This is a genomic window from Blastococcus sp. SYSU DS0510 (assembly GCF_054050835.1).
The window spans coordinates 1-55,243 of record NZ_JBJHAC010000008.1 but is presented as its reverse complement, the minus strand read 5'-3'; the positions used below and the strand labels follow the sequence as shown (position 1 = coordinate 55,243).

Annotated in this window: 58 protein-coding genes and 1 pseudogene (1 of these 59 cut by a window edge); 35 read left to right on the top strand and 24 right to left on the bottom strand. The window is 76.4% G+C overall.

Annotated elements, in window-relative coordinates:
* The 9 genes from ACI79P_RS08585 to ACI79P_RS08545 form a co-directional block, all read right to left on the bottom strand.
* A protein-coding gene (locus ACI79P_RS08585) for a GTP cyclohydrolase II (RefSeq protein ID WP_456580616.1) crosses the window boundary here: on the bottom strand, positions 1 to 92 show its beginning. It extends 562 nt beyond the left edge of the window; 92 of the gene's 654 nt are visible here — the first part of the coding sequence; the start codon lies at positions 90 to 92; its stop codon lies beyond the left edge, outside the window.
* Positions 89 to 808, bottom strand: a complete 720-nt coding sequence (locus ACI79P_RS08580) for a RibD family protein (protein WP_456580615.1) — start codon at positions 806 to 808, stop codon at positions 89 to 91. The genes ACI79P_RS08585 and ACI79P_RS08580 overlap by 4 nt, the downstream gene beginning before the upstream one ends.
* Positions 801 to 1,799 (bottom strand): lysylphosphatidylglycerol synthase transmembrane domain-containing protein, encoded by a 999-nt coding sequence (locus ACI79P_RS08575; RefSeq protein WP_456580614.1) that lies wholly within the window; start codon positions 1,797 to 1,799, stop codon positions 801 to 803. Before ACI79P_RS08575 ends, ACI79P_RS08580 begins: the two co-directional genes overlap by 8 nt.
* A 19-nt stretch (positions 1,800 to 1,818) precedes the next feature.
* Entirely contained in the window at positions 1,819 to 2,898 is a 1,080-nt protein-coding gene (locus tag ACI79P_RS08570; protein ID WP_456580613.1) for a glycosyltransferase family 4 protein, read from the bottom strand.
* The gene (locus tag ACI79P_RS08565) at positions 2,895 to 3,293 is read right to left on the bottom strand and encodes a 6-pyruvoyl trahydropterin synthase family protein (protein WP_456580612.1); all 399 of its coding nucleotides are present in this window, start codon (positions 3,291 to 3,293) and stop codon (positions 2,895 to 2,897) included. The genes ACI79P_RS08570 and ACI79P_RS08565 overlap by 4 nt, the downstream gene beginning before the upstream one ends.
* 4 nt (positions 3,294 to 3,297) lie before the next feature.
* Positions 3,298 to 4,287 (bottom strand): zinc-dependent alcohol dehydrogenase, encoded by a 990-nt coding sequence (locus ACI79P_RS08560; RefSeq protein WP_456580611.1) that lies wholly within the window; start codon positions 4,285 to 4,287, stop codon positions 3,298 to 3,300.
* Positions 4,284 to 6,623, bottom strand: a complete 2,340-nt coding sequence (locus ACI79P_RS08555) for a CDP-alcohol phosphatidyltransferase family protein (protein WP_456580610.1) — start codon at positions 6,621 to 6,623, stop codon at positions 4,284 to 4,286. The genes ACI79P_RS08560 and ACI79P_RS08555 overlap by 4 nt, the downstream gene beginning before the upstream one ends.
* Before the next feature lie 63 nt (positions 6,624 to 6,686).
* Positions 6,687 to 7,586, bottom strand: coding sequence for a hypothetical protein (locus tag ACI79P_RS08550; RefSeq protein ID WP_456580609.1), 900 nt, complete (start codon positions 7,584 to 7,586; stop codon positions 6,687 to 6,689).
* Positions 7,583 to 8,347: a class I SAM-dependent methyltransferase gene (locus tag ACI79P_RS08545; RefSeq protein WP_456580608.1), complete on the bottom strand. Its 765-nt coding sequence runs from the start codon at positions 8,345 to 8,347 to the stop codon at positions 7,583 to 7,585. The genes ACI79P_RS08550 and ACI79P_RS08545 overlap by 4 nt, the downstream gene beginning before the upstream one ends.
* A gap of 299 nt (positions 8,348 to 8,646) precedes the next feature.
* Between ACI79P_RS08545 and ACI79P_RS08540 the strand changes: the two genes are divergently transcribed.
* Complete coding sequence (locus tag ACI79P_RS08540; RefSeq protein ID WP_456580607.1) at positions 8,647 to 9,177, top strand: sigma-70 family RNA polymerase sigma factor; 531 nt, start codon at positions 8,647 to 8,649, stop codon at positions 9,175 to 9,177.
* Positions 9,174 to 9,806, top strand: a complete 633-nt coding sequence (locus tag ACI79P_RS08535; protein WP_456580606.1) for an anti-sigma factor family protein — start codon at positions 9,174 to 9,176, stop codon at positions 9,804 to 9,806. The genes ACI79P_RS08540 and ACI79P_RS08535 overlap by 4 nt, the downstream gene beginning before the upstream one ends.
* A gap of 12 nt (positions 9,807 to 9,818) precedes the next feature.
* Here ACI79P_RS08535 and ACI79P_RS08530 read toward each other — a convergent pair whose 3' ends face one another.
* Together ACI79P_RS08530 and ACI79P_RS08525 are read right to left on the bottom strand one after the other, a co-directional pair.
* Positions 9,819 to 10,355: an Rv3235 family protein gene (locus ACI79P_RS08530; protein WP_456580605.1), complete on the bottom strand. Its 537-nt coding sequence runs from the start codon at positions 10,353 to 10,355 to the stop codon at positions 9,819 to 9,821.
* 37 nt (positions 10,356 to 10,392) lie between these two features.
* A complete protein-coding gene (locus tag ACI79P_RS08525) occupies positions 10,393 to 11,115 on the bottom strand; it encodes a LysM peptidoglycan-binding domain-containing protein (RefSeq protein ID WP_456580604.1) in 723 nt (240 codons plus the stop codon).
* Positions 11,116 to 11,201: 86 nt separating this feature from the next.
* Between ACI79P_RS08525 and ACI79P_RS08520 the strand changes: the two genes are divergently transcribed.
* On the top strand, positions 11,202 to 11,771 hold the full coding sequence (locus ACI79P_RS08520) for a hypothetical protein (RefSeq protein WP_456580603.1): 570 nt from the start codon (positions 11,202 to 11,204) through the stop codon (positions 11,769 to 11,771).
* Positions 11,772 to 11,775: 4 nt separating this feature from the next.
* Here the strand turns inward: ACI79P_RS08520 and ACI79P_RS08515 are convergent, their stop codons facing one another.
* A complete protein-coding gene (locus ACI79P_RS08515; protein ID WP_456580602.1) occupies positions 11,776 to 12,033 on the bottom strand; it encodes a helix-turn-helix domain-containing protein in 258 nt (85 codons plus the stop codon).
* A gap of 201 nt (positions 12,034 to 12,234) precedes the next feature.
* On the opposite strand from ACI79P_RS08515, the gene ACI79P_RS08510 reads away from it, so the two are divergent.
* From ACI79P_RS08510 to ACI79P_RS08490, 5 genes are all read left to right on the top strand, one after another.
* Positions 12,235 to 13,035 (top strand): flagella basal body P-ring formation protein FlgA, encoded by an 801-nt coding sequence (locus tag ACI79P_RS08510; RefSeq protein ID WP_456580601.1) that lies wholly within the window; start codon positions 12,235 to 12,237, stop codon positions 13,033 to 13,035.
* A complete protein-coding gene (locus tag ACI79P_RS08505) occupies positions 13,035 to 14,339 on the top strand; it encodes an AAA family ATPase (protein WP_456580600.1) in 1,305 nt (434 codons plus the stop codon). The genes ACI79P_RS08510 and ACI79P_RS08505 overlap by 1 nt, the downstream gene beginning before the upstream one ends.
* Before the next feature lie 63 nt (positions 14,340 to 14,402).
* Positions 14,403 to 15,782 (top strand): WS/DGAT/MGAT family O-acyltransferase, encoded by a 1,380-nt coding sequence (locus ACI79P_RS08500; RefSeq protein WP_456580599.1) that lies wholly within the window; start codon positions 14,403 to 14,405, stop codon positions 15,780 to 15,782.
* 26 nt (positions 15,783 to 15,808) lie between these two features.
* Positions 15,809 to 16,351: a DUF6912 family protein gene (locus ACI79P_RS08495; RefSeq protein WP_456580598.1), complete on the top strand. Its 543-nt coding sequence runs from the start codon at positions 15,809 to 15,811 to the stop codon at positions 16,349 to 16,351.
* A gap of 91 nt (positions 16,352 to 16,442) precedes the next feature.
* Complete coding sequence (locus ACI79P_RS08490; protein ID WP_456580597.1) at positions 16,443 to 16,952, top strand: MaoC family dehydratase; 510 nt, start codon at positions 16,443 to 16,445, stop codon at positions 16,950 to 16,952.
* Between the two features lie 22 nt (positions 16,953 to 16,974).
* On the opposite strand, the gene ACI79P_RS08485 is transcribed toward ACI79P_RS08490, so the two are convergent.
* Positions 16,975 to 17,391 (bottom strand): NUDIX domain-containing protein, encoded by a 417-nt coding sequence (locus ACI79P_RS08485; RefSeq protein ID WP_456580596.1) that lies wholly within the window; start codon positions 17,389 to 17,391, stop codon positions 16,975 to 16,977.
* 85 nt (positions 17,392 to 17,476) lie between these two features.
* Here ACI79P_RS08485 and ACI79P_RS08480 point away from each other — a divergent pair, with 85 nt between their 5' ends.
* The 5 genes from ACI79P_RS08480 (at position 17,477) to ACI79P_RS08460 (ending at position 20,862) form a co-directional block, all read left to right on the top strand.
* Positions 17,477 to 18,100: a DUF6758 family protein gene (locus tag ACI79P_RS08480; protein ID WP_456580595.1), complete on the top strand. Its 624-nt coding sequence runs from the start codon at positions 17,477 to 17,479 to the stop codon at positions 18,098 to 18,100.
* Between the two features lie 164 nt (positions 18,101 to 18,264).
* Positions 18,265 to 18,423, top strand: a complete 159-nt coding sequence (locus tag ACI79P_RS08475) for a hypothetical protein (RefSeq protein ID WP_456580594.1) — start codon at positions 18,265 to 18,267, stop codon at positions 18,421 to 18,423.
* Between the two features lie 4 nt (positions 18,424 to 18,427).
* A complete protein-coding gene (locus tag ACI79P_RS08470) occupies positions 18,428 to 19,063 on the top strand; it encodes a PH domain-containing protein (protein ID WP_456580593.1) in 636 nt (211 codons plus the stop codon).
* Positions 19,064 to 19,113: 50 nt separating this feature from the next.
* Positions 19,114 to 19,968: a PHP domain-containing protein gene (locus ACI79P_RS08465; RefSeq protein ID WP_456580592.1), complete on the top strand. Its 855-nt coding sequence runs from the start codon at positions 19,114 to 19,116 to the stop codon at positions 19,966 to 19,968.
* 36 nt (positions 19,969 to 20,004) lie between these two features.
* Entirely contained in the window at positions 20,005 to 20,862 is an 858-nt protein-coding gene (locus ACI79P_RS08460; protein ID WP_456580591.1) for a RecB family exonuclease, read from the top strand.
* On the opposite strand, the gene ACI79P_RS08455 is transcribed toward ACI79P_RS08460, so the two are convergent.
* The 4 genes from ACI79P_RS08455 to ACI79P_RS08440 all read right to left on the bottom strand — a co-directional run bounded on the left by ACI79P_RS08455 (position 20,859) and on the right by ACI79P_RS08440 (position 25,446).
* On the bottom strand, positions 20,859 to 21,737 hold the full coding sequence (locus ACI79P_RS08455) for an oxygenase MpaB family protein (RefSeq protein WP_456580590.1): 879 nt from the start codon (positions 21,735 to 21,737) through the stop codon (positions 20,859 to 20,861). The genes ACI79P_RS08460 and ACI79P_RS08455 overlap by 4 nt on opposite strands.
* The gene (locus ACI79P_RS08450) at positions 21,734 to 22,654 is read right to left on the bottom strand and encodes an alpha/beta fold hydrolase (RefSeq protein WP_456580589.1); all 921 of its coding nucleotides are present in this window, start codon (positions 22,652 to 22,654) and stop codon (positions 21,734 to 21,736) included. Before ACI79P_RS08450 ends, ACI79P_RS08455 begins: the two co-directional genes overlap by 4 nt.
* A gap of 48 nt (positions 22,655 to 22,702) precedes the next feature.
* Entirely contained in the window at positions 22,703 to 23,824 is a 1,122-nt protein-coding gene (locus ACI79P_RS08445) for an outer membrane protein assembly factor BamB family protein (RefSeq protein ID WP_456580588.1), read from the bottom strand.
* A gap of 77 nt (positions 23,825 to 23,901) precedes the next feature.
* Positions 23,902 to 25,446: a DEAD/DEAH box helicase gene (locus ACI79P_RS08440; RefSeq protein WP_456580587.1), complete on the bottom strand. Its 1,545-nt coding sequence runs from the start codon at positions 25,444 to 25,446 to the stop codon at positions 23,902 to 23,904.
* 477 nt (positions 25,447 to 25,923) lie between these two features.
* On the opposite strand from ACI79P_RS08440, the gene ACI79P_RS08435 reads away from it, so the two are divergent.
* On the top strand, positions 25,924 to 26,574 hold the full coding sequence (locus ACI79P_RS08435) for a ferritin-like fold-containing protein (protein ID WP_456580586.1): 651 nt from the start codon (positions 25,924 to 25,926) through the stop codon (positions 26,572 to 26,574).
* A 170-nt stretch (positions 26,575 to 26,744) separates the two neighbouring features.
* Here the strand turns inward: ACI79P_RS08435 and ACI79P_RS08430 are convergent, their stop codons facing one another.
* On the bottom strand, positions 26,745 to 26,987 hold the full coding sequence (locus tag ACI79P_RS08430) for a DUF3107 domain-containing protein (RefSeq protein WP_346619940.1): 243 nt from the start codon (positions 26,985 to 26,987) through the stop codon (positions 26,745 to 26,747).
* 149 nt (positions 26,988 to 27,136) lie between these two features.
* A complete protein-coding gene (locus tag ACI79P_RS08425; RefSeq protein ID WP_456580585.1) occupies positions 27,137 to 27,778 on the bottom strand; it encodes a TetR/AcrR family transcriptional regulator in 642 nt (213 codons plus the stop codon).
* 70 nt (positions 27,779 to 27,848) lie between these two features.
* Between ACI79P_RS08425 and ACI79P_RS08420 the strand changes: the two genes are divergently transcribed.
* The 10 genes and pseudogenes from ACI79P_RS08420 (at position 27,849) to ACI79P_RS08375 (ending at position 40,514) form a co-directional block, all read left to right on the top strand.
* Positions 27,849 to 28,895, top strand: coding sequence for an alpha/beta fold hydrolase (locus ACI79P_RS08420; RefSeq protein WP_456580584.1), 1,047 nt, complete (start codon positions 27,849 to 27,851; stop codon positions 28,893 to 28,895).
* A 69-nt stretch (positions 28,896 to 28,964) separates the two neighbouring features.
* A complete protein-coding gene (locus tag ACI79P_RS08415; protein WP_456580583.1) occupies positions 28,965 to 29,825 on the top strand; it encodes a DUF3152 domain-containing protein in 861 nt (286 codons plus the stop codon).
* 212 nt (positions 29,826 to 30,037) lie between these two features.
* Complete coding sequence (moeZ, locus tag ACI79P_RS08410; protein ID WP_456580582.1) at positions 30,038 to 31,198, top strand: adenylyltransferase/sulfurtransferase MoeZ; 1,161 nt, start codon at positions 30,038 to 30,040, stop codon at positions 31,196 to 31,198.
* A gap of 134 nt (positions 31,199 to 31,332) precedes the next feature.
* Positions 31,333 to 31,917: a TIGR03086 family metal-binding protein gene (locus tag ACI79P_RS08405; protein ID WP_456580581.1), complete on the top strand. Its 585-nt coding sequence runs from the start codon at positions 31,333 to 31,335 to the stop codon at positions 31,915 to 31,917.
* A gap of 82 nt (positions 31,918 to 31,999) precedes the next feature.
* Positions 32,000 to 32,329: an MGMT family protein gene (locus tag ACI79P_RS08400; RefSeq protein WP_456580580.1), complete on the top strand. Its 330-nt coding sequence runs from the start codon at positions 32,000 to 32,002 to the stop codon at positions 32,327 to 32,329.
* Between the two features lie 69 nt (positions 32,330 to 32,398).
* Positions 32,399 to 33,097: pseudogene (locus tag ACI79P_RS08395) on the top strand (biosynthetic peptidoglycan transglycosylase); the annotation flags it as partial.
* Positions 33,098 to 33,260: 163 nt separating this feature from the next.
* Positions 33,261 to 33,422 (top strand): hypothetical protein, encoded by a 162-nt coding sequence (locus tag ACI79P_RS08390; protein ID WP_456580579.1) that lies wholly within the window; start codon positions 33,261 to 33,263, stop codon positions 33,420 to 33,422.
* A gap of 63 nt (positions 33,423 to 33,485) precedes the next feature.
* Entirely contained in the window at positions 33,486 to 36,668 is a 3,183-nt protein-coding gene (locus ACI79P_RS08385) for an ATP-dependent helicase (RefSeq protein ID WP_456580578.1), read from the top strand.
* The gene (locus ACI79P_RS08380; RefSeq protein WP_456580577.1) at positions 36,665 to 40,054 is read left to right on the top strand and encodes an ATP-dependent helicase; all 3,390 of its coding nucleotides are present in this window, start codon (positions 36,665 to 36,667) and stop codon (positions 40,052 to 40,054) included. Before ACI79P_RS08385 ends, ACI79P_RS08380 begins: the two co-directional genes overlap by 4 nt.
* A 76-nt stretch (positions 40,055 to 40,130) precedes the next feature.
* Complete coding sequence (locus ACI79P_RS08375; RefSeq protein WP_456580576.1) at positions 40,131 to 40,514, top strand: VOC family protein; 384 nt, start codon at positions 40,131 to 40,133, stop codon at positions 40,512 to 40,514.
* Between the two features lie 49 nt (positions 40,515 to 40,563).
* Here ACI79P_RS08375 and ACI79P_RS08370 read toward each other — a convergent pair whose 3' ends face one another.
* Positions 40,564 to 41,415: an alpha/beta fold hydrolase gene (locus ACI79P_RS08370; RefSeq protein ID WP_456580575.1), complete on the bottom strand. Its 852-nt coding sequence runs from the start codon at positions 41,413 to 41,415 to the stop codon at positions 40,564 to 40,566.
* A gap of 77 nt (positions 41,416 to 41,492) precedes the next feature.
* On the opposite strand from ACI79P_RS08370, the gene ACI79P_RS08365 reads away from it, so the two are divergent.
* The 3 genes from ACI79P_RS08365 to ACI79P_RS08355 are packed head-to-tail and all read left to right on the top strand — an operon-like array spanning position 41,493 to position 44,378.
* On the top strand, positions 41,493 to 42,458 hold the full coding sequence (locus ACI79P_RS08365; RefSeq protein ID WP_456580574.1) for a metallophosphoesterase family protein: 966 nt from the start codon (positions 41,493 to 41,495) through the stop codon (positions 42,456 to 42,458).
* Positions 42,455 to 42,985: a hypothetical protein gene (locus ACI79P_RS08360; RefSeq protein ID WP_456580573.1), complete on the top strand. Its 531-nt coding sequence runs from the start codon at positions 42,455 to 42,457 to the stop codon at positions 42,983 to 42,985. Before ACI79P_RS08365 ends, ACI79P_RS08360 begins: the two co-directional genes overlap by 4 nt.
* Positions 42,966 to 44,378 carry a dipeptidase gene (locus tag ACI79P_RS08355; RefSeq protein WP_456580572.1) on the top strand — a complete coding sequence of 471 codons (1,413 nt, stop codon included), beginning with the start codon at positions 42,966 to 42,968 and terminating at the stop codon, positions 44,376 to 44,378. Before ACI79P_RS08360 ends, ACI79P_RS08355 begins: the two co-directional genes overlap by 20 nt.
* Here the strand turns inward: ACI79P_RS08355 and ACI79P_RS08350 are convergent, their stop codons facing one another.
* A complete protein-coding gene (locus ACI79P_RS08350; protein ID WP_456580571.1) occupies positions 44,379 to 45,146 on the bottom strand; it encodes a putative protein N(5)-glutamine methyltransferase in 768 nt (255 codons plus the stop codon).
* 64 nt (positions 45,147 to 45,210) lie between these two features.
* On the opposite strand from ACI79P_RS08350, the gene ACI79P_RS08345 reads away from it, so the two are divergent.
* The 4 genes from ACI79P_RS08345 to nudC all read left to right on the top strand — a co-directional run bounded on the left by ACI79P_RS08345 (position 45,211) and on the right by nudC (position 50,017).
* The gene (locus tag ACI79P_RS08345; RefSeq protein ID WP_456580570.1) at positions 45,211 to 46,092 is read left to right on the top strand and encodes a DUF2510 domain-containing protein; all 882 of its coding nucleotides are present in this window, start codon (positions 45,211 to 45,213) and stop codon (positions 46,090 to 46,092) included.
* Between the two features lie 357 nt (positions 46,093 to 46,449).
* Positions 46,450 to 47,760, top strand: a complete 1,311-nt coding sequence (locus ACI79P_RS08340; RefSeq protein ID WP_456580569.1) for a M16 family metallopeptidase — start codon at positions 46,450 to 46,452, stop codon at positions 47,758 to 47,760.
* Positions 47,757 to 49,109, top strand: coding sequence for a M16 family metallopeptidase (locus ACI79P_RS08335; RefSeq protein ID WP_456580568.1), 1,353 nt, complete (start codon positions 47,757 to 47,759; stop codon positions 49,107 to 49,109). The genes ACI79P_RS08340 and ACI79P_RS08335 overlap by 4 nt, the downstream gene beginning before the upstream one ends.
* Positions 49,106 to 50,017: an NAD(+) diphosphatase gene (gene nudC, locus ACI79P_RS08330; RefSeq protein WP_456580567.1), complete on the top strand. Its 912-nt coding sequence runs from the start codon at positions 49,106 to 49,108 to the stop codon at positions 50,015 to 50,017. The genes ACI79P_RS08335 and nudC overlap by 4 nt, the downstream gene beginning before the upstream one ends.
* Before the next feature lie 37 nt (positions 50,018 to 50,054).
* Here nudC and ACI79P_RS08325 read toward each other — a convergent pair whose 3' ends face one another.
* From ACI79P_RS08325 to ACI79P_RS08315, 3 genes are all read right to left on the bottom strand, one after another.
* Positions 50,055 to 50,612, bottom strand: coding sequence for a uridine kinase (locus tag ACI79P_RS08325; RefSeq protein ID WP_456580566.1), 558 nt, complete (start codon positions 50,610 to 50,612; stop codon positions 50,055 to 50,057).
* 89 nt (positions 50,613 to 50,701) lie between these two features.
* Positions 50,702 to 51,343 carry an ANTAR domain-containing protein gene (locus ACI79P_RS08320; protein ID WP_456580565.1) on the bottom strand — a complete coding sequence of 214 codons (642 nt, stop codon included), beginning with the start codon at positions 51,341 to 51,343 and terminating at the stop codon, positions 50,702 to 50,704.
* A 6-nt stretch (positions 51,344 to 51,349) separates the two neighbouring features.
* Positions 51,350 to 51,616, bottom strand: a complete 267-nt coding sequence (locus ACI79P_RS08315) for a mycoredoxin (RefSeq protein ID WP_456580564.1) — start codon at positions 51,614 to 51,616, stop codon at positions 51,350 to 51,352.
* A gap of 187 nt (positions 51,617 to 51,803) precedes the next feature.
* On the opposite strand from ACI79P_RS08315, the gene ACI79P_RS08310 reads away from it, so the two are divergent.
* From ACI79P_RS08310 to ACI79P_RS08295, 4 genes are all read left to right on the top strand, one after another.
* Positions 51,804 to 53,798, top strand: coding sequence for an ATP-dependent helicase (locus tag ACI79P_RS08310; protein ID WP_456580563.1), 1,995 nt, complete (start codon positions 51,804 to 51,806; stop codon positions 53,796 to 53,798).
* Between the two features lie 198 nt (positions 53,799 to 53,996).
* On the top strand, positions 53,997 to 54,323 hold the full coding sequence (locus tag ACI79P_RS08305) for a hypothetical protein (RefSeq protein ID WP_456580562.1): 327 nt from the start codon (positions 53,997 to 53,999) through the stop codon (positions 54,321 to 54,323).
* 251 nt (positions 54,324 to 54,574) lie between these two features.
* Positions 54,575 to 54,814: a WhiB family transcriptional regulator gene (locus ACI79P_RS08300; protein ID WP_456580561.1), complete on the top strand. Its 240-nt coding sequence runs from the start codon at positions 54,575 to 54,577 to the stop codon at positions 54,812 to 54,814.
* A gap of 80 nt (positions 54,815 to 54,894) precedes the next feature.
* On the top strand, positions 54,895 to 55,059 hold the full coding sequence (locus ACI79P_RS08295) for a hypothetical protein (RefSeq protein WP_456580560.1): 165 nt from the start codon (positions 54,895 to 54,897) through the stop codon (positions 55,057 to 55,059).
* The last annotated feature ends 184 nt before the right edge of the window (positions 55,060 to 55,243 follow it).

Here is a 55,243-nt window from a genome sequence, read left to right as displayed (position 1 = left end):
CTGACCACGGCCGTGGTCGCGTAGCCGTCGGGGAAGCGGAGCGGGACCCGGACCTCGGTGCGGATCTCCGCGGCGGGCAGGCCGGGTGTCATCGGTCCTCACCGGTGACGTGCTCGGTGCAGAAGCGGTCGGAGAGCGCGTACCGGAGCAGCGCCACGTCGCCGATCTGCCGGACCCCGGCCAGGGCCGCCCGGCGGTGGGCCCGCCAGGGGAAGCACCCGTCACCGACCAGCCGCGGCGCGCGGGAGTCGCCGACGAACAACGGCGCCACCACGAGGTGCAGCTCGTCGGCCAGGCCGGCGGTCAGGAACTGGGTGAGGACCGTCCCGCCGCCCTCGACCATCACCCGGTCGACGCCGCGGGCGGAGAGGTCCTCCAGCACGGCCGCCGGGTCCACGTCCACCGCCTCGCCCGTGTCGACGACGGTCGCGAGCTCCCCCAGCCGGAGCCGGACGTTCCCGGCCGCCCCGGTGGGGCAGTAGACGAGCTTCTCGGAGTCCCCCGTGGTGAAGAAGGCGGCCGACGCGGCGAGCTCCCCGCGCCGGGTGAGCGTCACCTTGGCCGGGGACGCGGGGAGCCCCCGCCCCACCCGTTCGGCGCGCCGGGCGGCCGACCGGACCAGCAGGCGGGGGTTGTCGTTCCGGACCGTGGCGGCGCCGACGAGGATCGCGTCGCAGCGGGCGCGCTCCGCGTCGACCCTGTCGAAGTCGGCGTCGTTGGACAGGTGCAACCTGGTGGCGTCCGTGCTGTCCAGGTAGCCGTCGATCGACATGCCGCAGCTGAGCAAGGTGTAGGGCCGGTCAGCCATGCAGGGCACCGTCCTCTCGAGCCTCGTCGTGCAGGTGGTCGCTCCCCGGCCGGCGCGCCGCCGCCCGGGCGACGGGTGGCCGGGGCGGGTGTCTCCGGTCGGCGACGAGGACCACGAGGCCGGGGAGCACGGACACCAGGATCAGGACGCCGAAGGCGGTGGCGACGCTCGCGCCGGCACCGGCGCCCCACCCGGCCGTGGCGAAGACCCACGCGGCCACGCCCTCCCGCGGTCCCCAGCCCCCGACGTTGACCGGGATCGCCGCGGCGAGCAGGACGACGAGGGCCAGCGGGAGCAGCTGCTGCGGCGCAACGGGGACGCCGGCGGCGTGGGCGGCCAGCAGGAAGGTGCCGAGGTAGCCGAGCACCGCGAGGACGGAGGCGACCAGGACCGGCGGCCAGGTCGAGGGCTGCAGCAGCGCTGTGCGGGCCTCGACCGCCACCGCGCGGGCCACCCGGGCCAGGCGGGCCGGACCCCGCCGCGACAGGCCGCGGCCGGTGACCAGCAGGACGCCCGCGGCCACGGCGCCGGCGGCGGCCAGCGCGAGGGCCCACCCTCGCAGCGGCGAGGGGAACGTCGTCAGCACCGCCAGCGCCATCGCGGCCTGGACCACCTGGCCGGCGACCCGCTCCCAGACCACGGCGCGCAGCGCGCGGCCCAGGTCGCCGACGTCGGTCCCGTGCCGCACGCCGCGGTAGACGTCCCCGACCACGCCGCCGGGCAGCAGGCTGTTGAGCAACTGCCCCCGGTAGTAGGCGGCGACCGCCGCGCGCATCGGCAACCCGACCCCGAGGGCCGCGGCCACGGCGCGCCAGCGCCAGGCCGAGCAGACCGTCGTCGCGGCGCCGATGGCGACCGCGGCCAGCAACGCCCCCGGGCCGAGCCCGCGCACGCCGTCCAGGAACGGATCCGCGCCCAACCGCCAGACCAGGAAGGCAAGGACGAGGACGCCGCCGAGGACGCGTGCCCTCGCCCACGCGCGTCCGCTCACCCCTCGGCCTCCGTCCGTCTCACCGGTCCACACGGACCGCGGGCGCAGCCGGTTCAGCACCGGCCGCCCCCAGGACCTCGCGGATGCGCGCCCCCGTCGCCGGCCAGCCCGGCAGCTCCGCCCTCCGGAGCAGGGCGGCGTCCCGGAGGCGGTCGCGGAGCCCGCGGTCGCTGAGCCAGCGCGCGAGGGCGGCGCCGAGGGCTGCGGGGTCCGCCGGGGGCACGAGGAGACCGGGTGGGCCCGCGGCGGTCCGCCCGACGGACTCCGGCAGACCGCCGACCCGGGTGGCGAGCACGGGGAGCGCGGCGGCCAGCGCCTCGGTGACCACCATGCCGTAGGTCTCCGCCCGGGAGGGGACGACGAGCAGGTCGGCCTCCTGGTACCGGCGTCGGAGCGCCTCCCCGGTGCGGACGCCGGTGATCCGGACCCGGTCGCCGATCCCGGTGGCCGCGGCCCGGCGCTCCAGCGAGGCGGCGAAGCGCGGGTGCCGGTCCCGGGAGCCGACCAGCGTGCAGCGCCAGGGCAGCGCGGCGACGTCCGCGAGGGCCGCGAGCAGCAGGTCCTGGCCCTTCACCGGAGCCAGCGTCCCGACGCACAGCAGCCGTCCGCCGCCGGCCGACCGGGGGCTCACGGGCGCCGGCCCCGTGCCGGGCTGGGCGACGTGCACGCCGGCCGCCGGCAGGCCGTACCGGTCCAGCAGACGACCACGGGTCCAGTGGCTGGTGGTGACCACGGCCCGGGCGGCGGCGAGCACCGCCCCCTCGTCGTCGGCCCCGACGGCGTCGCCGCCGAAGACCATGTGCACCAGCACGACGAGCCGGAGCCGGCGCGACCGGGGCACGAGCACGGTCCGCGCGGCGGAGGCGACCAGCCCGTCGGCGAGGACGAGGGCGTCGTCCGGCAGCGCGTCCAGCGCGCCCGCGAGGGCGTCCAGCGCGGGCGGGCCGGGCCGCGGCCACGCCCCCTCGGCGGCGATCTCGGTGACCCGCCACCCCGCTCTCCGGAGGTCGTCGCAGACCGCGCGGTCGTAGCGGTTGCCGCCGCTGACCCGGGCGGGGTCGTCGATCCCCGCCGGCACGACGACGCGGACGTGCGTCACAGGGGGCGGTCGTAGGTCGCCCACGCGATGTGCGACTCGTGGAGCGTGACCGCCAGGTCCGCCAGCCCCTGCCCGCCCGGACCGAGCGCGCCCTGGTGGATGCGCTCCGCCAGGCGATCGGCGATCACGCGGGCCAGCGCCTCCGTCGTGGTGTTCGTGCCGGCCAGCGCGGGGTCCTCGTCGAGGTTGCGATAGGTCAGCTCGCCGAGCACCTCGTGCAGCAGCCCGGCGGCCGCACCGATGTCCACGACCACCCCGTCGTCGTCGAGCTCGGCCCGGCGCACGGTCGCGTCCACGACGTACGTGGCGCCGTGCAGCCGCTGAGCCGGGCCGAACACCTCGCCGGTGAAGCTGTGGGCGATCATCATGTGGTCGCGGACCGTCACACCGAACACGCGCTCACTCCTCGTCGTAGGCGATCGTGTGGCAGAGGGCCGGGAGCCGGCCGTCGGCGAGCCGCGCCATCACGTCGGGCAGGTCGTCGAACCGCGACTGGCCGGTGAGCAGCGCGTCGAAGGAGCCGTCCCGCAGCAGGTCGAGGGCGAGCGCCAGCCGGTCCCGGGACGTCCGCGAGCTCCGTCGCGCCGGCGCCACGGACCCGACCTGGCTGCCGCGCAGCTGCAGCCGCCGGGAGTGGAACGCGCCGCCGAGCGACAGGGTCACCTCCCGGTCGCCGTACCAGCTCAGCTCCAGGACGGTGCCCTCGGCCCGGAGCAGGTCGATCGACAGCTGGAGCCCCGCGTCGGTCGCGCTCGCGTGCACCACGACGTCGCGCCCGCCCGAGGCGCCGCCCGGCGTGGCGAAGGCGACGCCGAGCGCTTCGGCGACCGGCGCGCGGGCCTCGTCGACGTCGACCAGTTCGACCTCGGTGGAAGGGAAGTGCGCCAGCAACCGCGCGACGGAGCACCCGATCATCCCCGCGCCCACGACGGTGACCCGGTCACCGAGCAGCGGCGGTGCGTCCCAGAGCGCGTTCACCGCGGTCTCGACCGTGCCGGCCAGCACGGCGCGCCGGGGCGGGACGCCGTCGGGTACCGGGACGACGGCGTCGGCGGGGACGACGTAGACGGTCTGGTGCGGGTGCAGGCAGAAGACGGTCTGCCCGACGAGCGCGGCGGGGCCGTGCTCGACCACCCCCACGCTCAGGTACCCGTACTGCACCGGCCCGGGGAAGTCCCCGACCTGGAAGGGCGCCCGCATGGCCTCGCGCTGGTGCTCGGGGACCTCGCCGCGGAAGACGAGGGTCTCCGTGCCCCGGCTGATCCCCGAGTGCAGCGCGCGCACCACGACGTCGTCCGGGCCCGGATCCCGCAGCCGGACCGCCCGGATCTCCCCGGCGCCCGGCCCGCGCAGCCAGAAGGCCCGCGCCGGCGCTGCCGGGCCGCTCACCGCACCGGCCCCTCGGCGCGGACGGCCGGCGCAGCGTCGAACGCGTCCAGGAACCGGTCGCGGAAGGCGTCCATGGGCCACACCGGCGCGGTGGGGCCGGGCAGCAGCCCGGCGTGCCAGTCCCAGGCGGAGATGCTCCGCAGCACCGCCGGGTCCGAGGTCACGAAGGAGACGGGCACCTGGCGGTCCGCGTCGGGGCCGCTCACCACCGTCACGGGCTGGTGGTCACCGACGACGACGAGGACGAGGTCGTCGTCGTCCAGGCGGACCACCCAGGAGATGAGCGCCTCCAGGGCGTACCCGATCGACTGGGCGTAGAGCCGGCGGACGGTCTCGGGGTCGCGCCAGGCCTCCTCCGGCGAGGGACCCTGCGTGGCCATGGCGGCGAAGACGGAGCCGTCGCCGACCTCGTCCCAGGGCACCATCGTGGGCTGGGGGGTCCACGGCTGGTGGGAGGAGACGAGGTCGACCTGGGCCATCACCGGGGGGTGCCCCGCGAACAGCTCGAGCCGCTCGAAGGCGGCGAGGGTGTACTGGTCGGGCATCGTCGCCCAGCTGAAGCCGGGGCCCTGGTAGCCCAGGCCGTGCCGGTCGTAGACGCGGTCGTAGCGGTAGAACGACGCGCCCTCCGGCCACGGTGCGTCGTTGGCCGGGTTGACGGCGACGGTCCGCCAGCCGGCCGCCGAGAAGACGCTGGTGAGCGTGCGCCGGTCGCTGTCCAGGAGCCGGTCGTAGCGCGGCTGGCCGTCGATCCACAGCCCCGACTGCAGGGTCGCGTGGGCGAGCCAGCTGTAGCCGCCGTAGGTCGGCGAGTCGAGGAAGGCGCTGCGCGCCTCGAACCCGGCGCGCTCCAGCCTGGTCGTGCCGCTGCGCAGCACGGACGTGACACCGGGAGCGATGACGGGGTCCTCGACGGCGACCCGGCCGTAGCTCTCGACGAAGGCGATGACGACGTCCTTGCCGCGCAGCGCGGCGAGCACCCCCGACCCGCTCGCCGGACCGGTGCGCGGATCGGCGGAGCGGACCGCGGTGTCGAAGCGCTCCTGGTCGGCGAGGGCGTCCCCGACGTCACGGCTGTGCGCGAGGGCCAGCCCGGCCGCGCTGGCCGATGCGACGGGGCCGGCGGGGGTGAGCTGCAGCGACAGCGCGGCGCAGACCGCCCACGCCAGGCCGAGGGCGGCGAGGCCCCGGACCGATCGGCTCCGGTGCCGGGCGGCGCCGCTGGTCAGGCGGATCGTCGACCCGACGACGAGCGCGACGAGCAGCACGACGGCGAGCGCGGCCAGGACGAGGACGCCCAGGGTCGCCGACTCCCCGACCGAGTCCTGCACCACCTCGATCGCCGGCAGGAACGCGCCCCGGTCGAGCACCGGGTTGAACGGCCGGCCGAGCTGGGCGGTGAAGCCGGCGTCGAGCAGCTTGACGATCGCCAGGCCGGCGAGCACCGCGCCCGCCACCGCCGCCACGACCCGTCGGGGGCGCGGGGGCAGCACGAGAGCGAGGGCCACCAGGGCGAGCCCTTCCAGCGGGATGCGCGCGAAGGACGCCGCGGTCAGCTGGTCCAGCCGAGGGGGCGCGACGAGGACCGCCCACACCACCGCCGCCGCGACCAGCGCGGTGGCGAACCGCACCGCCCGCCGGGTACGCGGTCCCGCGCCGGTGCGGTACAGGCAGACGACGCTGCGGCCGAACGACTCGACGAGGAGCAGCAGCGCCACCCCGACCGCCGCCGTGCCGACCGGGCGGGGCAGGACGCCGGAGACCGCGACGGTGAGGACGACGCCCGCGACGGCGGCGACGACCTTGCCCCAGTACCGGGGCGGCAGCGGCGCGGCCAGCCACGGGAGGGCCCAGCCCGCCACCAGGAACACGTACCGGGCGGCGCCGATCGCCAGGACCCAGGCGCCGTGGTCCCGGGCGACCGCCACGCTCAGGACGAGGATGAGGAAGGCGTCGATCTCGCCGTCCAGCCGGGCCCCGAAGGGCGTGACGGTCCCGGTGCGGCGGGCCACCCGGCCGTCCACGTTGTCGAGCACCAGCGCGACGGAGGAGAGGACGACGACCGCGGTGGCCGGCAGTGGCCGGTCCGCGGAGTCCGCGACGAGACCGGCGACCCCGGCGGTCAGCAGCGCCCGGCCCAGGGTCACCCGGTCCGGCGGGAGGACCGGCTCGCCGCGGCGGGCCCGGCCGACGACCAGCAGCGCGGTCGCGGCCCAGCCGGAGGCGAGCCCCACCGACCAGCCCGCGGCGTCCAGCCCGACGGTCAGCGACAGGACGCCGAGCAGGGCGGCGGTGCCCAGCGCGCCCAGGACCATCTCGAACCGGGGAGCGCGCATCGCACCTCCGTGACGGTCCAGGGCGGCCTCTGCCGGGGAGCACGGCTCCGGGCGCGCGGTGGTTCAGCCGGGGCCGGCCGGCCGGGAGGGGGCCCGCCCGGCGAGGTCGAGCTGGTGCGCCAGGTAGACCAGCTCGCCCCCGGCGAGCTGGCCGCGGCGGGCCGCGAGCCAGCCGGCGAGGCCGGGCGGCGCGGCGGGGCCGGCCAGGGCGTCCTCCACCGTATGCAGGATCGCCTCCACGAAGAACGCCTCGTCGTCCGGGTACGCGCCGTCCGGGTCGGGGTGCACGACCCAGTCGGAGGCCCCCACCGAGGAGGCCGGCGCGCCGGCGGCCCGCAGGTGGTGGAAGAGGTGGCGGCCCGTCCGGCTCTCCCCGGCGGGGCGTCCGAAGCGGACGCGCTCGTCCATGGTCCGGTGGTAGGCGGCCAGGACGTCCTCGTCCGCCGGGTGGCCGGGCTGGAAGTCGCTCTCGCCGTCGTAGTTGACGGTGAACCAGTAGGCGCCCCCCGGTGCCAGCAGCCGGAGGAGCCCGGGCAGGACGGCCGGCACGTCCACCAGGTCCAGGAAGGCGTTGGCGATCAGCAGGTCGGCCGGTTCCCCGCGACCGGAGGCCAGGTGGTCGCCGAGCTCGGCCTCGACCAGCCGCACCCGCAGCTCGCCGAGGCGCACCCCGTCGGGGAGGAGCTCGGTGGCGATGCCGCGCTCGCCGGCCCAGTCGCAGAGCCAGGTGCGCGAGTCCCGGAGCAACCGCCGGTCGACGTCCAGCAGCACGTACTCGCCGGCGCTGAGGACCTGCCACTCGAGCAGGCGGGCCACCATCGTCCCGAGGCCGGCGCCGATCTCCAGGACACGGCAGCCGTCCGGCGGCAGCAGGCCGCGGAGGTCCGCCAGCACCCGGTGGTTGAGGGCGCGGTCGTCCACGGTCCTCTTGGCCGCCAGGTAGCGGGTGTAGGGGTAGGTCATCGTTTCTCCGCCACCAGCGCGAACTTGCGCACCCGCCCGGACCCCAGCCAGTCGCTCCACGACCGGTGGGCGCGGAGCAGGTCGGTCAGGGCGGCGGCGCCGATCACCGCCGAGATCCCGGCTGCGTCCGCCTGGTAGGACCGCAGCAGCGCCGTCGCCGTCGCGTGGTGGGCCGCGGTCCGCTCCTCCTGCCAGGTCACGGTCAGGCCGGCCTCGCGCAGCAGGCCGGTCAGCGCGGCGAGCGGGATCAGCCACACGGTGTCGGCGTCGGGCATCCGGGCGCGCTCGCCGGCGGTGAGCGGCGGCCCCTCCTCGAGGGTGCAGGCCAAGCGGCCCCCCACGGGCAGGACGCCGGCGACCGCCTCGACCAGGGCCGCCTTGTCGGGGAAGGCCAGCATCGTCTCCAGGAGCAGCACGACGTCGAAGCGGCCGTCGGGCAGCGGCGGGACGTGCGCCTGCTCGAAGCGGCACGGCAGGCTGCCGGCCAGTCCGCGGGCGATCTGCACGGCGCTCGCGGAGCTGTCCAGGCCCAGGTAGCGGCACCCCAGCTCCGCGGTGATCATCCGGCCCGGGCCGGCGACCCCGCAGCAGAGGTCGAGCACCGAGACGCCGGGGCCGATGCCGGCGCGGCGGGCCAGGGCCCGGATCTCGCCCGCGCGCATGAAGCTCTCCTGGCCGACGTACTCCCCGCGGGGGTGCGCGGCCTCGCCGGCCCGCTGCAGCGCCGTCCGGAACGGCGCCCGCTCGTCCTGCCGCACCACCGGGCGCCCACCACCCCTCGGGTCCGGGAGGCCGCCTGTCCTCCGCCGTGCGTCCGGCCTCGGTCCGGTCTGCCAGGGAGCACGGGGCGACGGCGGGGACGGTTCACCCGGTCGGGCGCACGCTGAACCGCCGGCCGAGGTCGTACGTTTCCGAGGACGTGACCACGGTGCGGACGACGACCGGCTCCGACCGCGACGTCGGCGCGTCCGGTGGCCGCGGGAGCGCCGGGTCTCGCTGGGGCCGGCAGCCGCGCGCCGCGGTATCGACAGCGACGGCGGTGAGCCGGATGCTCCTCGGGGTGAGCCGATCCAGGATGCCGGAGGCGGCCGACGAGGTGCTCCTGCGCCGGCTCTGGGACGAGCACGCCGGACCGCTGCTGGGGTTCGTCATCCGGCTCAACGGCGGTGACCGCGGTGCCGCGGAGGACGTGGTGCAGGAGACGCTGCTGCAGGCCTGGCGGCACCCGGAGGTGATGGACCCGGCTCGCGGACCGCTCCGGCCGTGGCTGTTCACGGTGGCCCGCCGGCTGGTCATCGACCGCCACCGGGCGCGCCTCGCCCGTCCCGCCGAGGTCGACGACGCCGTCCTGCCGCACCTGGTCGCGGACGACGGCATGGACACCGCCCTGGATCGCTGGCTGGTCGCCGACGCGCTCTCCGCGCTGACCCCGGCGCACCGGGAGGTGCTGCTGCACACCTACTACGCCGGTCGTACCGTCGCCGAGGCGGCCGTCGTCCTGGGCGTGCCGCCCGGGACGGTGAAGTCCCGCGTCTTCTACGCCCTCAGGGCGCTGAAGCTCGTCCTGGAGGAGCGGGGGGTCACGACGTGAGCTGCCCGCGGGAGGTCGACGTCGGCGCCTACCTGCTCGACGCCCTGGAACCCGACGAGCGGATGGGCATGGCGGCCCACCTGCGCGGCTGCCCCGTGTGCAGCCGGACCCTGGACGAGCTCGGCGGCCTGCCGCCGTTGCTGGCCACGATCCGGCCCGGGGACGCGCACCCGGAGGACCCCGTCCCCAGCGAGGTCTCCTTCCAGCGGTTGCGCCGCTCGGCGGTCCCCGTCCGGCCGGTCCGCCTGCGCCACCGCAGGTTGCTCGCCGGGGCCGTCGCGGCGGCGGTGGTGGTCGGCGGGGGCATCGGTGCCGGTGTGGTGCTGACCTCGGGGCCCGCGGAACCGGCGACGCTGCAGGGCAGCGCGGGCGACCTCCACGCCTGGGCGACGGTCGCCCCCGAGGGTGACGGCTCGAGCATCGCGCTGACCATGGAGGGCCTCCCGCACGGAGCGACGTGCTGGCTGGTGGCCGTGGGCCAGGACGGCGAGCGGCACCGCACCCGCAGCTGGGTCACCGACGAGGGCGACCACTCGTGGACCGGCACGGTCGCGCTCGCACCCGAGCAGCTGGCCCGGCTGGAGATCGTCGGCGGCGACGGGCGCACGCTGGTGACCCTGCCCGCCTGAGCGGGCGACCGGTCAGCCGATCTGCAGCGCGGTGCAGCGCCAGCGGCCGTCCATGCCCTCCAGCCGGGCGGCGACGGCGTGCGCCCGCCCCGCGCGGTGGACGACGGCGCTGACCTCCGCCACGCCGTCGACCGGCTCGCAGACGCGCACCGGCCCGACCACGACCGGTGCGCTCCCCTCGGTGCACCACCGCGGCGGGCGACGGGACGACAGCGCGGCGTAGACCCCGGTCGAGGCGAGCGGCTGCACCTGGGTCAGCGGGCGACGGCCGACGAGGGCCTCCAGCGCGGTGGTCACCAGCCGCCGGGCCGCCGCGGCCGCGGGCGGGAGGTCGGCCCGCCCGGTCAGGACCGGTCCGAACTCGTCCAGCGGGAGGCCGGCCACGTCGCGCAGCCGCGGGCCCGGGCGCGGGACCGGCCGGGGGAGTGGCTGCTCCGGGTGCACCAGGCGCAGCGCCGGCCGGAGCTCGCCCGGCGGCTGCGGCGTGGGGACGACCGTCACCCGCAGGGCCGGAGGTGCAGGGGGGACGGTGCGGGACGGTGCGGTCATCGAGGGCTCCCGGGGACGGCGGTGGGGGACGGTCGGATCACGGCCGGGCAGGTGGTCGGAGCACCTGGCCGGGCAGCAGCAGGTCGGGGTCGGGGCCGATCACCTCGGCGTTGGCGTGCCACCAGGCGGTGACGGCGGTGGCGATCTCGGCGGTGGAGGGCTGCGCCCCGCGGGTGCGCGCCAGGTGGCCGGCGGCGATGGTCCAGAGGCAGTCGCCGCGCACCACGACGTGCTCGCCGGCGGCGGGCCCCTCCGGCCAGTCGGGGAGGGCGTTGCGCGGGTCGCCGTCCGGCGCGGTGGGCGCCACCGGTGCCGGCCAGTCGGGCACGGCCTGCCCGGGGAGTGCGGCGGTGACCCCCGGGTCGGTCGCGGCGGCCGCCGAGGTGAGGGGCAGCCCGGGCGCCGCGGCGCCCAGCACCGGCGGTGCGATGCCGAGCCCGATGCCCAGCGCGAGCGCGGCGGCCCGCCGGGCACCGGAGGGCAGCAGCCCGCGGAGTGCGCCGGCGGCGAGCGCGCCGGCGGCCCCGGGCAGCGCCGCGGTGGCGGTCAGCGCCAGGCCGAGCGCGCCCCAGCCCCACACCACCCAGGCGAGCAACCCGACCAGGTGCACCACCAGGGCGTCGGCCCCGGCGGTGTCGGCGGTGCGCTGCGCTGCGGCGACGGCGCTGACCGAGGTGGGCGGCACCGGGGCGAGGAGCACGAGGACGGCGGCGATCCCGGCCATGCAGAGGGCCGTCCCGAGCAGTCGCCGCACCGACATGAGCCACCTTCCACCTGTTGACGTCGCGCCACTAAAGCAATCAAACGCAAGTAAACGCAAGCATCTGCACGATCTAGGCTGTGCGCATGCGGTGGCAGCAGCTGTTCGCGGACCTGCAGGCGCAGTTCGAGGCCGCGGAGGACGCCCAGGACCGGGCCGAGCGGGCCTCGCGTGCCCGGGCCGAGATCGGCGCGGTGCGGCTGGCCGAGCGGATCGGTGGTTCGCTCGGGGCAGAGCTGGTGGTCACCTGCCGGGGAGCCGGCCGGGTCCGCGGCGTGCTCGCCGACCAGGGGGCCGACTGGCTGCTGCTCGCCGACGACCGCGGTCGGGACCAGCTGGTGGCGATGGCGGCGGTGCGGGCCGTCGACGGTCTGGGGCGCTGGACGGCGCCGGCCGAGGACCCGGGCCCGGTGCGGGCGCGCCTGGACCTGCGCCGGGCCCTGCGCGGCCTGGCGCGCGACCGCAGCGCCGTCCAGCTCGTGCTGGACGACGGCTCGCTCCTGACCGGGACGATCGACCGGGTGGGCGCGGACTACGTGGAGGTGGCCGAGCACGCGGCGGACCAGCCGCGCCGCCCGGGCGCGGTGCGCCGGGTCACCGCCGTGGTCGTCGACGCCGTGGCCGTCGTGCGCACCCTGGCGCCCGGGTGGGACTGAGCCGTCAGGCCCGCTGCTCGGAGGCGTCGGCCCCGGCGGTGGAGCCGGCCGCAGGCTCGGGGGGCACGGCGCCGGCGCGGGCCTCGGCGTACTTCTGCTGGATGAAGCGCTCGAGCTCGTCCACCTCGACGCGCCACTGGCCGCGCCCGCCGATCTGGATGGCGATCAGCTCCTTGCGCCGCACCAGCGCATAGGCCTGCGACCACGAGACGTTGAGGATCTCCGCGACGTCGTCGAGGGTCAGGAAGCGGGGCGTGGGCATGGGCGTCTCCATCCGTTCGCGGGCCAGTCTGTCAGCCGTGCCGGTGGTCCGTGGCGGCCGTCCACACCCGAACGTGTGGACGACGGATGCACGAGATCGCATGCGTACCGCATCATCGGCGTCCCAACGCCGTCATCGACCCGCATCGACGGGTCGACGCGCCCGACCGGGCCGGCGACGTGCCCGCAGAGAGAAGGTCGTGTGACCGCCGTGCGCACCCCCGGCACCACCGAGCTGCCGGCCGGGCCCACCCCGCGGCGGGTCCGGGCGCCGGGCTGGCTGGACCTCCGGCTGGTGCTCGGCGTGCTGCTCGTCCTCGCCTCGGTGCTGCTCGGTGCCCGGGTCGTCAGCGCGGCGGACGCCACCGTGCCGGTGTGGAGCGCGGCCGAGGACCTGGCGGCGGGAACGATCCTGACCGCCGAGGACCTCGTGGTGGTCGACGTCCGGCTCGACGAGGCGGCGGAGAAGTACCTGTCGGGCAGCACCCGACCCGACGGCAGCGCCCTCTCCCGCGGCGTGCGGGCCGGCGAGCTGCTGCCCCGCTCGGCCCTCGAGGGCCCCTCGGAGCTGGTCCAGCTCGCGCTCCCGGTCCAGGCGGGTTACGTGCCCCCCGGGCTCCGGCGGGGGCAGCTGATCGACGTGTACGCCGTCGCCGACCCGGCGGCCGGCGCCGCCGGCCAGGACGTCGGCAGCGTCGCGCTCGTCGTCGGGGCGGCACCGGTGCAGGCGCTGTCCGGCGGCGCCCAGGGCGTCCTGTCGACACCGACCGCCACGGTGCAGGTCGTCGTCGGCGTGGCGGCGGACGACGCCGCCGACGTGCTGGCCTCCATCGCCGGGCGCCCACTCGTGGTGGTCGCCCACCCCGCCGGCGCGACCGCGGAGGTCGGCGCCACCCGCGCCGACCAGGTGCGCGCGAGCCCGACGCCGACCTCGGCCCGGGTGCCCGCACCGCCCGCCGTGGCGACCGGCAGCGCGCCCGCCGCGGCGGGACCGACCGGCTGATGGCGCTGCAGGTCTTCACCGCCGTCACCGGCGCCGGCTGGGAGTCCGAGCTCGTCGGTGCCCTCGACCGCGACGACCACGGGGTCACCGTGGTCCGCCGCTGCGTGGACGTCTCCGACCTGCTGGCCGCCGCCGCCACCGGTACCGGCCAGGCGGTGCTGCTGTCGGCGGAGCTGCGGCGGCTCGACGGGGAGACGGTCGCCCGGCTGCACGCGGCCGGGGTGGCGGTCGTGGGTCTGGTCGAGCCCGGCGACGAGGCCGCCGCGCAGCGGCTGCGCCGCCTCGGGGTCGCCCAGGTGCTGCCGGCGGACGCCGACCCCGAACTGATCGCGCGGGCGCTGCGGGACGCGGTGTCGGGCGTCCCGGCGCCCGGCCACGACGTCGCCGACCTGCGTGCGGCCCTCCCGGCCCCCGGCCCCCCCGGCGCCCCCGGCGAGCGGGAGCGGCCGCGGGGTGGGCAGGGCCGCGTGGTCGCGGTGTGGGGCGCGACCGGCGCCCCGGGCCGGACGACGGTCGCGGTGGGCCTCGCCGACGAGTCCGCCCGGCTCGGCGTGCCGACCCTGCTCGTAGACGCCGACGTCCACGGCGGCGTGGTGGCCCAGGTGCTCGGGCTGCTCGACGAGTCGCCCGGGCTCGCCGGCGCCGCCCGGCAGGCGGGGCTCGGCACGCTGGACGGCGCGGCGCTCGCCGCGCTGGCATGGGCGGTGCGCCCGGACCTGCGGGTGCTCACCGGGCTGGCCCGCGCCGACCGGTGGCCCGAGCTGCGGCCGGCCGCGGTGGCCGCGGTGCTCGACGAGGCCCGCCACCTCGCGCAGCTGACCGTCGTGGACTGCGCCTTCGGCGTGGAGGACGACGAGGAGCTCTCCTTCGACACCGCGGCCCCCCGGCGGAACGGGGCGACCCTCGCCGTCTTGGAGCAGGCCGACACCGTGCTGTGCGTCTCCGGGGCCGACCCCGTGGCCCTCCAGCGGTGCGTGCGGGCCCTCGACCAGCTGCACGAGGTGCTGCCCGACGTCGAGCCCGAGCTGGTCGTCAACCAGCTGCGCCGAGGGCCGGTGCCCGGGGATCCGCGGCAGGAGGTCGGCGACGCGCTGGAGCGCTTCACCGGCCGGCGCCCGCGGTTCTTCCTCCCGGCGGACCGCCGCGCGACCGATGCCGCCCTCGCGGCCGGCCGCACCCTGGCCGAGGCGGCGGCTGGCTCGCCCCTGCGCGCGGAGCTGCGGGTGCTCGCCGCCCAGCTCGCCGGCGTGCCCGCCCCTGCCGCCGGACGGCGTGGCGCGCTGCTCGGCCGGCGGGCGGGCTGACCACCGGGCTGTCCGGAACGTCGTCCCCGTCGTAGCGTGGGGCACCGCAGGGGGAGGAGAACGATGGTCGAGCGGCTGGGCACCCTGGAGGCCTCGTTCCTCTACCTCGAGGAACCCGGCACCCCCATGCACGTCGGCGGGGTGCTCGTGCTCGAGGCGCCCCCGGGCGGGCTGGAGGCGCTGGCGGCGCTGGTCGAGGCGCGGCTGTCCCTGGTGCCGCGGTACCGGCAGCGCGTCGCGGAGGTGCCGGGCCACCTCGCCAACCCCGTGTGGGTCGACGACCCCGACTTCTCGCTCGACTACCACCTGCGCCGGTCGGGGCTGCCCCGGCCGGGCACGGAGCAGCAGCTGCTCGACCTGGTCTCCCGGCTGATGTCCCGGCCCCTGGACCGCAGGCGCCCGCTGTGGGAGGCCTACCTGGTCGAGGGGCTGGAGGGCGGCCGGGTCGCGGTGGTGACCAAGACCCACCCGGCGCTGGTGGACGGCCTCAGCGCCGTCGACATCGGCCAGGTGCTGCTGGACGTCTCCCCGGACGCGCCGGTCCCCGCGCCGGCCGAGTGGTCGCCCCGGCGCCCGCCGTCGGGGGTGGAGCTGGTGTGGTCGGCGTTCGACGACTACCGCCGCCGCCCGTCCTCGCTGGTGGAGCTCACCCGCTCGGCGGTGACGGACGCGCGGGCCACCGCCGTCCGCATCGGCGGTGTCGCCGGCGGGCTGGTCCGGACGGCCCGCTCGGCGATCCTCCCGGCGCCCCACAGCCCGCTGAACGCGACGATCGGCCGGCAGCGCCGGGTCGCGGTGGCGTCCGCCGACCTCGACGACCTCAAGCGGGTGCGCAAGGCCCACGGCGGAACGGTCAACGACGTGCTGCTGACCGTCGTCGCGGGGGCCCTGCGGGAGTGGTTGCTCTCGCGCGGCGAGCCGGTCGTCAACGGCACCTCGGTGCGCGCCCTGGTGCCGGTGTCGGTGCAGGACGAGGACGGGGCCGGCGGCAACCAGGTCACCTCGCACCTCGTGGACCTGCCGGTCGGCGAGCCCAACCCGCGGGTCCGCCTCGCGCGGCTCACCTACGCCATGCGGGGGGTGACCCAGCACGGGCGGTCCGTCGGCGCGGACAGCCTCATCGCGCTCGGCGGCTTCGCGCCCTCGACCCTGCACGCGCTCGGCGCACGGGCCGCGCGCGGGCTCTCCCGGCGGCTGTTCAACCTCGTGGTGACCAACGTGCCCGGCCCGCAGCTGCCGCTGTACGCCGCCGGCGGCCGGGTGCTCGAGGTGTTCCCGGTGGTGCCGCTGGCCCGGGGGCAGGGGCTCTCGATCGGGATGACCTCCTACGACGGCACGGTCTTCTTCGGCCTCAACGCCGACCGGGACAGCGTCAGCGACGTCGAGGTGCTCGCCGACCTGATCGAGCAGGAGGTCGCGGGGCTGGTCGAGACCTCCACCTGAGCCTCCGCCGGCCGGCCGTTACGGTCGTGCCTCCACCGACGAAGGGGGTCGACCGGGTGCGCGTGTACCTGCCGGCGACGACGAACGTGCTCCGCACCCTGGTCGACGAGGGGCGGCTGCCCGCTCCGCAGACCGTCTTCGCGGTGACCCCGCAGCTGCGCCGGTTCTACGCGGTGAGCGACGCGGAGGCAGACGGCGAGGAGCTGGAGTACGCCGCCCTCCTGGCCGCGGCGCGCGCCAGCCTGCGGCTCCTGGACCTCGACCCCCTGGCCGCGCGCCGGCGGGTGGTGCTCGCGGCCGACGTGCCCGACGACGCGGTGACCCCGATGGACGAGCCGCACGTCGACCCGGGCGCGGCCCGCGTCCGGCACGAGATCCGCGTCGAGGACGTGGCGAGCGCGCACATCGACGACGCCGAGGCCGAGGACGACGTCCGCGCCGCCGTCGCCGTCGTCCTGGAGGCCGACCTCGGCAGCGAGGACGCGCAGTTCGTCGTCGACCAGGCCGAGGGGCACGAGCTGGGCTGGTACGCCACGCAGGAGATCGGGCCGGTGCTCGAGCTGCTGTGAGGCCCGGGGGACCGACCGCCCGGGGGAGCGGCACGGTGCCCCGTCCGTAGGATCACGACCCGTCCGCAGCGTCGAGGTCGGGAGCCAGCACATGCAGTTCGGTCGGTACTACGAGGAGTTCGAGGTCGGGGCCGTCTACAAGCACTGGCCCGGGAAGACCGTCACCGAGTACGACGACCACCTGTTCTGCCTGCTCACGATGAACCACCACCCGCTGCACATGGACGTCAACTACGCGGAGAGGACCACCGACTTCGGCAAGAACGTCGTCGTCGGCAACTACATCTACTCGCTGCTGCTCGGCATGAGCGTCCCCGACGTCTCGGGCAAGGCGATCGCCAACCTGGAGATCGAGTCGCTCCGCCACGTCGCCCCGACGTTCCACGGCGACACGATCTACGGCGAGACGACGGTCCTGGACAAGACGCCGTCGAAGTCCAAGGACGACCGCGGCGTCGTGCACGTGGAGACGATCGGCTACAAGCAGGACGGCACGGTCGTCTGCATCTTCCGGCGCAAGGTGATGGTGCCCAAGCGCTCCTACGGCGAGGCCCGCGGCGGCGAGCAGCCCGGCCGCCCGGAGCCCACGCCCCGCGGCTGAGGGAGGCGGGCGTGCTGACCGGTCAGTCCGGCAGCACGCCCCACCCGCGCAGCGTCTCCACCAGCCGGGGCGTGCACGGCAGCCCGGCCAGCGTCGCCGCGTCCGCGAAGACCGCGTCGACGGCGTCGTCCCCGGCGACCGGCTGAGCGGCCGGGCCCACGAGCGCGCAGGCGACGTCGACGACGTGGTAGACGACCGCGCCGGCATCGATCCGGACGCGGCCCACCTCCGCGCCGGCGCGGACGTGCAGCCCGGTCTCCTCGCGCACCTCCCGCTCGACGGCGCGGGCGACGGTCTCGCCGGGCTCCACCCGCCCGCCGGGCACCGACCACAGGCCCCGGCCGGGGGCGTTGCGCCGGCGCACCAGCAGCAGGCGGCGCTGCGCGTCGTGCACGATCGCGCCGACGCAGGGCACCACGGGCGGCTCGCCGTCGGTCACGCCCGCAGGCTACGCAGGCCGCCGACGGGGTCGCCCCGCCGCGCTGCGCTTGACGATCGCGGCCGCTCCCGAGACCGTGTCCCCGATGAGTGCGTCGCCGGTCTGCCCGCGCTGCGGTGAGCCACTGGTCGTCCGCCACGGGTCCGAGGCGCACGCCTGGTGCCACCTGCACGGCGCCGTCACGCCCCTGCACCACACCGCGCTGGTCGCCCACGACGCGATCGCCGCCGTCACCGCCGACGCACGCGTGCCGGCGTGGGTGCCCGACCCGGTGCCGCCGGGCTGGGCGGTGACCGGCCTGGCGTGGGGCGGCGAGCCGGGCGCGCGGGCGATCGTCGTCGACTGCGCCGGCCCGGCGCCGCTGGGCGGAGCCGCCGAGCTCGTGCTGGTGGCCGAGGAGCCCGGCACCGGAGTGGGCTGCGGCTACGCGGGGCTCCCCGGGCTGGACCCCGGTGACGTCATCTCCGGGCCGAGCTCGGCGTACGTGGAGGCCGCCGGCCAGCACGCCCCGCTGTGGGCGGTGCCGACCCGCGACGACCGGGCCGCGTTCGTCGGGGAGGCCTACGGCGTCTGGCTGTGGCTGGTCATGTGGCCGCAGAGCGCGGCGTGGCTGCTGGTCGAGGAGCTGCACCTGCTCGACCTGCGCGAACGCATCTACCCCGACCTGCCGCTGGGCCCGGTGGGGGAGCACCTGCTCCCCGGCCGCTGACCCGCGGGTGCCGGAACCGGACGGGCCGCCGGCGGACCGGCGCGTCGGGCGGACCCACGCTGGGGCCTGTGTTACTCATGGGACGAACGCGTCCGCCGCACCCGGCGGGCCCTCCTGCCGGCCCGGGCGACCCGGGCCGCCTCACCCGCACCCCGGAGGTGGCGGTGAACCTGAAGAAGGTCCTCACCTGGCTGGTCGTCGCCTTCGTGCTGTTCTACGTGATCCAGGCGCCGGAGTCCTCCGCGCAGCTCGTGCGCAGCGCCGGCGAGGCGCTCGGCGACGCCGCCTCCTCCCTCGCGCAGTTCGTCGGCTCCCTCGTCTGAGCCGGTGAGCGCCCCCGCCGGGCTGCCGACCCGGGCTGCCAAGGACGTCCGGAAGTACCTGCTGGACGACGAGGACGCGGTGGTGGTCACCCGCCGGCACTGGGCGGTGCTCATCGTGCCGACGCTCAAGTTCCTGCCGGTCCTGCTCGTCGGCGGGTGGCTGCTCGTGCTCGATCCCGACAACCGGGTGACGAGCACGATCGGGATGCTCGTCGTCCTCGTGGCGCTGGGCACCTACGGCATGCGCGTCGGCGAGTGGTGGATGCGGCACTTCATCGTCAGCCGGCGGCGGGTGCTGCTGACCTCGGGCGTCATCGTCCGCACCGTCACCCTGCTGCCGCTGCGCCGGATCACCGACCTCACGTGGAAGGAGACCTTCCTCGGCCAACTGCTGGGGTACGGGACGTTCCGCTTCGAGTCCGCCGGGCAGCAGCAGGGCCTGTCGGAGATCACCTTCCTCCCGCGCGCCGGGGACCTGTACCGGGAGGTCAGCGGCCTGCTGTTCGGGAGCGACTGGGGCAGCGCCTCCTCCGGGGACGACGAGGGCAACCCCGAGGCGCCGCCGCCGGCCGGGCCGGTCGCCACCGGTGGACGGCGCGACACCGAGCCGATCCCGCCCATCCGGCCGCGGGAGCCGTGACCGGCCGCCCACCGGGTGCGGCGGACCGTCGTGGGGCAGGCTGACCGGTGATGCGGATCGACCTGCACACCCACTCCTCGGTGTCCGACGGCACCGACGACCCCCCTGCGCTGCTCGCCGCCGCGCGGGCCGCGGGGCTGGACGTCGTGGCGCTCACCGACCACGACACGACGGCGGGCTGGGCGGCGGCGGAGGAGCACCGCCCGGCCGGGCTCACCGTCGTCCCCGGCATGGAGCTCTCCTGCCGCTGGTTCCCCTCCGACGGGGCACCGGTCAGCGTGCACCTGCTGGGCTACCTGTTCGACCCGCTGCACCCGGTGTTCGCCGCCGAGCGGGCCCGGCTGCGGGACGAGCGCCTCAGCCGCGCCGAGCGGATCGTGCAGGCGCTGGCCGACGACGGGTACCCGGTCTCCTGGGCGGAGCTGGTCGAGCACGCGGGCGGCGGGGTGGTCGGCCGGCCGCACGTGGCGCGGGCGCTGGTCCGCGCGGGCGTCGTGGGCACCGTCGACGAGGCGTTCGCCGGGCTGCTGCACCACCGCAGCCCCTACTACGTGAGCAAGGCCGACACCGACGTCCGCGAGGGGATCGCCCTCGTGCGGGCGGCCGGCGGCGTCCCCGTCTTCGCCCACGGGCTGGCCACCAAGCGCGGGCGGGTGGTGGGCGACGACGCGATCGCGGCCATGGCGGCGGCGGGGCTGCTCGGCCTGGAGGTCGACCACCCCGACCACACCGCCGCGCAGCGCGCCCACCTGCGCGGCCTGGCCGCCGAGCTCGACCTGCTGGTCACCGGCTCCAGCGACCACCACGGCACCAACAAGGCGACGCCGCTCGGCGCGTGCACGACCGACCCGGAGGAGTTCGAACGGCTGGTGGCCGCCTCCGGCGCCGCGCCCTGGGGCGACTGAGCCGGGTCGTCGCCCCCCGCGGCTACCGTGACCGGCATGCGCAACCCCACCGACGGCGGCCAGGCGGTGCTGCCCGGCATGCCCCGCCGGCTGCTGCGCGCCTCGCCGAAGTCGCTGGCCGACTTCTCCGACTGCCCCCGGCGCTACCGGTTCGCCAACGTCGACCGGCCCAGCCCGCCGCGCGGCCCGCGGTTCGCCCACCACACGGTCGGGACGGCGCTGCACCAGGTGCTCTCCTCGTGGTGGGACCTGCCCGTCGAGCGCCGCACGCCCGGCGCCGCCCGGCAGCTGCTGATCGGCGCGTGGAGCCCGGCCGGCTTCCGCGACGCCGAGCAGTCCGACCGCTGGCGGGCGCGGGCGGCGGGCTGGCTCTCCGACTACCTCGCCGACGTCGACCCCACCGAGGAGCCCCGCGCGCGGGAGCGGACGGTGAGCACGATGACCGAGCGGATGACGTTCTCGGGCCGGGTCGACCGCATCGACGAGCGCGGCGACGAGTTGGTCGTCGTCGACTACAAGACCGGCCGCTCGCCGAGCACCGACGACGAGGCGCGCGGCTCCCAGGCCCTCGCGCTCTACGTGCTCGCCGTCCGCCGCACGCTGCGCCGGCCGTGCAGCCGCGTCGAGCTGCACCACGTGCCCACCGGCACCGTCGCGGCGTTCGAGCACACCGAGCGCTCGCTGGCCAACCACGTCCGACGGGCCGAGGACGTGGCGATCGACATCCAGGCGGCGAGCGAGGCGGTGGCCGCGGGCGAGGACCCCGACGCCGCCTTCCCGGCGGTACCGGGCCGGCAGTGCGGGTGGTGCGACTTCCGGTCGAGCTGCCCGGCCGGCCAGGCCGCGGGGCCCGCCCGCGAGCCCTGGAGCTTCCTCCCTGAGGACGAGCCCTAAGCCGCGGACGAGGCGTCGGCCACGCGGGCGTAGCCGGCGCGCACGATCGGGGACCGGTACGCACGGTCGGGCAGCGCCAGGAACGCGGCCCGGAACGCCCTGAGCCCGGCGGTCGCCGCGGCGTCGGTCAGCGCGAGCCCGGGCAGGGAGTACAGCTGCCGGGCCCAGGCGGGCTGCAGCGCGAAGCAGAGCCCGGCCAGGCTGCCCCACACCGGCCGGGCCGGCGTCAGCAGCTGCAGCCACCCGGGCATCGGCGGGAGGAACAGGTCGCGGATGCCCTTCACGGCCGCGGGGGTGGAGGCGAGCGAGGGGCGGATCTCCTCGAAGTAGGCGTCCAGCGCGGCCACCGACCGCGGCACCGTCTCCAGCGGCACGCCGACGAGGTGCGCGAAGGCGACCTGCTCGGCCACGTAGCGGTCGGCCTCCTCGTCCGAGACCGCGACGCCGGCCCGGCGCGCCGTCGTCAGGATGGACCGGACCGCGCAGTTGTGCACCCACAGGAGCAGGTCCGGGTCGTCGACGCGGTACGCCCGGCCGGTCGTCTCCTCCACGCCCGACAGCTTGCGGTGGTAGCCCCGCACCCGGGCGGCCATCCGGCGGGCCTCGGTGCGCCGGCCGAAGACGACCGTCTCCATGTACTGGCCGGTGCGGGTCATCCGCATCCACCAGTCGTCCTTGAACCCGGTGGAGTTGCGCGCCACGCCGTCCATGGCGACCGGGTGCAGGGCCTGCAGCATCAGGGACCCCATCGCGCCGACGTGGTAGGCGGGGTCGCTGTGGATCCGCCACGTCACGCTGCCCGGGCCGAAGAAGCCCAGCCGGTCCTCCTCCTCGGTCCAGTCGTCGGGCGAGGGCAGGGGAGCGAGCCGGTTCACGACCGGCTCCCGGCCCTCGACCAGAAGTCGCAGAGCACCTCGAGGGTCCGGGGTGGGTTCTCGACGGCGGGGGAGTGGATGGCGAAGTCGATCACCTCGTGGCGGGCGCCCAGCCGCGCTGCCATGTCGGCCTGCACGTGCGGCATCCACGCGTCGTCGGCCTCGCCGTGCGCCACCAGGATCGGCACCCCGGTCTCCTTGAGCTCGGCCACCCGGTCGGGTTCGGCGAGCATCGCCGCGGCCATGCCGCGGAGCCCCGCGGCGGAGTTGCGCAGGAACCGGCGCGAGTAGAACTCCCGGGTCGGCGCCGGCACGGCCTGCGCCCTGGGGTCGGTCATCGCCACCTGCTCCAGGGTCTGGTGCACCAGCGGCACACCGCCGGCGTCCAGCAGCGGGCCGAGGTGGTCGAGCAGCTCGGCGCGGCGCCCGGTCAGCCGCGAGGGCCCGGAGCCCAGGAGCGTGAACGTCGTGACGAGGGCCGGCTCGGCGAGGACGGCGGCGCGGGTCACCAGCCCGCCGAAGCTGTGCCCCACCAGGTGCAGGGGTGCGCCGGACTCCTCGCGCAGCACCCGGGCCACCGCGCGGACGTCGTCGCCCAGCGTCTCCACCGAGTACTGGGCCGGGTCGTCGGGTCCGGGCGACTCGTACTGCCCGCGCTGGTCCAGCGCCACGACCCGGTACCCGGCGGCGGCCAGCGGCCGCAGCAGGGGCGCGAAGTCCTCCTTGCTGCCCGTGTAACCGGCCACCATCAGCACCGTGCCGCGCTCGGCGCTCCCCCCGGTGTCGAGAGCGGCGAGCGGCCCGGCGCCACCGGCGAACGTGCGCGGAACAGCGTCGTGCTGCGCGAGCTGGCGGAGGTCGTCGGGCGCGATGGCGAGGGACATGGCGTGGGCGTCGGGGCCGCCGGGCAGGACCATGGTGCCCAGTGAACCCCGCTCGCGGCGGCGATGCCGCACGGGTACGCCTCAGCGGTAGGCGCGGACCTCGCCGGGTAGCGCGAGCACCACGACGGGGCCGACGACGGTGGCGACCGCCCCGCCGGGGAGCGCGGTCACCTCCGACCGGCCGAGCTCGTCGCCGGTCGCGGGGTCGCGGTGGACGACGCCGTCGGCGGTCGGGACGGGGAGCGCCGGGGCGCCGTCCCGGGTCGTGGTCGGCTGCCCGGGCAGGCCGGTCGCGGGGACGTCCCACAACGGTCGCGCCGACTGCGGGTCCAGGGCGGTCAGCGTGCCCCCGGCCCGGATCAGCACGGCGGTGTCGGTGGCCTCCTGCCCGACCGTGTCCCCGGCGCCGGCGGGGAGGGTGGTGAGGAGGGCGCCGTCGGCGGCGGAGAGCAGCTGCACCTCGTCGCCCAGCCGCACAGCCACCGGCAGGGCGGCCCCGACCAGCTCGGCGGTCTGCCCGTCGGGCACCCGCAGGTCGCGGGTCCAGTGCTCGTCGCCGTCGAACCCGTCGAGCAGCCGCAGCTGCGCGTCCGGGGAGTCGGCGCACTGGTGGAGGACGGCGACGCCGGCGTCCCCGGCGGTGGAGCCGAGCAGCGTGCAGCCCTCCGGCGGCGCGTACCGCCAGCGGATGCCGCCGCCGAGCGGGTCGAGGGTGACGATCCCGGTGGGGGTGGCGGCCAGGACGATCCGGTCGGTGGCGGAGAGGGTGACCTCCGGTCGGAAGTTCACGTTGCGGGTCCAGGCGCGCACCCCGGTCCCGGCGTCGAGGGCGACCGCCTCGTCGCAGCGGTCCTCCGTGCGGAAGACCGCGACCGCGACGCCGTCGGTCACGGTGAGCCCGCAGAGCCGGGCGTTGTCCCGCGTGTAGTGCCAGGCCTCCGCGCCGGTCACCGGGTCCAGCGCCCGCACGCCGTGCGGCGAGCCGACGAGCACCCGGCCCTCGGCGACGACGTCCCCGGGCAGCGGCTCGCTCGCGGCCGACCACCCCAAGGAGACGGCGCCGGCCGGCGTCCCCGGGGGGACGTCGGCCGGCGCGGCGGTGGTGCTCGAGGTGGCGGCGGCGTCCGACCCGCGCCACAGCAGGGTGGCGACGACGACCAGCGCCAGCGTGGCAGCGACCCAGATCCAGACCCGCAGCGGCATCTGCACCAGGCTGGAACGGCCGCCCTCCAGGGGCCCACGCCGAGCGTGCGAGGCGTGGGGGGGAGGGTGGCCCTTCATCAGGACGCGGCGTCGGCGCCCGAGTGCTCCGCGCCCGCGCCGTCGCCGCCGGAGCCGCTCCGTCCGGCACCGCCACGGCGGCGGCGACGGCGGCGCGGCTTGGCGCCGCCGCCCTCGGTGGAGGCCGAGGGGACGCCCTCGGCGGAGGCGTCGCCCTCGGGGGCGGCCGCACCGGCCTCGCCGGCCCCGAGGGCGCTGCGCCGGGTCCGGCGCCGCGGACGGCTCTTGCCGCCGCCGGCCTGCTCCTCGTCGCCGGTGCGGCTGGGCTCGGCCGGGCCGCGCGCGTCGCCGCGGCCCGCCGGGCGGTTGCGCTTCCCCGTCTCGCCGAGGTCCTCGAGCGTCTCGGCCTCCAGGCCCTCGCGGGTGCGCTGCGAGCGGGGCAGGCGGCCCTTGGCGTTCTCGGGCACGTCGAGGTCGGAGTAGACCCACGGCGAGGTGGAGTAGGTCTCCGGCGGGTCGTCGAACCCCAGGCCGAGCGCCTTGTTGATCAGCTGCCACCGGGGGATGTCGTCCCAGTCGACCAGCGTGACCGCGACACCGGTGGAGCCGGCCCGGCCGGTGCGGCCGATGCGGTGCACGTAGGTCTTCTCGTCCTCGGGGCACTGGTAGTTCACGACGTGGCTGACGCCGGTGACGTCGATGCCGCGCGCGGCGACGTCGGTGGCGACGAGGACGTCGACCTTGCCGCTGCGGAACGCCCGCAGCGCCTGCTCGCGGGCGCCCTGCCCGAGGTCGCCGTGCACGGCGGCCGCGGCGAACCCGCGGTCGACGAGCTCGTCGGCGACCTTCTGGGCGGTGCGCTTGGTGCGGCAGAACACCATGACCAGCCCGCGGTCGCGGGACTGCAGCACCCGGGAGAGCAGCTCGGGCTTGTCCAGGTTGTGCGCCCGGTAGATGAACTGGGTGGTCTGCGGGACCGTGGAGCCCTCGTCGTTGCCGTGCGCCCGGATGTGGGTCGGCTGGGTCATGAACGACCGCGACAGGGTCACGATCGGGCCGGGCATGGTCGCGGAGAACAGCATCGTCTGGCGCTTCTCGGGCACCATCGCGAGGACCCGCTCGATGTCGGGCAGGAAGCCCAGGTCGAGCATCTCGTCGGCCTCGTCGAGGACGAGGACGCGGACCTTGCCCAGGATCAGGTCGCCGCGCTGGGCGAGGTCCAGCAGCCGGCCCGGCGTGCCGACGACGACCTCCACGCCGCTGCGCAGCGACTCGATCTGCGGCTCGAACGCGCGGCCGCCGTAGATGGCCTGCACGCGGATGCCGCGCGTGGCGCCGGCGGTCCCGAGGTCGCGCGCGACCTGCACGCACAGCTCGCGGGTGGGGACGACGACCAGGGCCTGCGGAACGCCGTCGGCGCCCTCGCTCGGCGGGGTCACGCGGGTCAGCAGCGGGACGCCGAAGCCGAGGGTCTTGCCGGTGCCCGTGCGGGCCTGGCCGATGAGGTCGTTGCCGGCCAGCGCCAGGGGCAGCGTGAGCTCCTGGATGGCGAAAGTGCGGGTGATCCCGGCGTCGGCCAGCGCGGACACGATGTCGGGGTGCACGTCGAAGTCGCTGAACAGCGGGCTGTCGGGGGCGACGGGGGCGCCGCCGAGCTCCTCGACGGTCTGCTCCAGCTCCTCGGGAGCGGGCGCGCCGGTCTCGGCGTGCTCCAGCTCGGGGGCGGTGGCGTCGGTGGGGGTCTGCTCGATGGAGGTCAGTGCTCTCGCCTCTGGTGTGCTGGGGGACCGGCTGCGGCAGCGGTGTCGCCGCCTCGCGCCCGTCCCGGGTCGGTTGTCGCGGGATCGGTTCCTGCGCCGACGCGGCCAGCAGAACCGGACCTCGCCACGGCCCGGGAGACAGCCCGGGGGGCGTCGTCCAGCGGTCGTCAGCGCACAGATGTACGAGCGTGCCCGGAGGCCCGCCGATTCCCATGCTAGCGCGAGCAGCGGATAGCCTCTCGGCGCCGCGCTCCCCGGTGTCGGGTGCCTCACTCCTCCGGGGCACGCGCGCGTCCCTCGTCGCCGAGCCCAGGAGATGCCGTGCCACCGGTCGAGAACACGGCGGTCGCCGATCTGCTCGGGGTGCTGGCCTACGCCGAGCTCACCGCGTTCGACCGGCTGGCCGAGGACGCCCGCATGGCGCCGACGCTCACCGGCCGGGCCGCGCTCGCGCGGATGGCCGCCGCCGAGATCGGGCACCACTTCCGGCTCGCCGCCCGGCTGGAGGAGCTGGGCGTGGACCCGGCGGCGGCGATGGCCCCGTTCGTCTCGGCGCTCGACACCTTCCACGAGAGCACCCGGCCCAGCACCTGGCTGGAGGGGCTGGTGAAGGCCTACGTGGGCGACGGGCTGGCCGCCGACTTCTACCGGGAGATCGCCGGTTTCCTGCCCGAGCCCGACCGGGGCCTGGTGCTCGAGGTGCTGGCCGACACCGGCTACTCGGACTTCGCCGTCCGCGAGGTGCGCGCCGCGATCGCCGCGGACCGCACCGTCGCCGGCCGGCTGGCGCTGTGGGGGCGGCGGCTGGTGGGGGAGGCGATGACCCGGTCGCAGGCGGTGATCGCCGAGCACGACCCGCTGGCCGAGCTGATCGTCTCCGGCACCGGCGACCTCTCGGGGATCGGCCGGCTCATCGAGCGCATCACGCAGGCCCACACGGCCCGGATGAAGGCGCTCGGCCTCAACCCCTGACGCGATGACATCGTCGGCCTCCGGCCGACACCGCGGCCACGTGCCGTCCCCTGTGGCGTGGAGCGCGTCCGTCGTGCCTGCGCGGGACCCTCCGGGCCCCACTCGGCACGACCTTGCAGAAAGGGGCGCTCCGCGCATCGCGGAGCGCCCCTTTCCCCTGGAGCCTTGTGTCAGCTGCCGGTGCCGGCGATGAAGCCCACGCGGCGCTGGTCGGCCTGCGCGATCTCCACGTAGGCGATCCGGTCGACGGGGACGAGGACCTGGCGGCCCCGCTCGTCGACCAGGGTGAGCAGGCCGTCCTTGGTCGAGCCCGACATGGCCTTGGCCACCTCGGCCGCGATCTCGTCAGGGGTCTTGGGGCTGTCGATGACCAGCTCCCGGGGCGAGTGCTGGACGCCGATCTTGACTTCCACGTGGGCGATGCCTCCTCGTTTCGCGACTGACCCCAACGCTAGTGCAGACGGCGGCGGCGGGACCGGCCGAGCGGGTGCGCCGTCAGCGAAACGAGGAACAGCTGCCCTCACCACCCGCGAGCTCGCGGCGGGACCCTGCAGGGGGCGGCTCAAGAAGTGGCGTCGCCCTCCACGCGCGGGAAGCCGGAGATGCCGCGCCAGGCCAGGGCGGACATGAGCGAGACCGCCTCGTCGCGGGAGACGGTGCCCTTGCGCGGCAGCCACCAGCGGGCACTGCTCTCGGCCAGGCCGGAAAGCCCCGAGGCCAGCAGGAGGGCGCGCTCGGGGTCGGCGCCCGTGTCGGCGGCGATGACGCCCGCGATCGCCTCGACGCACACGGCCGAGCCGCGGTCGACGATCGCGCGCACGTCGTCGTCGTTGCGCAGGTCGGACTCGAACACCAGCCGGAACGCCTCGCCGTCGGCGTCGATGAAGTCGAAGTAGGCGCCGACGGCGGCGTCGACCCGCGCCCGGTTGTCGGCGGTGCGGCCCATCGCCTCGCCCACGCGGCGGGCGAGCTCGGAGACGTGCTCCTCGAGCAGCGCCAGGTAGAGCTCGCGCTTGCCCGGGAAGTGCTGGTACAGCACCGGCTTGCTGACCCCGGCGCGGACGGCGATCTCGTCCATGGCCGCGGCGTGGAAGCCGTGCGCCACGAAGACGTCCTGCGCCGCGCGCAGCAGCTGGAGCCGCCGCGCGCTGCGCGGCAGTCGGGACGTGCGCCGGTTGGCCGCGGCGGGGGATGAGGGCTGCATGGCAGGGGGATGCTACCGACGGCCGCCCAGGTCGCTCGATGGACGGTACGCAGAGTTACCGTCGAGGGCGATGTCCGAGGCCGAGCTCTCCGCGACCCCGCTGCCGGCGCTGGACCCCACCCTCCCCCCGTGGCCGGGGGAGGAGGTGCCGGTCCGCGGAGGCTCGGTGTTCGTGCGCCGCACCCCGTGGCGGGGGCCGGTCGAGGAGGGCGGGGAGGCGGGTGCGCCCCGCGAGCGGGCGCTGTACGTGCACGGTCTCGGCGGCGCCTCCACCAACTGGACCGATCTCGCGGCCCTGCTCGCGGTGCGGTTCGACGGCTGGGCGGTCGACCTCCCCGGGTTCGGCCGGTCCCGCCCCCCGGCCCGCGCCCGGTACTCCGTCCGCGGCCACGTGCGGGCCGTCATCGAGGTCCTCGAGCACGTCGCCGCCCAGCCGGGCCCGGGCACCGGCGACCCGGTGCACCTGGTGGGCAACTCCCTCGGCGGCCTGGTGAGCCTGCTCGTCGCCGCCCTGCGCCCCGACCTCGTGGCGACGCTGACGCTGGTGTCCCCGGCCATGCCCGTGTACCGGGTGCCGCCGGCGTTCAGCCGGGCGCTGCTGCTCCTGCTGGTGCCCGGCGTGCCGACGCTGGCGGAGCGCCGGCTGGCCGCCGTCACCCCCGACGAGAACGTCCGGTCGATGGTGCGCATGTGCTTCGGGGACCCGTCCGCCGTGCCGCGCGAGCGCCTCGAGCAGGCGGTCCGGGAGATGCGCGAACGGGCCGAGCAGCCGTGGGCCGACCGGGCGCTGGCCCGCAGCATGCGCGGCCTGATCACGTCCTACCTTCGGCTCGGCCCCGCCAACGCCTGGCGGGCGGCTCGGGGGCTGCGGATGCCGGTCCTGGTGGTCTGGGGCGGGCGGGACCGGCTCGTCGACCCCGCGCTCGCCCCGCGCCTGGCCGCGACCGTGCCGGACGGGCGGCTCCTGCTCCTCGACGGCGTCGGGCACGTGGCCATGCTCGAGGCCGCGGAGCCGACCGCGCGGGCGGTGCTCGGCATGGTCGAGGGCCGAACCACCCGGCCGGGCGTGGCGGACGGGCAGGCTGTGGCCGGCGAGCCACGCAGCGTGAGACCCTGAGCCCACCGGGGGCGGAGCGAGCGAGCGGGAGGGCGACCGGTGGGAGGACGTCTGACCGACGGCCGTCCCGTGCCTCGTCCGGGCCCGCCCGCCGAGCGCGGTCCGGCCCGCCCCGGGCGGCGCGACCCGCGGCTCCGCGGCCGGGTGCGCCGGTTCGTCCGCCGCCACGGGTGGCGCGCCTACGCGATCCCGCTCCTCGCGGTCGCCACGGTCGCCGTCCTCGTCGACCTCGTCCTCCACCCCCCGGGGACGACGCCGACCACCGCCGCCGCGGACCCCACGTCCGCGCCCGCGATCGCCACCACCGCCGCCGAGCCACCGCCCGCTGCCGAGCCGCTGGCCCCGGCCGAGGGGGACGCCGGCCCGTCGGAGACAGCCCCGGCGGAGGCGGTGGCGGAGGAGTACGTGCAGCACGGCGCGGGCAGCCTCTCCCTCGTCGACGGTGGCTCGGAGGTGCTCGGCACCGGCCCGCTGCAGCGGTTCATCGTCGAGGTCGAGGACGGCATCGGCGTGGACGGCGCGGAGTTCGCCGACGCGGTGACGGCGACGCTCGGCGACCCGCGCTCGTGGGGGAACGGCGGGCGCCTCTCCTTCCAGCGGGTCGGCGCGGGCGCCGCGTTCGACTTCCGGGTGAGCCTCGTCAGCCCCGGCAGCATGGAGACCTACTGCCCGGGGGTGGGCACCGGCGGCTACACCTCCTGCCGCTACGGCGACCGCGCCGTCATCAACCTGGCCCGGTGGGCGACCGCCGTCCCGCACTACGAGGGCGACATCGCCACCTACCGGCGCTACGTGGTCAACCACGAGGTCGGCCACGTGCTCGGGAACGGCCACGTGCGGTGCCCGGGGCCCGGGCAGCCCGCGCCGGTGATGCAGCAGCAGACGCTCGACCTGCAGGGCTGCGTGCGGAACGCCTGGCCCTACCCCTGACCGCCCTCCGCCGGGATCAGGGGACCTGATCGTCGGGCGTCCTCCCGCACCGTCTGCGGTGAGGGAGGACGCGTTGCGGCGGGGGAGGACAGCGGGTCCGGCCCGCCGCGTCCACCGGCCGGGGGCCGCGGGAATCCCGTTGCGTGTCACGCTGTTCTCCGCGTGAACGCTGGTCCTCCGGGGCCGCAGTCGAGAAGACCCGAGGAGCATCCGTGTCCCTGCCACCCCTGGTGGAGCCCGCCGCCGACCTCTCCGTCGAGGAGGTCCGCCGCTACAGCCGCCACCTGATCATCCCCGACGTCGGGATGGACGGGCAGAAGCGACTGAAGAACGCCAAGGTGCTCGCCGTCGGCGCCGGCGGCCTCGGCTCGCCCGTGCTGATGTACCTGGCCGCGGCCGGGGTCGGCACGCTCGGCATCGTCGAGTTCGACACCGTCGACGAGTCCAACCTGCAGCGCCAGATCATCCACGGGCAGTCCGACGTCGGCCGGTCCAAGGCCGAGAGCGCGCGGGACTCGATCAAGGAGATCAACCCGCTCATCGACGTCCGCCTGCACGAGACGCGGCTGGACAGCGACAACGTGCTCGACATCTTCGGCCAGTACGACCTGATCGTCGACGGCACCGACAACTTCGCCACCCGCTACCTGGTCAACGACGCGTGCGTGCTGCTCGGCAAGCCCTACGTGTGGGGCTCGATCTACCGCTTCGACGGCCAGGTCTCGGTCTTCTGGAACGACCACGGCCCGAACTACCGCGACCTCTACCCGGTCCCGCCGCCGCCCGGCATGGTCCCGAGCTGCGCGGAAGGCGGTGTTCTCGGCGTGCTGTGCGCGACCGTCGGCGCGATCCAGGCCACCGAGGCGGTCAAGCTGATCACCGGCATCGGCGAGACGCTGCTCGGCCGGCTGATGGTCTACGACGCCCTGGAGATGACCTTCCGCGAGATCAAGGTCCGCAAGGACCCCGAGGGTGAGCCGATCACCGGGCTCATCGACTACGAGGCCTTCTGCGGCGTCGTCTCCGAGGAGGCCCAGCAGGCGGCCGCGGGCTCGACGATCACCGTCGACGAGCTCAAGGACATGATGGACGCCGGTAAGGACTTCGAGCTGATCGACGTCCGCGAGCCGAACGAGTACGAGATCGTCTCGATCCCCGGCGCGAAGCTGATCCCCAAGGACGAGATCCTCTCCGGCCGGGCGCTGGCGCAGCTGCCGCAGGACAAGCCGATCGTGCTCCACTGCAAGACCGGCGTCCGCTCCGCCGAGGCGCTGGCCGCGGTGAAGAACGCCGGCTTCAGGGACGCCGTCCACGTCCAGGGCGGCGTGACGGCGTGGGCCACCCGCATCGACAAGGCTCTGCCCACGTACTAGAAGGACCCCCTCGCCCCCCAGCCCTCGCTCCGCTCGGGCCGGGACCCTGCGAGGGGGCCGCTCCAGCACGTTCCGCGGCCCGGCCCGTTCCCCTCGGGGAGCGGGCCGGGCCGTCGTCGTCTTCACTGACGTCCATGTCCGACTTCTCCCCGGCGGAGCTCCTCGAGCTCTTCCAGCGCGCGCAGAACCAGTTCACCGACCGGGTCGACGCGGTGGCGCCGGACCAGTGGGAGGACGAGGCGCTGCCCGGGTGGACGGTCGGCGACCTGGTCGCGCACCTGGTCAACGAGGCGCTGTGGGTGCCGCCGCTGCTGGCCGGCGAGCCGGTGGACATGATCGAGGGACGCTTCCCCGACGGCACCGACGACCTGCTCGGGGAGGATCCGCTCCTCGGCTGGGAGTCCGCCGCCGACGCCGCGCTGGCCGCCTTCGCCGCGGACGACGCCCTCCGGCACACGGTCCACCTCTCGCGCGGGCCGACGCCGGCGGCCGAGTACATCTTCGAGATGTCCACCGACCTCACCGTGCACGCCTGGGACCTCGCCCGGGCCACCGGCGGGGACACCGAGCTGGACGGCGAGCTGGTGACCGCCGCCCTCGTCTACGCCGAACGGCTGCCCGACGGCGGCGTCCCCGGGCTGTTCGACCCGCCGCTGGACGTCCCGCCGTCGGCCGACCCGCAGACCCGCCTGCTGGCCCGGTTCGGCCGGAGGGGCTGAGCCGCCCGGGCGGTGGCCCCTGGGCGCACATCCCGCGGCTGCGGGGTGCCCGGCTGGAGGCGGCGCTTGCCATGATCGGCGGGTGACCCCGGACCCCAGGGACGTCGACGAGGCGGTGTTCGACGTCGTCGAGCGGATCCCGCCCGGCCGGGTCAGCAGCTACGGCGCGATCGGCCGGCTGGTGGGCGTCGGGCCCCGCCGGGTGGCCCGGGCGCTGGCGCTGGGCGGCGCCGCGGTGCCCTGGCACCGCGTCGTCCGGGCCGACGGCTCGGCCGCGGAGCCCGTCCGCGCCCGGCAGCTCGAGCTGCTGGCCGCCGAGGGGGTGCCGGCGCGCGACGGGAAGGTCGACCTCGCGGCCGTCGGCTGGCCCGACCGGGCGGCGCCCGCGCAGCGCCGTCCTCCCGCGGGATGATCACCGCGGGCGGCGAGATCGCCCTGCGGGGCGATGTGCGCTGACCGGGGCGCGCGGTGAGCTGACCCGGTGATCCCGCAGCTCCGGCAGCAGCCCCCGCTCCCCACCCCGGCCGCGTCCCGACCCGTCCGGTCGCGCGGGGCCCGCGTGCGGCGGGCCGGCCTCCGGCTGCTGGCGGGGCTGCTCGTCCTCCTGTGCGTGGCGTTCGCCGTCGGCTGGGCGGCGACCCCCGGGGTGGCCGACGCCGAGCAGCGGGTGGCCGCCCGGCTCGACGCGTTCGGTGGCACGCCGTCGACGGGGGAGGTGCCCCCGCGGATCGCCGCAGCCCTGCTGGCGACCGAGGACAGCCGCTTCGGCTCCCACCCGGGCATCGACTGGCGCGGGGCGCTGCGGGCGCCGCTCGGCCTGGCCGTCGGCCGCGACCTGGGGGGCTCGACCCTCCAGCACCAGCTGGCCCGCGTGCTCTACGAGGACGGTGCGACCGACGCCGGCGCCCGGGCGCGCTCCGTGGTGCTGGCCCTGAAGCTCGACCGGGCGTGGTCCGACGAGCAGCTGCTGCGCATGTACCTGGACGCCGTCTACTTCGGCCACGGGTTCTACGGGGTGCAGGCGGCGGCCGAGGGGTACTTCGGGCTGGCCCCCGACGAGCTGGACTGGGCACAGGCGGCGGCCGAGGGGTACTTCGGGCTGGCCCCCGACGAGCTGGACTGGGCACAGGCCACCGTGCTCGTCGGACTGGTGCAGGCGCCGAGCGCGTACGACCCGCTCGTGCACCCCCGACCTCGCGGCCGAGCGGCAGGCGCACGTGCTCGACCGGCTGGTGGCCGAGGGCGCCCTCTCGCGCTCCGACGCCGACCGGATCGCCGAGGAGGAGTGGCACCTCACGGGCTGACGGCTCCAGTTCCCGCCCGGACGTGCCGAGGACAGGGGCATGAACACGATGGCGTGCCGGGCCGTGGCCCAGGCCGGGCTGGTCGCGGGGACCGCGTCGCTGGACCAGGAGCGGGCCTTCCCGCTCCTCCTCGTCGCCGGATGGCTGACCACCGCGGCCGACCTGATGCTCGAGCAGTCCCTGCTGGACTCCCTGGCCTGACCCTCCCGCGCCACCCGCCGCGTCCGTCGCGGGATCGTCGTACCCCCGTGCTTCCATCGAGGGGTGGCGCAGCGCGGGGGTGAGAGCGGTCCGGTCTACCGGCTGCTGCCGGGTGATCCACCGCGCACCACCGCGCCGGTGCTCGACCCGACGCAGCAGGCCGTCGTCGACCACCCGGGCGGGCCGCTGCTGGTGCTCGCCGGCCCCGGCACGGGCAAGACGACGACGATCGTCGAGGCCGTCGCCACCCGCATCGACGCGGGCGTCGACCCGGAGCAGATCCTCGTCCTGACCTTCAGCCGCAAGGCCGCCGTCGAGCTGCGCACCCGCATCACCTCGCGGGTCGCCCGCACCATCCGCGAGCCGCTGGCCCGTACCTTCCACTCCTACGCCTACGGCGTGCTCCGCCGGGCCGCGGTGCTGCGGGGTGACCCGCCGCCCCGGTTGCTCACCTCCGCCGAGCAGGACGCCGTCGTGGCCGAGCTGCTGCGCGGTGACGCCGAGGGGGTCGGCACCGTCCGCTGGCCCGAGGACCTCGCGCCGGCGCTGGGCACCGAGGGGTTCCGCGCCGAGCTCCGCGAGCTGCTCCTGCGGGCTACCGAGCGCGGTGTCGACGCCGAGCGGCTGGCCGCATGGGGTCGGGAGACCGGCAACGAGCACTGGGTGCACGCCGCGGCGTTCCAGCAGCAGTACGAGAACGTCAGCGACTTCTGGGTCGCCTCCCGCGGCGACGCCTCCGGCTACGACCCCGCGGAGCTGGTCCGCCAGGCCATCCTCGAGCTGACCGGCGACCCGGAGCTCCTGCGCCAGGAGCGCGAGCGCGCCCGCTGGCTCTTCGTCGACGAGTACCAGGACACCGACCCCGCGCAGGTGGAGCTGCTCGGGCTGCTGGCCGGGGGCGGGGGGAACCTGGTCGCGGTCGGCGACCCCGACCAGTCCATCTACGCGTTCCGCGGCGCCGAGCCGCGGGGCATCGTCGAGTTCACCGAACGGTTCCGGCACACCGGTGGGCGGGCCGCGTCGCGGGTCTCGCTGGGGGTCTGCCGCCGTTCGGGCGCGGAGCTGCTGCGGATCAGCCGGCAGGTGGCCGAGGGGCTGCCCGGCCCCTGGGAGCACCGCCGCCTGGCCGCCGGGGAGGGGACACCTCCCGGCGAGGCCGAGGTGCACGTCTTCGGCTCGGCCGCGGTCGAGGCCGCCTACGTCGCCGACGTGCTGCGCCGGGCGCACCTGCTCGACGGCGTCCCGTGGTCGGGGATGGCGGTCGTCGTGCGCACCGCCGCGGTGCTCGGCCCGTTCCGGCGGGCTCTCGCCTCGGCCGGGGTGCCGGTCGCCGTCTCCACCGACGAGCTGCCGCTGGCCGCCCAGCCCGCCGTCGCCCCGTTCCTGCGGTCGCTCTCCGCCCTGCTCCCCGGGCCGGACGGCGAGCCCGCAGGCCTGGACGAGCCGGGCGCCGAGGCGCTGCTCTCCTCGCCGCTGGGCGGCGCGACCGTGCTCGACCTCCGGCGGCTCCGCCGCGCCGTCCGCATCGCGCTGGCCAAGCAGGGCGTCGACGCCGCCGAGCGAGGCGCCCCGCTGGCCGCCGCGCTCACCGACCAGGCCCTGCTGGGGGGCCTGCCCGAGCACGTCGCCCGGCCGGCCGCGCGGGTGGCCGCGGTCCTCGACGCCGGCCGGTTCGCGCTGGCCCAGGACGGCACCGCCGAGGAGGTGCTGTGGGCGATGTGGCAGCGCAGCGGCCTGGCCACCCGCTGGGCCCGGTCCAGCGCCGCGGGCGGCCCCTCCGGTGCGGTGGCCGATCGCGACCTCGACGCGGTGGTGGCGCTGTTCGACGCCGCCGCGGGCTTCGTCGACCGGCTGCCGTCGGCGGACGTGCGGGCCTTCGTCGAGCACCTCTCCGCGCAGGAGCTGCCCGGCGACACCGGTGCGGCGCGGGCCGTCGCCGGGGAGACGGTCCGGCTGCTGACCGCGCACGCCGCCAAGGGGCTGGAGTGGGATCTGGTCTGCGTCTCCGGGGTGCAGGAGGGGCTGTGGCCCGACCTGCGCGAGCGCGCCTCGCTGCTCGGTGCGGAGCTGCTGGTCGAGAAGGCGGCCGGCATGGACGGCGCCGGCACCGACCGCCGCGCCCTGGCGCTGGCCGAGGAGCGGCGGCTGTTCTACGTCGCCTGCACCCGGGCCCGGCGGCGGCTGGTGGTCACCGCCGTCGAGGGCGCCCTCGACGGCGCCGACGCCGGGGCGACCGCCTCCCGCTTCCTCGACCTGGTGTCCCCGCCGCCCCCTGACGGCCGGCCGCTCACCGAGCTACCGCGGGCGCTCACCCTGCCCGCCCTGGTCGCGGAGCTGCGGCGGGCGGTCGCCGACCCGCACACGCCGCCGGCCCGGCGGTCGGCCGCCGCGGCGCTGCTGCGCCGGCTCGCCGACGAGGGCGTCCCCGGCGCGGCACCGGCCCGGTGGTGGGGGCTGGCGCCGCTGTCGGACGACGCCCCGCTGGTCGACGAGGAGCTGCCCGTGCGGGTGCGCCCGTCGGCGATCGAGACCTTCCAGCGCTGCCCGCTGCGGTGGGTTCTCGGCGCCGTGGGGGCCGAGGCGTCGCCCGATGCCACCCGCACCGTGGGGTCGGCGGTCCACGCGGTCGCGCAGCAGGTGGCCGAGGGGCTGCCCGCGCCCGACGCGCGCACCGTCCTCGACGCCGAGCTCGACCAGCTCGACCTCGGTCCCGGCTGGGCCGACCAGCGGCAGCGGGTGCACGCCCACGACATGCTCGACCGCTTCCTGCGCTGGCACGCGGCCAACCCGCGGGAGCTGGTCGGCGCCGAGGTGGACTTCGACGTGGTCGTGGGGCGGGCGCGCATCCGCGGCCAGGTCGACCGGCTCGAGCGGGACGCCGAGGGGCGCCTCGTGGTCGTGGACCTCAAGACCGGGAAGACCGCGGCCAAGAACACCGAGGAGCACGGGCAGCTCGCGGCCTACCAGGTGGCGGTCGCGGCCGGCGCGTTCGAGGAGCACGGCACCGCTCCCGGGGGCGCCGCGCTGCTGCAGGTCGGCACCGGCGCGAAGGCCAAGGAGCAGCACCAGGAACCACTGCCGGCCGACGTGCCGCTGGAGGGCACCTGGGCCGGCGAGCTGGTCGCGGAGGTGGGCACCGGCATGGGCGGGGCGACCTTCGAGGTGCGCACCGGCTCGCACTGCGCGCGCTGCCCGGCGCGACGCAGCTGCCCGCTGCAGGAGCCCGGCCGGCAGGTGACCGCATGACCCCGGACGAGCGGCCGCGTCCAGAGGCTCGCCGCGAGCGTGCGAGCGGCGAGGCGGACGAGGTCCTTCCGGGGGTCCTTCAACTGTCCTTCGACGAGCTCCTGGCCGAGGCGGCCGCGCCCGAGCCCGCGCCCCGCAGGCTGCTCACGCCCGCCGAGGTCGCGGCGCGGTGCGGGCTGTCCTACGCACCCTCCGACGAGCAGGCCGGCGTCGTCTCCGCGCCGGCCGACCGGCCGCTGGTCGTCGTCGCCGGGGCCGGCTCGGGCAAGACCGAGACGATGGCCGCGCGGGTCTCCTACCTGGTGGCCAACCGCATCGTCGAGCCCGAGGCGATCCTCGGCCTCACCTTCACCCGCAAGGCCGCCAGCGAGCTCAACGAGCGCATCCGGCTGCGCCTGGGTGCACTGGCCCGGCACCCCGAGACCGAGGACGACCTGCGCGAGCGGCTGGCGATCGCGCAGCCCACCGTCTCGACCTACCACGGCTACGCCGCCGCGCTCGTCGCCGAGCACGGGTTGCGCATCGGCGTGGAGCCCGGCGCCGGGGTGCTCGGCCCCGCCATGTGCTGGGGCCAGGCGGCCACCGTCGTCGCGGCCTGGACCGGCGACATGGCCGACGTGCCGCTCACCCTGCTCACCACCGTCGAGGACGTGCTCGCGCTGGCCGCGGAGATGGGCGAGCACGACGTGACGCCCGCCGCGCTGCGGGCCTGGACGGCGCGGCTGGAGGCGCAGATCGCGGGCTACGCGGACGCCCCCAGGAAGAAGGGCCCCTACGCCGCGGTCGCCGAGATGCTCGCCCGGCAGAAGGCCCGCGTGGCGCTGCTGCCGCTGGTCGAGGCGTTCGAGGCGCGCAAGCGGGCGCTGGGCTCCATCGACTACGCCGACCAGGTGGCCCACGCCGCGCGCATCGCCGTCGCCGCGCCCGAGGTCGGCCGGCGGGAGCGGGCACGCTGGAAGGTGGTGCTGCTCGACGAGTACCAGGACACCAGCGTCGGGCAGCTCCGCATGCTGGAGGCGCTCTTCGGCGGGGCGAGCGGCCACCCGGTGCTCGCCGTCGGCGACCCTCGGCAGTCCATCTACGGGTGGCGGGGGGCTTCGGCCGGCACGATCGAGCGATTCGCCCGGACGTTCCCCGGGGGTCCGGGCCGTGCGGCGCAGCGGCTGACGCTGGCCACCAGCTGGCGCAACGACGAGGCGGTGCTGGCGGTGGCCAACGCCGTCTCCGCGATGCTGCCCGAGCCGGCCCAGCCGCTGCCCGACCTCGCCCCGGCGCCGACCGCCGGCCGCGGCTCGGTCTCCGTCGGGCTGTACGAGACCGTCGCCGAGGAGACCGCCGCCCTGGCCGACCGCCTGGCGGCCTGCTGGAAGGGCGAGGACGCCGCGGTTCCGGCGAAGGACGACGGGCGCCCGCCGTCGGTGGCGGTGCTGGTGCGCACCCGCAAGCAGCTGCCGGGCATCGCTGCGGCCCTGCGCGAGCGGGGGCTTCCGGTCGAGGTCGTGGGGCTCGGCGGCCTGCTGGAGGTGCCGGAGGTCTCCGACGTCGTCGCGACCCTCACCGTGCTGGTCGACCCGACGGCCGGCGACGCGATGGGCCGGCTGCTCACCGGTGCCCGCTGGCGGATCGGCCCGCGCGACCTCGCCGCGCTCGAGGCCCGCGCCCGTGCCCTGGTGCACGCGCGCCGGCCGGCCCGCCCGGCCGAGGGCGAGGAGGCCGGGGCGGTGGAGGCCCCGCAGGAGCGCGGCAGCATCGTGGAGGCGCTCGACGACCTCGGCGACGCCGGTCAGTACTCGCCCACGGGGTACCGGCGGCTGCGCCGGCTGGGCGCCGAGCTCGCCCACCTCCGGGGCCGGATCGGGGAGTCGCTGCCCGACCTGGTCGACGAGGTGGCACGCACCCTCGGCCTGGAGACCGAGCTGGCCAGCGCGCCGGGGGTCAGCCCGGCCGGTGCCCGCGCCCACCTCGATGCCCTGCACGGTGTCGCCGCCGAGTTCACCGAGCTGGCCGAGCTGCCGTCGCTGCCGGCGTTCCTGGGCTACCTGCGCGACGCCGAGGAGCGCGAGCGCGGCCTCGAACCCGGCGAGGTGGCGGTCAACCCGGAGGCGGTCCAGCTGCTCACCGGGCACTCGGCCAAGGGGCTGGAGTGGGACGTCGTCGTCGTGCCCGGCATGACCGCCGACCAGTTCCCGGCGCGCACCAACGCCAGCGACTCGTGGATCAAGGATCCCGGAGCCGTCCCGGCCGACCTGCGGCTCACCGACCGGGCGGAGCTGCCGCGGCTGACGCTGCCGGTGCCCGGCTCCGGTGACCAGGCCGCGGTGCGCGACGCGCTGGAGAACTACGTCCAGGACTGGAAGGACTTCGGCCGCGACGAGGAGATCCGGCTCGGCTACGTCGCCGTCACCCGCGCCAAGCGGCTGCTGCTCTGCTCGGGCAGCTGGTGGCGCGACGGTGTGAAGCCGTGCGGTCCCTCGTCGCTGCTGACCACCGCCAAGGAGGCGTGCGAGGCCGGCGCCGGCACGGTCGTGCGCTGGGCACCGGCGCCCGAGGACGGCGCGACCAACCCCGCCCTGGAGGAGTGGCCGGTCGGCGTGTGGCCGGCCGACCCGCTCTCCGAGCCGCGCCGGCGCGCGCTCACCGCCGCCGCGCAGCTGGTCGAGGGGGCGGCGCCCCACCCGCTGGACCCTGACCGGACCCTCGGCGGGGACGACGAGCTGGTCGACCAGTGGGTGCGCGACGCCGACCTGCTGCTGCGCGAGCGGGCGCGGCAGGACAGCCCCACCGTCGACGTCCCGCTGCCCTCCCACCTGTCGGTGTCGGCGCTGGTCACCCTCCGCCGCAACCCGGCCGAACTGGCCCGCCGGCTCCGCCGCCCGATGCCGGCCGCGCCCGCGCCGCAAGCCCGCCGGGGCACCGCGTTCCATGCGTGGCTGGAGGAGCGGTTCGGCGCCGCGCGGCTGGTCGACCTCGACGAGCTGCCCGGCTCCGGCGACGAGCTGGCCGCGCCCGACGACACCCTCGAGGAGCTGCGCGAGGCCTTCCTGGCCAGCGAGTGGGCCGATCGGCAGCCGGTCGAGGTCGAGGTGCCGTTCGAGACGCCGCTGGGCCCCATCACGCTGCGCGGCCGGATCGACGCGGTCTTCCAGCGGGAGGACGGCGGTTACGAGGTCATCGACTGGAAGACGGGACCGCCGCCGAGCGGCGGTGAACTGGCCGCCGTGGGCGTGCAGCTGGCCGCGTACCGGCTGGGCTGGTCGCGGCTGACCGGGGTGCCGGTCGAGCAGGTCAGCGCGGGGTTCCACCACGTCGCCGCGAAGGAGACCCTGCGCCCGGTCGACCTGCTGGACGAAGCGGGCCTGCTCGCCCTGATCACCGGGACGAGCTGAACGTCCGGAGCAGGGCGGGCTCCGCGCGCCCAGGGGATCCCCAGCGCGCCCGGCGCACTCGGACCAGGATGGCGCCATGGACGTCCTGAGCAGCCGCATCCTGCTCCGCCCGTCGGACGCCCGGAGGTCGCAGGCCTTCTACCGCGACGTCCTCGGGCTGGCGGTGCACCGCGAGTTCGGTCCCGCCGAGCACCCGGGAGTGGTCTTCTTCCTGGGCAACGGGCTGCTGGAGGTCTCCGGCCGGTCGGAGGAACGCCCGGTGGGCCTGGCCCTGTGGCTGCAGGTCCGGGACGTCGCCGCAGAGCACCGGCGACTGGCGGCAGCCGGCGTCCCGGTGACCCGGCCGCCCCGCCGGGAACCGTGGGGGCTGGTCGAGATGTGGATCGAGGACCCCGACGGCGTGCGGATCGTCCTGGTCGAGGTGCCCGACGAGCACCCCCTGCGCCGCGACCAGCGCTGACGTCCGCGCCCCGCGATCGACACGTTCCCGCGGGAACGCGGGCAGGAGGTCAGGTGCTGGCGACCCGGTCCAGGACCGCGCGGGCGAGCTCCTCGGGTGCCTGCTCCGGGATCCAGTGGGTGACGCCGGGCAGCTCCACGAAGCGGTAGTCCCCGGTGACGAACTCCGCGCACGCCTCCGCCGCCGTCCGCCCGATCGCGACGTCGCCGTCGCTCCACACGTAGGTCGTCGGCACCTCGACCTTGTCCACCCGGATGTCGGAGCTCATCGCCCGGTACCAGTTCAGCGCCGCGGTGAGCGCACCCGGTGCCGACAGCACCGCCACGTACTCGTCGGCCGCCTCCGGCGAGACCCCGGTGTCGCCGTCGGCGCCCAGCAGCATCCGGCGCAGCCGCCGCGCGTCGTCGGCGAGGAGCACCTCCTCGGCCTTGCCGGGCTGCCAGAACAGCCGGATGTACGCCGAGCGCTCCTTCTGCTCGGGGTCGATCCGGAAGGCGGCGGTGTAGGCGGCCGGGTGCGGGACGGAGACCGCGGTCAGCGACCGCACCCGGTCGGCGTGCCATGCGGCGAGGGTCCAGGCGACGTTGGCCCCCCAGTCGTGCCCCACGACGTCGGCGACCGGGATCTCCAGCGCGGTCATGAGGTCCGCGGTGACCTGGGCCAGGTTCTGCATCGCGTACGCCTCGACCTCGGACGGCCGGGCGCCGGGGGAGTAGCCCAGCTGGTCGGGCGCGTAGGTCCGCAGGCCGGCCTGGGTGAGCAGCGGCGTCACCGCGGCCCAGGACGCGGAGGTCTCGGGGAACCCGTGCAGCAGCAGCACCGGCCGGCCGTCCTCGGGTCCGTCGACGCGCACGTCGAAGGTCAGGTTGCCGACATCGGTCCGCAGCAGCTCTCCGGGCATGCCCCGGACGCTAACGGTCCGAGGGGGCACCGCGCCCCCCGGGAACGTCGCGGCGACCCCGCGTCGTTGGACCTCTCATGTCGCTGACCCGACGACAGTTCCTCGCGGCAGCCGCCGGCGTCGGCGGGGCGGCCCTCACCGGAGGGGTGCTCGCCGACCAGGTCTGGCCGCTGCTGAGCCGCGAGGACCTCGTCCCCGGCCGCACGCCCGAGCTGGTCCTGCCCCGGCAGGCCTGGACCACCACGCCTGACCGGCTCACCTTCGCCGCGGTCGGGGACACCGGCACGGGCGGCCGGCAGGCGATCGCGGTGGCCACCCGGATGGCCCAGGGCTACGAGGACAACCCGTACGGGCTGATCACCCACCTCGGCGACATCTGCTACTACGGCCGGATCGAGGACCGCTTCGAGGACGTCTTCCTGCGCCCCTACGGCCCGCTCGTCGACGCCGGGGTCGACGTGGAGCTCGCCATCGGCAACCACGACGGCGAGGTGCACTTCAGCGACGCCCGGCTCGAGGAGATCGAGACCGAGCTCCGGCTGCTCGGCACGCCGGCCCGCTACTACCGCAGCACCCACGGCCCGGTGGACTTCTTCTACCTGGACTCGAGCATGCCGGGCCTGTTCGGCCCCGGGGCGTCCGACCAGATCGACTGGCTGGACGACGCGCTGGCGAGCTCGGCGAGCCAGTGGAAGGTCGTCTGCCTGCACCACCCGCCGTACTCCTCGGGGCGGCACGGGGACACGCCGGGCGCCGAGGAGAAGCTCGTCCCGGTGCTCGAGCGGCACGCCGTCGACCTGGTGCTGGCCGGCCACGACCACAACTACGAGCGGACCGTCCCCCTCGACGGCATCACCTACGTGGTCAGCGGCGGCGGCGCCAAGCTGACGCCGGTGCGCCCGGGCCGGATCACCGCCGCCGCGGCCTCGGTGCTGCAGTACCTGCACGTCGAGGTCGACGGCGACCGGCTGACCGCCCGGTGCATCCGCCCCGACGGCGGGCTGGTCGACCGGTTCACGCTGCGGGCCCGCGAGGGCCGGTGAGCACCCGGTTCCGGCCGGCGCGCGCGGTGTGGGAGGGCGCCGCGGCGCTCTACGGGCTGGCCGCCCTCGCCGTCGTCGTGGCCCCGGCGCTGATCATCGACTCGACCGCCACCGGCGGCGGGGTCGCGCCCACGTGGCAGGCGCTGGACCTGCTGGCGGTCAGCGCGGTGCTGGGCCTCGGCTACGGGGTCGTCTGCTTCCGGCGGCTGCGCCGGCAGTCGACCGAGACCAGGTCGCGCCCGAACGCCTGGATCGCCGCCGGCCACGCCCTGGTGGCCCTCGCGCTGCTCTCGTCGCTGCTGCTGGCCGTGGTGCTGCACGAGCTCGGCTCGCTGCAGGCCCCGCTCGCCGGCCAGGAGTGGAGCCTGCTCGCGCTCTGGGGCGGGGTGCAGCTGGTGGCGATCGTGGTGGCCGAGGCGGTCGAGCGCGGGGTGTTCCGCTGGCTGGTGGGCCCCGAGCGGCGGGCGCAGGCGGCGGCGCCGGACGGCGCGGCTACCGTCGGGGACCGTGACCAGCGCCGAACGTGACTTCGTCCTCGACCACCTCGACGACCTGCACGCCGATCTGGACGCCTGGCTGCGCATCCCGTCGATCTCGGCCGACCCCGCGCACTCCCGCGACGTCGCCGCCAGCGCCACGTGGCTGGCCGACGCGCTCCGCCGCGTGGGCTTCCCGACCGTGGAGATCTGGGAGACCCCCGGCGCCCCCGCCGTCTTCGCGGAGTGGCCCAGCGCCGACGCCGGTGCCCCGGTCGCCCTCGTCTACGGCCACCACGACGTGCAGCCGGTGGACCCGCTGGAGCTGTGGGAGCACCCACCGTTCGAGCCCACCCGCGTCGAGGGCCCCGACGGCCCCGAGCTGCACGCCCGCGGCGCCATCGACGACAAGGGCAACGTCGCCTTCCACCTGCTCGGCGTCCGCGCGCACCTGGCCGCCACCGGCCGCGACACCCCCGCCGTCACGGTCAAGCTCCTGATCGAGGGCGAGGAGGAGTCCGGGTCCCCGCACTTCGAGGCGCTGCTGGCGGAGAAGCGCGACCGGCTCGCCTGTGACGTCGTCGTCGTCAGCGACACCGGCATGGCCGCGCCCGACGTCCCCAGCGCCGTGACGGCGATGCGCGGCCTGGCCGACGCCGAGATCACCCTGCGCGGCCCCGCCGTCGACCTGCACTCCGGCTCCTTCGGCGGCGCCGTCCCCAACCCCCTGCACGCGATGGCGGAGCTGCTCGCGAAGCTGCACGACGAGCAGGGCCGGGTGACCATCCCGGGCTTCTACGACCGGGTGCGCCCGCTGTCCGACCGCGAGCGCGAGCTGATGAGCCGCGTGCCGTTCGACGAGCAGGCGTGGCTGGCCGGCCCCGCCGCCTCGCGGGCCACGTACGGCGAGGCCGGCTTCACCACCCTGGAACGCACCGGCGCCCGGCCGACCGCCGAGGTGAACGGCATGTGGGGCGGCTACACCGGCCCCGGCCACAAGACGATCATCCCCGCCGAGGCGCACGCCAAGGTCACCTTCCGCCTGGTCTCCGACCAGCGGCCGCAGGAGATCGGCCCCATGCTGCGCGCGTGGGTCGAGGCCACCGTCCCCGAGGGCATCGAGGCCGAGGTGCACACCCCGCCCGGCGGGGTCGCGCCGTGCGCCAGCGACCTGGACTCCCCGCACATGGCGGCGCTGCTCGCCGCCATCGGCCAGGCGTTCGACACCGACCCGGCCGACGTCCTCTTCACCCGCGAGGGCGGCAGCGGCCCGGAGGCGGCGATCGTCGAGGCCCTCGGCGCCCCGCTGCTCTTCCTCGGGGCCGGCCTGCCGACCGACCGCATCCACTCCCCGAACGAGCGGGTGCTGCTGCCGATGCTCTACCGCGGTGCGGAGGCGGCGGCCCACCTGTGGCGGGAGCTGGCCGCCCGCCGCGTCGGCTAGCTAGGGCCGGGTGCCGACGACGACCGTGGCGCCGCGGTCGTCGTCGGTGACCAGGCGGGCCGCCAGGCCGGCCGCGGCGACCAGGTCCAGCGCGGCGGCGACCTGCCCCTCGCCGCACTCGAACAGCAGCGCGCCGCCCGGCGCCAGCCACCCCGGCGCCTCCGCAGCCACCCGGCGGGCGAGCGCCAGCCCGTCGGCGCCGCCGTCGAGCGCGGTGCGCGGTTCGTGCTCCCGGGCCTCCGGGGGCAGCAGCGCGATCGCGGCGGTCGGCACGTAGGGCACGTTGGCCGTCAGCACGTCGACGCGGCCGCGCAGGCCGCGGGGCAGGGCGTCGAAGAGGTCGCCCTCGTGCACGGGCGTGCCGGGGAGGTTCAGCCGGGCACACGCCACGGCCGCGGGGTCGGCGTCGGCGGCGTGCAGGTCGATGCCGGGCACCGCGGCGGCCAGCGCCGCGGCGACCGCGCCGGTGCCGCAGCACAGGTCGACGACGACGGCGCCCGGCCGCGCGAGCGCCGCGGCCTCGTCCACCACCAGCCCGGTCCGGCGCCGCGGCACGAAGACCCCCGGCGCGACGGTGATCCGCAGGCCGCAGAACTCCGCCCAGCCCAGCACCTGCTCCAGCGGTGCACCGGCCACCCGCCGCGCGACCAGTCGCGCCAGGTCGTCGGCGTCGCCGGCCGCCGACGCCAGCAGGGCCGCCTCATCCTCGGCGAAGACGCACCCGGCGTCGCGCAGCCGGCGCACGACGGCCGCCTGGAGGGAGTGCACGGCGGCCTCCTTCGACGGGCGCGTGATGGCGGGGACGCCGCCGGGCACGCCCTACGCTGGCGGCGTGACGGGAGTGGGCCAGGACGCGGCGCCGGGCTGGTACCCCGACCCGGCCGGCGCCCCCGGCATGGTGCGCTGGTGGAGCGGGACCGCGTGGTCCGACGTGATGATGCCCGCGGGTCCGGGCGTCGAGGTGCACCGGGTCGCCACACGGCCGGCCGGTCAGCAGCAACCCGCCGGACCCGAGGTCCCGGCGGGGCCCACCCGCCGCCGCGTCGCGGCCCGGCTGTGTGTCGCCGCGGGCGCGGTGCTGGTGCTGCTCGTGGCCGCCGTCGTCGCCGTGCTGGGCTCGGGCGGGGACGACGACGCCGGCGCGGCCATCGCGGAGGCCCCGGGTGCGGCGCCCGCCCCGGGGCAGGCCTTCCCGCCGGGCACGGTGCGGATCATCGACGAGGCCGCCGGCATCTCCTACCCCTACCTGGGCGAGGGCTGGTCGGAGTTCGACCTGGGCCGGCAGCTGGAGACCAGCGCGACCGCCGGCCAGTACTTCACGACCCAGGAGGCGACGCCCGACGGCGGCATCTTCATCTCCCAGTGCACCTCCGGCCCGGTGGCCGAGGGGTACGGGTGGGCCGGCCCGTCGACCCTGCAGGGCACGGTCACGACCCTGGCGGCCAGCGTCCGCGCCAACTACTACCCGGGGCCGAACTCGATCGAGATCCGCCGGGACGAGCCCCGCACCGTCGACGGGCGCCCCGCCCACCTGCTGGAGTTCCAGCTGTCGTGGGACGTCGAGGGCTACGACGCCTCCGGGGAGCGGGCCGCGCTGCTGCTGATCGACGTCGGCCGGCCGGCGCCGGCGCTGCTGTACGTCTCGATCCCGAACACCCACGCCGAGCTCTACGGCGTCATCGACCGGGTCCTCGCCGACGTCGACGTGCTGTGACACCGCAGTCCTCCGGACTGCACCGCAACCACGTGCCGTCCCCCGAGGGCCCTGAGCGGGTCCGCGTCCCTCCTCGGGGACCCTCCGGGCCCCGCTCGTCGGTCGCCACCGCGACCACGTGCCGTCCCTCGAGGGCCCTGAGCGGGTCCGCGTCCCTCCTCGGGGACCCTCCGGGCCCCGCTCGTCGGTCGCCACCGCGACCACGTGCCGTCCCCCCGGGGCGCTGAGCGGGTCCGCGTCCCTCCTCGGGGACCCTCCGGGCCCCGCGCGTCGGTCGCCACCGCGACTCACCATCGCTGGGGACGCCGTCCGCCCGCGGTGCCACCCGGAGGGTGACGTCGTCGTAGTGTCGGGTGCGTGACTGCAGCCGGTACCGAACTGACCCTGCGGCACCCGATTGAACGATTCACGCTGGACAACGGCCTGCGGGTGGTCCTCGCCCCCGACCGCAGCGTGCCCGTGGTGGCGGTGAGCGTCTACTACGACGTCGGGATGCGCAACGAACCCGAGGGGCGGACGGGGTTCGCCCACCTCTTCGAGCACATGATGTTCCAGGGGTCGGCGAACGTCGCGAAGATGGAGCACGCCCGGTTGGTGCAGGCCGCCGGCGGCACGTTCAACGGCTCCACGCACCAGGACTACACGAACTACTTCCAGGCGCTGCCCGCCGAGGCGCTCGAGCGCGCGCTCTTCCTCGAGGCCGACCGCATGGCGGCGCCGGCGATCACCGAGGAGAACCTCCGCAACCAGATCGACGTGGTCAAGGAGGAGATCCGGGTCAACGTGCTCAACCGCCCCTACGGCGCCTTCCCGTGGCTGCAGCTGCCGCAGGTCGCGTTCGAGAGCTTCGCCAACACCCACGACGGCTACGGCTCCTTCGTCGACCTGGAGTCCTCGACCGTCGCCGACGCCACCGACTTCTTCGACAAGTACTACGCGCCGGGCAACGCCGTGCTCTGCATCGGCGGTGACCTGGACGTCGCGGAGACCGAGGAGCTGGTGCGCCGCTGGTTCGGCCCGATCCCCGGCCGCCACGTGCCGTCCCTCCCCTACACCGGCGAGCCTTCGCCGACCACCGTCCGCTCCACCGTCGTCGAGGACCCCCTGGCCACCGCGCCCGCGCTCGCCCTCGGCTGGCGGGTGCCCGACCCGGTGGGCGACTTCGACACCTACCTGGGCAGCGTGCTGCTGGCCGAGCTGCTCAGCGAGGGCGACGCCTCCCGCCTGGAGCGTCGGCTGGTCCACGACGACCGGATCGCCATCGCGCAGAGCAGCTACGTCGGCCTGTTCGGCGACCCCTTCGACGTCCGGGACGCCACCCTGCTCACCACCCAGGTGCACCACCCGGCCGCCGTGCTGGCCGAGCGCGTGATGGCCGCCGTGCACGAGGAGGTGGCCCGCATCGCCACCGACGGCGTCGACGCCGACGAGCTGCGCCGGGTGCAGGCCCGCATCGAGGCCCAGCTGCTGCAGCAGGCGGACTCCGTGCTGGGGCGCACGCTCGCCTTCGCCGCCGCCGAGCTGGTGCACGGGCGGGCGGAGCTCGCCGGCGAGCTCGCCGCCCGGCTGGCCGCCGTGACCCCCGAAGCGGTGCAGGGCGCCGCCCGCGGGCTCGATCCCGGCACCGTCGCGGTGCTGGAGCTGCGACCGGCTGGAGGCTCCCGATGACCGCCGCCCTGATCCCCCCGCTGGGCGAGCCGCGCCCCCAGCCCGCGCCGGAGGCCGTGGAGACGACACTGCCCAACGGCCTCCGCGTCGTCGTGGTGCCGCGTCCCGGGGTCCCCCTGGTCGAGCTGCGCCTGCGGGTGCCGTTCGCCGCGGCCGGCGCGCGCAACGCCGGCGTGCACGCCGCCCGCGGCGCCGTCCTCTCCGGGGCCGTGCTGCTCGGCACGCAGCGGCACGACCAGGCCGAGGTGGCCCAGCTGCTGCAGAGCCACGGCGCCGAGCTCTCGGTGAGCACCGACGCCGACCGCCTGGTCTTCGGGACCACGCTGCTCCCCGGCGGGCTCACCCCGGTGCTGGAGCTGCTCGCCGAGCTGCTCACCGGCGCCAGCTACCCGGCCGGTCGCGTCGACGGCGAGCGGGACCGGCTCGCCGAGCGGATCGCGATCGCCCGCACCCAGCCGGGCACCATCGCCCGGTCCGCGCTGGCCGCCCGCCGCTACGGCAGCCACCCGTACGCCGTCCAGCTGCCCGACGCCGAGCTGGTGTCCGCCGTGCGCGCGCCGGCCCTGCGACGGCTGCACCGCGAGCGGGTGCTGCCGACCGGCAGCATCCTGGTCCTCGTCGGCGACGTCGACCCGGCGGCCGCCACGGACACCGTCGCCGCCGCGCTCGAGGTCTGGACCGGCAGCGGCAAGGCGGTGGAGACCCCGCCGGTCACCGAGCAGCCGGCGCACGGCATCGAGCTGGTGCACCGGGCGGGCGCGGTGCAGTCCAACCTCCGCCTGGGCGGTCCGGCCCCCGCCCGGACCGATCCCGACCTCCCGGCGGCCCGGCTCGCGGCGATGGTGTTCGGCGGGTACTTCTCCTCCCGCCTGGTGGAGAACATCCGCGAGCGGCGCGGCTACAGCTACAGCCCGCGCAGCGCGATCGACCACCAGCGCGCGGCCTCGTCCTTCCTGGTGGAGGCCGACGTCGCGACCGAGGTCACCGGCCCCGCCCTGCTGGAGACGCTCTACGAGCTGGGGCGCATGGCGCTGACCCCGGTCACGGAGGCCGAGCTGGACGCGGCCCGCCGGTACGTCCTCGGCAGCATGGCGCTGTCGACCTCCACGCACGCCGGCCTGGCCAGCACGCTGTCGGCGCTGCTCGGGGTGGGCCTGCCGGCGGACTGGCTGAGCACCCACCAGCGCGACCTGACCGCGGTCACCGTTGAGCAGGTGCAGGCGGCGGCCGCCCGTTACATGGCACCCGAGGCCCTCACCGCCGTCGTCGTGGGCGACGCCGACCGGGTGGCCGCCGAGCTCGGCACCCTGGCGCCGGTCTCCGTCACCGGGGGCGGCGGGCAGGCGTGACCGCGGGCCCCGCCACCGGCGACGGCGGTCCGCTGCTGTCGCGCTCCGGGCACGACCGCGCGCACCTCGCCCGGTCGCTGACCGACCCCACCGGCGGCCGCCCGGTGCGGGTGCTGACGGTCGACGCCGCCCGCGCCGTGCCGGTGGAGGAGGGGCCGACCGGTCCCCGCCTGGTGTGGGACGAGCGGCCGTCCCTGCCCGCGGGCGCGATCTTCCTGGGCGAGGCCGCCGGGGTGCCCTACGCGGCGGTGCGCGGCGAGCGGTCGCTGACGGTCAACGGCCGGACGGTCGACCGGTGGGCCGGCCTGCGCGAGGTCGGCGCGGACCTCGACGACCTGGACGCCGGGCTGCTGGCCCAGGCCGTCGGCATCCTGGAGTGGCACGAGCGCAACCGGTTCAGCCCCCTCACCGGTGTCGCGACGACGGTCGAGCGGGCCGGCTGGTCGCAGCGCGATCCCAGCACGGGCACCGAGTTCTTCCCCCGCGTCGATCCCGCGGTGATCATGCTGGTCCACGACGGCGGCGACCGCGTCGTGCTGGGCCGGCAGGCGACGTGGCCCCCGGGGCGGTTCTCCATCCTGGCCGGCTTCGTCGAGCCGGGGGAGTCCGCCGAGGCGGCCGTGGCCCGGGAGGTCGAGGAGGAGGTCGGGCTGCGCGTCACCGACGTCCGCTACGTCGCCAGCCAGCCGTGGCCGTTCCCGCAGTCCCTCATGCTCGGCTTCGTGGCCCGGACCGACGCCGACCAGCCGCTGCGGCTCGACCCCCACGAGATCGAGGAGGCGCGCTGGTTCACGCGTGACGAGCTGCGCACCCCCGACGGGCGACTGGTGGTGCCGCCGTCGATCTCGATCGCGCGGCACATCCTCGACCTGTGGTTGAAGGACGAGCTTCCCCCCACGCCTCGCTAGCTCGGCGCGGGCCCCTGAAGCCCGCCGTTCCAGCACGTCACCGGAGTCGCCCCTGGAGGACCAGCGCGGGGCGGTCGGGGTGGTCGGCGAGCACGACGGCGTCCGCCAGCGCCACGGGGTCGACCTCGTCGTCGTAGCGGTCGAACGCCGGTAGCTCCCACGCCTGCTGCGGCGGGGTGCGGCGACCACGCGCGGCGGGGCTCATCCGCAGGTGCACGACGACGTCGAAGGCCAGGCCGACCCCCTGCAGCAGCGAGCCGGGCACCAGCAGCACACCGCCGGCCGGCGCGGGCCGCCGCGTCTCCCGGGCAGAGCGGTCCCGCGCCAGGTCCCACAGGACCGGCAGGTACTCCCCGGCGCCGCCCGGCCCGACCGGTCCGAGGACCTCGCGGCCGAGCGCGCCGGCGTCGAGCCAGTCGGTGTAGCGGGCATCGGGGTCGGTGCGGCCGTGCTCCAGCCGCAGCGACGCCGGCCGGTAGAAGCCGGTGGCCGGGACGACGACGGCGGCGCGGCCCAGCATCGGCAGCCGTTCGGCGATCGAGCCCGCCAGCGCCTCCGGGGCGGCCGGCTCCGGGCCGTCGACGGCGACGCGCAACGCGGTGGCACCGGGCTCCGCAGGGAGGTCCGCCAGCAGGCCGGCCAGGCGATCGGCCAGGGCATCGGGGGAGAGCGGTTCCGGACGGGTCAGGAGCGGCCGTCCGCGGTGGCGACGGCGCCGCTGGCCACCGGCTCGAGGCGCGGAGCGGGCGGGGTCGCGAGCGGGGCGGGGGAGCCCGGTGCGACGGCGGGCGCGACCGGATCCGGCGCGAGGCTCTCGAGCACCTCGCGGGCCAGCTCCACCACGGGACGGCCCTGCGTGCGCGCCTCCCGGCGCAGCCCCTCGAACGCCGTGCGCGGGCTCGTGTCCTGCCGCTCGGCGAGCACCCCGATGGCCCGCTCCGTGGACACCCGCGCGGCGAGCGCGTGCTCGAGCTGGGCGACCGTGCGCTGCAGGGCGGCGATCCGCGCGTCCACCGGGTCGCTCTCGCCGGGGGCGGTCACCGGGCCGCGGGCCGAGCGCCGCGCGGAGCGGTCCGGCTCGGGCAGCCCGCCGAGCTCGTCGGCCACCAGGTCGGCCAGCGTCATGCCCTCGACGAGGTCGGCGACGGGGTCTCCGTCGACCGGGCCGCCGGTCAGCGGCACGACGACCCAGCCACGCTCGCCGCGGGTCAGCGCGACGCGCGGGCGGTCGGCGGTCCCCGAGCAGCCCGGGACCTCGGGTCGGGACGACGCATCGGTGAACACGCGCCCGTCGAGCTCGTCGGAGGGCCTGGGACCGGGGACCACGGGTGCTCACGCCTCCGGGATGTGTGCGAGCTGGGCCTTGACCGCGTCGATGCTCGGGTTGGTGAGCGCGGTGCCGTCGGGGAAGAGCAGCGTGGGGACGGTGCGGTTGCCCCCGTTGGCCTGCATGACCAGCTCCGCGGCCTGCGGGTCGGTCTCGATGTCGACCTCGGCGAACGCGATGCCCTCACGCTGCATCAGCTTCTTGAGCCGCACGCAGTACCCGCACCAGGTGGTGGTGTACATCGTGACGGCGGCGCCGGGGGTCGTGGTCATCGCGGGGAGTCTCCCTGTTCGTGCGTGGTGGGTCCAGCCCCGGGTCGGGGTGGCGTGCGTGCGTGCATGCCAACGAGCCGCCCCTGGGGATGCTTCCCGCCGTCCGTCGGCGCCGGCTGGGAGGATCGTGCCGGGAGCCGACGGCTCCCGGGGACGACCGGACGAGGAACGCGGAGGGACGCCGGCGATGGCGCATGCGGACGCGGAGGCCGTGCTCGACGGCCTCGACGACGAGCAGCGCGAGGCGGCCCAGGCGGTGTCCGGGCCGGTCTGCATCCTGGCCGGTGCCGGCACGGGGAAGACCCGTACGATCACCCACCGCATCGCCTACGGCGTGCACACCGGCAGCTACGTCCCCGAGCAGGTGCTGGCGGTCACCTTCACCGCGCGGGCCGCGGGTGAGCTGCGTGCCCGCCTCGCCGCCCTCGACGTCGGCGGGGTGCAGGCCCGCACCTTCCACGCCGCCGCGATGCGCCAGCTGCGCTACTTCGCCCCGCGGGTGCTCGGCGGTCCGATGCCCGGCCTCATCGAGAACAAGCTGCGGGTGGTCGCCTCCGCCGCCACCCGCAACCGGCTCACCACCGACCGGGCCAGCCTGCGCGACCTCGCCAGCGAGATCGAGTGGGCCAAGACCACCCTCGCGACGCCGGAGGACTACCCGGCCCGGGCGAAGGCGGCCGGCCGCGAGGCGCCGTTCGAGCCCGCCGCCGTCGCCGCCGTGTACGCCAGCTACGAGCAGGCCAAGCAGCGCGACGGGGCGCTGGACTTCGAGGACCTGCTGCTGGTCACCGCCTACGCGCTCGAGGAGCACCCCGACGTCGCCCGGCAGGTCCGCGCGCAGTACCGGCACTTCGTCGTCGACGAGTACCAGGACGTCAACCCGCTCCAGCAGCGGCTGCTCGACGCCTGGCTGGGCGGCCGCGCCGAGATCTGCGTGGTGGGCGATCCCAACCAGACCATCTACTCCTTCACCGGCGCCGACCCCGACTACCTGCTCGGCTTCGCCGACCGCTATCCCGACGCCGCCGTGGTCAAGCTCGAGCGCGACTACCGGTCGACCCCCCAGGTCGTGGGCCTGGCCAACCGGCTGATCGGGCAGGCGCCGCCACGCAAGGGGCTGCCGGGGCTCCGCCTCCTCGGCCAGCGGCCGCAGGGGCCCGAGCCGCGGTTCGCCGAGCACCCCGACGAGCCGGCGGAGGCGGCTGCGGTCGCGGCCCGGTGCAAGGCGCTCATCGACGAGGGGACGCCGGCCGCGGAGATCGCGGTCCTGTTCCGCATCAACGCGCAGTCGCAGGTGTACGAGTCCGCGCTCGCCGACGCCGGCGTCCCCTACGTGCTCAAGGGCGGTGAGCGGTTCTTCGAGCGGCCCGAGGTGCGCGAGGCGGTGCTGCTGCTGCGCGGGGCGGCCGCCGGGGGCAACGACCCCGGCATGCTCGTGCCCGCGGTCCGCGACGTGCTGGCGTCCACCGGCTGGGTGGAGCACCGCCCGCCGGCCGGTGGCGCGGCGCGGGACCGCTGGCAGTCCCTCGCCGCGCTCGTCGACCTCGCCGTCGACCTGGTGGCCGAGACCCCCTCGCTGGACCTCGCCGGCTTCGTCACCCGCCTCGCCGAGCGCGCCGACGCCCAGCACGCACCCACCGTCCAGGGGGTCACGCTCGCCTCGATGCACGCGGCCAAGGGCCTGGAGTGGGACGTCGTCTTCGTCGTCGGCCTGGTCGACGGGGTGCTGCCGATCGCCCAGTCGCTGAGCCGCCCGGACGCGGTGGAGGAGGAGCGGCGGCTGCTGTACGTGGCGGTGACCCGCGCCCGCGAGCAGCTCACCCTGTCGTGGTCGCTGGCGCGCAATCCGGGTGGCCGCCGCGCCCGGCCGCGCAGCCGGTTCCTCGACGGCCTGGCGCCGGGCTCCTCGCCGACCGCGCCGCCGGCCCGCCGGCCGGCCAAGCGACCCAAGGTGGTCCTCGAGGGGGAGGCCGGCGAGCTGTTCGAGCGGCTGCGGGCCTGGCGCACCCAGGCCGCCCAGGACGCCTCCGTGCCCGCCTACGTCGTCTTCTCCGACGCCACGCTGCAGGCCATCGCCGAGAGCCGGCCCGCCAGCCTCCGGGAGCTGTCGGGGCTGCCGGGCATCGGGGCCCGGAAGCTGGAGCTCTACGGCGCCGACGTGCTGGCCACCGTCAGCGGCTGAACGGGTGAGGATGCCGTCGCCGAGGGCGACGGCAGGCGGTTCCGAGACGCGACAGGACCCCCACGGGGAGGAACCGCAATCAATTCGATTGACCCGGATTCCGGGGCGCCCCTAGTGTCCCGTTCCACACGAGCCGCACCCCGTGGCGAGCCCGGCCGACCGGCCGGCGCGCGAGAGAAGGAAGGAGGGGGCATCCCGATGATCGACAACACCTGGACCACCGCTGCTGCCTCCGCCGACCTCCTCGGCCTGGGCGGCGCCGACGTGCACGTGGGTGGCCTGGTCATGACCGGTGTCGCCGCCCAGCACGAGGGCACCGGTCTGCCCACCGCCGCCCGCACCGGCGGCGCGGCCACCGCGCTCCTCGGCGGAGGTGTCGGCGTCGGCACGCCGCGCGTCGCCCCCGCCCTGGACCGGCGCCCGAAGTCGCTCTGCACCGTCGAGCGCAGCTTCGTGCCCACCTACCTGCCCCAGAACGACGGCACCACCCTCGGGATCCGATCCCCGGGGAGACCCCTGAGCTAGCCGCTCACCGGTCCTCCTCGAGGCCGCGGAACCCGAACCCCGGGATCCGCGGCCTCTCCCGTTTTCCGCCTCCGCGGCGCCCGGCCCCCGACTTCGGTCGGCGGACCCCCGCCGGCCGTACCCGACGAGTACGAGGAGGAGCGGCAGTGCAGCAGACGATCGACCGCCCGACGTCCCACCGCCGGTCCGGGCTCCCCAGGACCGGTGGCACCACCCCGCGGCGGCCCCGCCCGACCCTGCCCCCCGGACCGGTGCGGCGCCCTCTGCCGTGCCGGGTCCAGGACCCCGAGCTGTGGTTCGCCGAGAGCCCGGCTCAGCTGGAGCTCGCCAAGAGCTTCTGCGGCGACTGCCCGGTGCGGGAGGCGTGCCTGGCCGGCGCGCTCTCCCGCGCCGAGCCGTGGGGCGTCTGGGGCGGCGAGATCTTCGACCGAGGCTCGGTGATCGCCCGCAAGCGGCCACGCGGCCGTCCCCGGAAGGTCGTCGCGGCGTGAGCCCGCGGCCATCCGCGCCCCGTAAGCACGTGACCAGCAGTTCCGAGCTCCCGAGCGGGAGCCGACCAGGAGGATCAGCGATGTACATGCTCGAGCACGACATGGCCCGCAGTCGCATGAGCGAGTTGCAGGCCGAGGCGATGGCCGCGTCCCGCGCCCGCCGTCTCTACCTGGCACGGCGGGCCTCCCGCCGCGCCGAGCGCGCGGTCCGCCGGGCCGCACGCGCCAGCGCCGCCGTCTACTAGAAGGACCCCGTCCTCCTCACCCCTCGCACGCTCGGGGCGAGCCTCGGGACGGGGCCGCCGTCCTCCTCACCCCTCGCACGCTCGGGGCGAGCCTCGGGACGGGGCCGCCGTCCTCCTCACCCCTCGCACGCTCGGGGCGAGCCTCGGGACGGGGCCGCCGTCCTCCTCACCCCTCGCACGCTCG

Bases quoted from the DNA above. Each gene is read 5' to 3' on its own strand.
- ACI79P_RS08580 (WP_456580615.1), bottom strand. From the start codon at position 808: ATGGCTGACCGGCCCTACACCTTGCTCAGCTGCGGCATGTCGATCGAC.
- ACI79P_RS08555 (WP_456580610.1), bottom strand. From the start codon at position 6,623: ATGCGCGCTCCCCGGTTCGAGATGGTCCTGGGCGCGCTGGGCACCGCC.
- ACI79P_RS08550 (WP_456580609.1), bottom strand. From the start codon at position 7,586: ATGACCTACCCCTACACCCGCTACCTGGCGGCCAAGAGGACCGTGGAC.
- ACI79P_RS08530 (WP_456580605.1), bottom strand. From the start codon at position 10,355: ATGACCGCACCGTCCCGCACCGTCCCCCCTGCACCTCCGGCCCTGCGG.
- ACI79P_RS08525 (WP_456580604.1), bottom strand. From the start codon at position 11,115: ATGTCGGTGCGGCGACTGCTCGGGACGGCCCTCTGCATGGCCGGGATC.
- ACI79P_RS08520 (WP_456580603.1), top strand. From the start codon at position 11,202: ATGCGGTGGCAGCAGCTGTTCGCGGACCTGCAGGCGCAGTTCGAGGCC.
- ACI79P_RS08515 (WP_456580602.1), bottom strand. From the start codon at position 12,033: ATGCCCACGCCCCGCTTCCTGACCCTCGACGACGTCGCGGAGATCCTC.
- ACI79P_RS08505 (WP_456580600.1), top strand. From the start codon at position 13,035: ATGGCGCTGCAGGTCTTCACCGCCGTCACCGGCGCCGGCTGGGAGTCC.
- ACI79P_RS08500 (WP_456580599.1), top strand. From the start codon at position 14,403: ATGGTCGAGCGGCTGGGCACCCTGGAGGCCTCGTTCCTCTACCTCGAG.
- ACI79P_RS08490 (WP_456580597.1), top strand. From the start codon at position 16,443: ATGCAGTTCGGTCGGTACTACGAGGAGTTCGAGGTCGGGGCCGTCTAC.
- ACI79P_RS08480 (WP_456580595.1), top strand. From the start codon at position 17,477: ATGAGTGCGTCGCCGGTCTGCCCGCGCTGCGGTGAGCCACTGGTCGTC.
- ACI79P_RS08465 (WP_456580592.1), top strand. From the start codon at position 19,114: ATGCGGATCGACCTGCACACCCACTCCTCGGTGTCCGACGGCACCGAC.
- ACI79P_RS08460 (WP_456580591.1), top strand. From the start codon at position 20,005: ATGCGCAACCCCACCGACGGCGGCCAGGCGGTGCTGCCCGGCATGCCC.
- ACI79P_RS08450 (WP_456580589.1), bottom strand. From the start codon at position 22,654: ATGGTCCTGCCCGGCGGCCCCGACGCCCACGCCATGTCCCTCGCCATC.
- ACI79P_RS08445 (WP_456580588.1), bottom strand. From the start codon at position 23,824: ATGCCGCTGCGGGTCTGGATCTGGGTCGCTGCCACGCTGGCGCTGGTC.
- ACI79P_RS08425 (WP_456580585.1), bottom strand. From the start codon at position 27,778: ATGCAGCCCTCATCCCCCGCCGCGGCCAACCGGCGCACGTCCCGACTG.
- ACI79P_RS08420 (WP_456580584.1), top strand. From the start codon at position 27,849: ATGTCCGAGGCCGAGCTCTCCGCGACCCCGCTGCCGGCGCTGGACCCC.
- ACI79P_RS08405 (WP_456580581.1), top strand. From the start codon at position 31,333: ATGTCCGACTTCTCCCCGGCGGAGCTCCTCGAGCTCTTCCAGCGCGCG.
- ACI79P_RS08390 (WP_456580579.1), top strand. From the start codon at position 33,261: ATGAACACGATGGCGTGCCGGGCCGTGGCCCAGGCCGGGCTGGTCGCG.
- ACI79P_RS08380 (WP_456580577.1), top strand. From the start codon at position 36,665: ATGACCCCGGACGAGCGGCCGCGTCCAGAGGCTCGCCGCGAGCGTGCG.
- ACI79P_RS08375 (WP_456580576.1), top strand. From the start codon at position 40,131: ATGGACGTCCTGAGCAGCCGCATCCTGCTCCGCCCGTCGGACGCCCGG.
- ACI79P_RS08370 (WP_456580575.1), bottom strand. From the start codon at position 41,415: ATGCCCGGAGAGCTGCTGCGGACCGATGTCGGCAACCTGACCTTCGAC.
- ACI79P_RS08365 (WP_456580574.1), top strand. From the start codon at position 41,493: ATGTCGCTGACCCGACGACAGTTCCTCGCGGCAGCCGCCGGCGTCGGC.
- ACI79P_RS08335 (WP_456580568.1), top strand. From the start codon at position 47,757: ATGACCGCCGCCCTGATCCCCCCGCTGGGCGAGCCGCGCCCCCAGCCC.
- ACI79P_RS08315 (WP_456580564.1), bottom strand. From the start codon at position 51,616: ATGACCACGACCCCCGGCGCCGCCGTCACGATGTACACCACCACCTGG.
- ACI79P_RS08310 (WP_456580563.1), top strand. From the start codon at position 51,804: ATGGCGCATGCGGACGCGGAGGCCGTGCTCGACGGCCTCGACGACGAG.
- ACI79P_RS08305 (WP_456580562.1), top strand. From the start codon at position 53,997: ATGATCGACAACACCTGGACCACCGCTGCTGCCTCCGCCGACCTCCTC.
- ACI79P_RS08295 (WP_456580560.1), top strand. From the start codon at position 54,895: ATGTACATGCTCGAGCACGACATGGCCCGCAGTCGCATGAGCGAGTTG.